This is a genomic window from Stenotrophomonas sp. 17(2023), from assembly GCF_030345315.1.
GTDB classification, from domain to species: Bacteria; Pseudomonadota; Gammaproteobacteria; order Xanthomonadales; family Xanthomonadaceae; genus Stenotrophomonas; species Stenotrophomonas acidaminiphila.
Genome location: NZ_CP128405.1, coordinates 2377953 through 2434503, shown reverse-complemented (window position 1 = coordinate 2434503; position 56551 = coordinate 2377953). Strand labels below are relative to the sequence as shown.

Sequence of the window (56551 nt, the reverse complement as noted above, 5' to 3'; positions counted from 1 at the left end):
CGGCCCGCCCATCATCACCAGCGAGCGCGGCGTGGTTTCGCCGCGGCCGGCCATCAGCGCGACCGCGCCCAGGACCGGTACGGTCGGCTGGCAGACGCTGACCACGTGCAGGTTGGCCGCGCCGAGGTGGCGGATGAACGCCTGCACGTACTCGACGTAGTCGTCCAGGCCGAACTCGCCCTGTTCCACCGGCACCATGCGCGCGTCGACCCAGTCGGTGACATACACGCGGTGGTCGCGCAGCAGGGTGCGCACGGTGTCGCGCAGCAGGGTGGCGTGGTGGCCGGACAACGGCGCCACCACCAGCACCGCGGGCTGGGCCAGCAGGGCTTCGACCCGGGCGCCGTCGTTGCTGTGGCGCTTGAAGCGCAGCAGGCGGCAGAACGGCTTTTCCAGTTCGGTCAGCTGGGCCACGGGCACGACTTCGCCGTCGAGCTCCAGCTCGTGGATGTCCCACTCCGGCTTCTCGTAATCCTTGCCGAGGCGGTGGAACAGTTCGTTCATCGCCGCCAGCCGGTCGGCGCCGGGCATGGACGACCACCAGTGCCCCGGGGTGTTGAAGAACGCCGCGTTGGCCTGCGCCTGGTGGACCCAGGGCGCGAGCAGGTTGCGGGTCATCTCATGCAGTTGATAGAGCATGCCGGGCAATATGTATGGTCATATGGTGCCGTGCAGCATAGCGCAAACAGGCGGGTGCGGCGTTAAGCGGAGAATGACGGATGTGGCGCCGGTGGGATCCGGCCGTTGTGCGGATCGGGGGCTTCCCTGGACCTGCCGGGCGGCATCGCCCCGTACCTGCGGAGAGTGTCTGGAGAAAAGCCCCTGAGTCAGGGGGCGCGCCGAAAGGCGCGGGGTGTGGCAGGCGAAAGACGGGCCCGGCGGTCCGCGGCGCAGACCGTGGGGCGACAGCGCGGTGCGATGGCGTGTCGCGGGCTCAGCCGCCGCTCTCCAACGCGGCCACCTCGTCGGCGCAGTGCGGGCCCAGCCAGCAGTGCGAGCCGGCCGCGCGGAAGCCGGCCTGCGCCAGCTGGCGGCGGTACCAGCGCGCCGGGCGCGACTGGAATCCCTGGTGATCGCCATGGAACGCGTCCTCGGCGGTGAAGGTCTCCAGGAACGCCACGCCGCCGCACAGCTCGGCCAGCCCGGGCAGGCCCTGGCGCAGTTCGCGGCTGGGCACGTAGTGCATGACGTCGGCGCAGACCAGCAGGTCGACCGGCGCGCACGGGCGCAGCCATTGGAAATCGCCGAAGCGTGCCAGGTGCAGGTTGCGGGTGCGGCCGTAGCGCTGCACGGCGTATTCGCTGCCATCGAAGCCCATGTACTGCAGCTTCGGCCGCAGCTTGAGCAGCGGTGCACGCCATGCGCCTTCGCCGCAGCCGATGTCGAGCACGCTGCGGATCGGACGCTCCAGGTAGTACTCGGCGGTGGCCACGGCCAGGTGCACCTTGCGTGCCAGCCGCGCCGGGCCGCCGATGTCGCCGCGGCGGTACCAGTGGTGGAAATAGGCGGCGTCGTATTGCTTTTCCTGCATGTGCGTGTCGGCGGCGGATGGGCGAAAATGCGGCCATCCTACGCCGCCGATGGAGCCAGTGCATGCAGTCGTATTTCTGGGTGAAGACCTTCCACATCGTGTTCGTGGTGGCGTGGATGGCCGCGGTGTTCTACCTGCCGCGGATCCTGGTCAACATCGCCGAGGCGGCCGGGCAGGCGCAGGTCGGGCAACGCCTGCAGCTGATGGGCCGGCGCCTGTACCGTTTCGGCCACGTGATGTTCGGCCTGGCCTTCGTACTCGGCCTGGTGCTGTGGCTGGGTTACCGGGTGCTGCCGGATTTCCCGACCATGGTCGCCCCCGGCGCCGCCGGCTGGCTGCATGCCAAGCTCGGCCTGGTCGCGCTGCTGCTGGTGTACTTCATCTTCACCGGGCGCTGGCTCAAGGGCGTGGACAGCGGCCGCGCGCTGCCGTCGTCGCGCGCGCTGCGCTGGTTCAACGAGCTGCCGCTGGTGCTGTTCATCGCCATCGTCTACCTGGTGCTGGCCAAGCCGTTCTGACCCGCCTGCCGGCACGCGCACCGCATTGGAAACGGAAACGAAAAAGGCCGGCGGATGCCGGCCTTTTTCCAGTGCCATGCCGCAGCAGGCTTACGCGGCCTCGTAGGCGCCATAGCCGCGCAGTCGCGCATAGCGCCTGGCCAGCAGCTCGTCGACCGGCAGCTTTTCCAGCGCGTCCAGTTCGTTGAGCAGGACCGCCTTCAGGCGCCGGCCCATCTGCTTCGGGTTGCGGTGGGCGCCGCCGATCGGCTCGCGCACGAGCTTGTCGATCAGGCCCAGCTGCTTCAGCCGCGGCGCGGTCATGCCCAGCTGCTCGGCCGCTTCCTTGTTCTTGCCGGCGTCCTTCCACAGGATCGAGGCGCAGCCTTCCGGGCTGATGGTCGAATAGACGCTGTATTCCAGCATCACGGTGCGGTCGCCCACGCCCAGCGCCAGCGCGCCGCCGGAGCCGCCCTCGCCGATCACGGTGCAGATGACCGGCACCTTGAGCTCGGCCATTTCCATCAGGTTGCGGGCGATGGCCTCGGACTGGCCGCGTTCCTCGGCATCGATGCCCGGCCAGGCGCCGGCGGTGTCGATCAGGGTCAGTACCGGCAGCCCGAAGCGCTCGGCCATCTTCATCAGGCGCAGCGCCTTGCGGTAGCCCTCGGGCTTTGGCATGCCGAAGTTGCGCTTGATCTTTTCCTTGGTGTCGCGGCCCTTCTGGTGGCCGATCATCATCACCGGGCGGCCGCCGATGCGGGCCAGTCCGCCGACGATGGCCTTGTCGTCGGCGAAGGCACGGTCGCCCGCCAGTTCCTGGAATTCGTCGCAGAAGATGCCGATGTAATCCATGGTGTAGGGGCGCGAGGGGTGGCGCGCGACCTGCAGCACCTGCCAGGAGGAGAGGTTGCGGAAGATCTGCGCGGTACGCAGGCGCAGCTTGTCCTCCAGCGCCCGGACCTCGGCCTCGACATTGACCGCCGGGCCGGCGCTGGCGCTGCGCAGCTCCTGGATCTTGGCTTCCAGATCGGCGATGGGCTGCTCGAAGTCGAGGTAATTCGGGTTCATCGGAAACCGTCTTGAATGAAAGTGGGGAAGTGTAGCCGAACGCGTCGGGCGCACCCGTACGCGGCCGTCCGGACCTTCAGCTGGCCCAGGGCGGGCTGTAGGCGAGCTTGACGCGGCGTACCGCCGGGTCCTCGCGCAGGGCGTCGAGCAGTTGCGTGCTGACCCGCACCGCGCCGGCGCCGCCGAGGTCGAGCATGCCGGCGACACCGCCGTCCCTGCCCTTCAGCAGCAGGTCCAGGCGGATCGGCGTGCGCCCGGGGCGGTGCGTGGCCAGCAGCGGCTCGATGCGCTGCCAGATGGGGCCGCCGCGGCCGTCCACGCGCAGCGACAGACGCACCGCGTGGTCGGCGCACAGCTGCTCGAAATCCCAGCACTGGCGGATGCGCAGGGCATAGCCGCCGTTGAATTCGTCCTCGCGCAGGCCGCCCTTGACCACCAGGATGCGGTCCTTGGTCATCAGGTGACCGAATTCGGCCAGGCCATCGGAGAAGGCGCTGCACTCGACCCGGCCCTTGCCGTCCTCCAGCTGCACGAACACCTGGCTGTCGCCCTTGCGGCGCATGCCCACGACCATGCCGGCCAGGATTACCTGCGCTTCCTGGCGCCAGCCGCGCTTTTCGCCGTCGCGCGGTGGCGGTGCCGGCGCCACCAGCTTGTCCAGCGCGCCCAGGTCGGTGCCGACCAGTTCCTTGACGTCCTCGGCATACGGGTCGAACGGATGGCCGCTGAGGTAGAAGCCCAGCGTCTCGCGCTCGCCGGCCAGCAGCTGCGCCACCGGCCATTCGCGGCTTTCCGGCAGGTCCAGCTGCGCGGCGGCGTTGACCGGGTCGGGCGCGCCGAACAGCGAGTTCTGGCCCGATGCCTTCTCGCGCGCCATCTGGTCGGTGGCCTTGAGCACCTCGGGCAGCTGCAGCATCAGCGAAGCGCGGTTGCGGCCGAGGCCGTCGAGCGCGCCGCACTGGATCATCGCCTCCAGGGTGCGCCGGTTGAGCTTGGCCGATTCCACCCGCGCGCAGAAATCCAGCAGCGAGCCGTACTCGCCGCCGCGCAGGCGCTCGGCCACCACTGCTTCGCAGGCGCCCTGGCCGACGCCCTTGATCGCGCCCAGTCCGTAACGGATGGTGTCGGCCGAGGACGCCTCGAACATGTAGGCCGATTCGTTGACCCGTGGCGGCTCCACGCGCAGGCCGAGGTTGCGTACCTCGGCCAGGAAGCCGACCACCTTGTCGGTGTTGTCCATGTCCGAGGACAGCGTCGCGGCCATGAACTCGGCCGGGTAGTGGCGCTTGAGCCAGGCGGTCTGGTAGCTGACCAGGGCGTAGGCGGCGGCGTGCGACTTGTTGAAGCCGTAGCCGGCGAACTTCTCCATCAGGTCGAAGATCTCGTCGGCCTTGGGGCCGTCGACGCCGCCCTTGGCCGCGCCTTCGCGGAAGATCTCGCGGTGCTTGGCCATCTCCGCCGGCACCTTCTTGCCCATCGCGCGGCGCAGCAGGTCGGCGCCGCCCAGCGAGTAGCCGCCGACGATCTGCGCCATCTGCATCACCTGCTCCTGGTACACCATGATGCCGTAGGTGTCCTTCAGGATGGCTTCGGTGCGCGGATCGGGATAGATGATCTCTTCCTGGCCGTGCTTGCGCGCGTTGAACGAGGGGATCAGGTCCATCGGGCCGGGGCGGTACAGCGACACCAGCGCGATCAGGTCCTCGAAGCGGTCCGGGCGCGCGTCCTTCAGCAGCCGGCGCATGCCCGAGGATTCGAACTGGAACACCGCGCCGGTGTTGCCGTTGGCGAAGATGTCCTTGTAGGTGGGCGCGTCGTCGAGCGGGATCGCGGCGATGTCCACCGGCGGGATGCCGGCGCGTTCGTGGCGCCGGTTGATCGCCTTCACCGCCCAGTCGATGATGGTCAGCGTGCGCAGGCCGAGGAAGTCGAACTTCACCAGGCCCACTTCCTCCACGTCGTTCTTGTCGAACTGGGTGACCGGGTTCTTGCCCAGGCTGCCTTCGTCGTGTTCGGCGTATAGCGGGCAGAACTCGGACAGCGGCTCGGGCCCGATCACCACGCCGCCGGCGTGCTTGCCGGCGTTGCGGGTCAGGTCTTCCAGCTGCAGCGCCAGGTCGATCAGGTCGCGGACGTCGTCCTCGCTCTGGTAGCGCTGGATCAGCTCGGCCGAGGCCATTTCCGAATCCGGCCCTTCCTTGCCCTTGCCCAGCGCGTCCTTCAGGCCGATGCCGAGGATGTTGGGGATCAGCTTGGACACGCCGTCGACCAGGCCGTACGGGAAGCCGAGCACGCGCCCGGAGTCGCGCACCACCGCCTTGGCCGCCATGGTGCCGTAGGTGATGATCTGGCTGACCCGCTCGCGGCCGTACTTGCGCGCGACGTAGTCGATCACCTCGTCGCGGCGGTCCATGCAGAAGTCGATGTCGAAGTCGGGCATCGACACGCGTTCCGGGTTGAGGAAGCGCTCGAACAGCAGGTTGTACGGCAGCGGGTCCAGGTCGGTGATCTTCAGCGCCCACGCCACCAGCGAGCCGGCGCCCGAGCCGCGGCCCGGGCCGATCGGGATACCCTGGTTCTTGCCCCACTGGATGAAGTCGGCCACGATCAGGAAGTAGCCGGGGAAGCCCATCTTGATGATGGTGTCGAGCTCGAACTCGAGCCGCTCGAAATAGTCCTCGCGGGTCTTGCCCGGCGCCAGCGGGTTCTTCTGCAGGCGTTCTTCCAGGCCTTCGCGCGACTGCTTCTGGATCCAGGTGTCCAGGGTCTCGTCGTCGGGCACCGGGTAGTTGGGCAGGAAGTAGGTACCCAGCCGCATCTCGACGTTGCAGCGCTGCGCCAGCGCCAGCGTGTTGTCGATGGCGTCGGGGATGTCGGCGAACAGCTCGCACATCTGTTCCGGCGATTTCAGGTACTGCTCGCGGCTGTACTCGCGCGGGCGCTTGGGGTCGTCGAGCACCCGGCCGGTGGAGATGCACACCCGTGCCTCGTGCGCGTCGAAGTCCTGCGGAGACAGGAAGCGCACGTCGTTGCTGGCGATCACCGGCAGACCGCGCTGGCCGGCGGCCATCAGCGCGAACTGGTTGAACGCTTCCTCGCCGTCGCGGCCGGTGCGGGTCAGCTCCAGGTGCAGGCCATCGCCGAACACGCGCTGCCAGTCGGCCAGCTGCTGTTCGGCCAGGTCATGGCGGCCTTCGCCGGCCAGGCGCCCGGCCAGGCTCTGGCGCCCGGCCAGCGCGAACAGGTTGTGGCAACCGTCCTTCAGCCATTGCGGGTGGACGGCGACGCCGCCCTCGGGGCGATGGCCTTCCAGCCAGGCCCGGCTGAGCAGGCGCGACAGGCTCAGGTAGCCGTCGCGGTCGCGGCACAACAGGGTCATGCGCCACGGGTCGTGGCCATCCTCGGCGATCAGCACGTCGGCACCGGCGATGGGCTTGATGCCCACGCCTTCGGCGGCCTTGTAGAACTTCACCAGCGCGAACATGTTGTTCAGGTCGGTGACCGCAAGCGCCGGCGCCTGCATTTCCACCGAGCGGCTGAGGAGGTTGGCCTGCTTGGCCTTCTTCGGATCGGCCTGGTCCGGCTTGGCCGGGACGCGGATGGTGGAGTCCACCATCGAGAATTCGGTGTGGACGTGGAGGTGGACGAAGCGGGGAGTGCTCATGCCGGATCACTGCGGTGAAAGGGCAGGGTAGCGGCGGGGGGCGGAGCGGACAAGGCTTGACGGGCGGCGAATGCGCCCGCGGGCAGGGGCTACGCCAGGGCCAGCGCGTCGCGGACCGGCGCGAAACTGCGCCGGTGCTCGGGGCAGGGGCCGTGCGTGCGCAGCGCGGCCAGGTGGGCCGGGGTACCGTAGCCTTTGTGCTGGTCGAAGCCGTATTCGGGATGGCGCAGGTGCAGGTCCAGCATGTAGCGGTCGCGGCTGACCTTGGCCAGGATCGAGGCGGCCATGATCGCGCGGTCGATGGCGTCGCCGCCGACCAGCGCTTCGGCCGGGCACGGCAGGCCCTTGGGCACCTTGTTGCCGTCGATGCGCGCGAACTGCGCCACATGGGCCACGCCCTGCACGGCCCGGCGCATGCCCTGCATCGTGGCCTGGAAGATGTTGATGTCGTCGATCTCGGCCACGTCCACCAGCACGATGCTGTAGGCCAGGGCGCGTTCGACGACACGCTCGAAGAGCTGTTCGCGGCGCGCGGCGGTGAGCGCCTTGGAGTCGTCCAGGCCGTTGATGCGCGGCCGCTGCGGGTCGAACACCACCGCAGCCACCGCCACCGGGCCGGCCAGCGGACCGCGTCCGGCCTCGTCCACGCCGGCGGTCAGGCGCGGGCCCTGGCGGGCGGCCAGCAGGCCGTCGTCGAACAGGGCCAGCGTTGCCGCCGCGTGCCGGCTCATGCCGATCGCGCCAGCAGCGACGCCACCGCGTCGGCGGCGCGGGCCGAGGCGTCCTGGCGCAACTGCAGGTGCAGGCGCCGGTAGTCGTCCTGCAGCCCCGGCACGTGGCCGGGGTGCTGGAACCACCGCAGTACGGCCGCGGCCAGCCGGTCCGGCGTGCAGTCGTGCTGGATCAGTTCCGGCGCCAGGTCGCGCCCGGCCAGCACGTTGGGCAGGGCATAGCGGTCGACCTTGACCAGTTTCAGCGCCCGGGCGATGCGGTAGGTCAGTTCCGACACGCGGTAGCCGACCACCATCGGCCGCTTGACCAGCATGGTCTCCAGGGTGGCGGTGCCCGACGCCAGCAGCACCACGTCGGCGGCGGTCAGCGCGTCGCGGGCCTGGCCATCGAGCACGTGCAGGCGCGCGGCCGGCAGTGCCGAGGCGGCGATCTGCTGGTCGAGCAGCTGCCGGCAGCGGGCATTGGCTGCCGGTACCACGATATGCAGCCCGGGCATGCGCTCGGCCACCTGCCAGGCGGCCTCGAAGAAGGCCGGGCCGAGCCGGCCGACCTCGCCCAGGCGGCTGCCCGGCAACACCGCCAGCACCGGCGCGGTGGCCGGCAGCGCCAGCCGGGTGCGGGCATCGGCACGGTCGCTGTCCAGCGGGATCGCATCGGCCATGGGGTGGCCGACGAAGCGTGCGTCGACGCCATGGCGCGCGTAGATCGGGGGTTCCATCGGGAACAGGCACAGCACCATGTCGGCGCTGCCGCCGATCTTCTCGGCACGCTTCTCGCGCCAGGCCCAGACCGAGGGGCTGACGTAGTGCACCGTGCGGATGCCGCGCTGCTTGAGCCAGCGCTCGACGCCAAGGTTGAAATCGGGCGCGTCGATGCCGATGAACACGTCCGGGCGCCAGTCGAGCACGCGCTCGCGGAAGGCGCGGCGCAGTTTCAGCAGGCGCGGCAGGTGGCGCAGGATCTCGGCCAGGCCCATCAACGCCAGCTCGCTGGCATCGAACCAGGTCTGGCAGCCGGCGCCACGCATGGCGTCACCGCCGATGCCGGCGAATTCGGCATCGGGGAAACGCTGGCGCAGTTCGGCGATCAGGCCGGCGCCGAGCTGGTCGCCGGAGGTTTCCCCGGCCACCAGCGCGATGCGCGGGCCGCGGCCCACGCGCGCGCGCGCGGCGGCGATGGCCGCCGCGCCGCCGTCCCCGGGCCCTGCGTGCCCGTTCACGGTGCTGCCTTCGGCACTCATCGCTGCAGCGGACGGTCCGCGTGTTCGATGAAGTCCAGCATCTGCCGGACGTCGTCGCTGTCCCGGGCCTGCTCGGCCAGCTGCTGCTTGGCCTCGGCCAGCGGAATGCCGGCCACGTACAGGGTGCGGTAGGCGCGCTTGATGGCGCCGATGCGCGCGGGGTCGAAGCCGCGGCGCTTGAGGCCTTCGCTGTTGATGCCGCGCGGACGGCCGTGGCCGTCGATGCCGACCATGGTGAACGGCGGGATGTCGCCGGTCACCAGCGCACCCATGCCGAGGAAGGCGTGGTCGCCGATGCGGCAGAACTGGTGGGCACCGGCGAAGCCGCTGATGATCACCCAGTTGCCGACGCTGACGTGGCCGGCCAGGGTGGTGTTGTTGGAGAACACGCAGTGGTCGGCGACATCGCAGTCGTGGGCGACATGGGTGTAGGCCAGCAGCCAGTTGTCGTTGCCGATGCGGGTGACGCCGCCGCCGCCGCCGGTGCCGCGGTTGACGGTGACGAACTCGCGGAACACGTTGCGGTCGCCGATCACCAGTTCGGTGCGTTCGCCGGCGTATTTCTTGTCCTGCGGCTCGCCGCCGATGGCGGCGTGGCCGATGAAGCGGTTGTCGCGGCCGATGCGGGTCGGGCCGTGGATGCTGCAATGGGGGCCGACCACGGTACCGGCGCCGATCTCGACCTCGGCGCCGATCAGGCTGAACGCGCCCACGCGGACGTCGTCGGCCAGCCGCGCCGACGGGTCGATGACCGCGGTGGGGTGGATCAGGGGGGCGCTGTCATTCATGCGCGGGCTCCGGTCGGGATCATTCGCGGGTGCCGGCGCACAGCACCTCGGCATGCGCCACCACTTCGCCGTCCACCTTGGCCTCGCCGTAGTAGACGGCCATGTTGCGGATAACGCGCTTGACCTGCACGTGCAGCTCCAGCACGTCGCCGGGCACCACCTGCTTCATGAAGCGCACGTTGTCCACCTTGACCAGGTAGAACAGCTTGGACTGCGCGTCACGGCCCAGGCTCAGCTGGGTCAGCACGCCGCCGGCCTGCGCCAGCGCCTCGATGATCAGCACGCCCGGCATGATCGGCTGGGAAGGGAAGTGTCCCTGGAAGAACGGCTCGTTGATGGTGACGTTCTTGTGCGCGACGATCGTCCTTGCCTCGGTGTCCAGCGCGACCACCTTGTCCACCAGCAGGAACGGATAGCGGTGCGGGATCAGCGTGCGGATCGTGTTGACGTCGATGGGCAACGGCAGCGGTGAGTTCATTCCTTCTCCTTGCTCACAGCCAGGACCCGGCGCGCCAGGCTGTCCAGCTGCTTGAAGCGCGCGGCGTTCTTGCGCCACGTGCGGTTGTCGGTCAATGGGGTGCCGGACGAATACTCGCCCGGTTCGGTAATGGAGTTGCGCACGACCGACTTGCCGGTGACGACGACGTGGTCGCAGATTTCCAGGTGCCCGACCACGCCGACCGCGCCGCCGAGCAGGCAGTAGCGGCCGATCCGGGCGCTGCCGGCGATGCCGGTGCAGCCGGCGATCGCGCTGTGTGCGCCGATATGGCAGTTGTGGGCGATCTGCACCAGGTTGTCCAGGCGCACGTCTTCTTCCAGTACGGTGTCTTCCAGCGCGCCGCGGTCCACGCAGGTGTTGGCGCCGATCTCGCAGTCGTCGCCGATGCGCACGCCACCCAGCTGCGGCACCTTGATCCAGTGGCCGGCATCCATCGCCAGGCCGAAGCCGTCGGCACCGAGCACGGCACCTGGATGGATGCGCACGCGCTTGCCGAGGCGCACGCGGGTGACCAGGGTGACGCGGGCGATCAGTTCGCAGCCGGCGTCCAGCGAGCAGTCCTCGCCGATGATGCTGCCGGCGCCGACGATGCAGTTCTCGCCGACCACGCTGCGCGCGCCGATGCTGACGAACGGGCCGACGTGGGCGCTGGCGGCCACCTGCGCGGACGGGTCGATCACCGCGCTGGGATGGATGCCGGCCTCGCGCAGCGGCACCGTCTCGAACAGCGCGCCGATCTTGGCGAAAGTGGTGTAGGGGTCCTTGGCGACCAGGGCGGTGCCCGGGGCGGCCTCGGCGTCATCGGCGCGCAGCACGACGATGGCCGCCCTGCTCTCGGCCAGCTGCGCGCGGTAGCGCGGATTGGCCAGGAAGGTCAGCTGCCCGGGGCCGGCATGGGCCAGCGTGGCCACGCCGTGGATGACGGTGGACGGATCGCCGTGCACCTGCAGCCCGAAACGGTCGGCGAGGTCCTGTGCGGTATGGGTCGGAGTATTCACGCCGGGAGTTTAGCGTCTGGAAGTGGCGCGGTCATGCGGCGGCAGCCAAGAGTCCGCGTGGGGTGCGGGCGGCGGCCGGACCGTTCTGGAGGAAAGCCCCCTTTGGTGAAAGGGGGCGCGCCGAAGGCGGGGGGAATCGGAAGGCGGGGGCGCGACCCACCGGTCCGCCATGGCGGACCGACGGGTACCCGGGGCATTGCCCCCGGGTGCGCGGGCAGCGCCTTAGAACTGCCCGCCGAAGGTGAACTGCAGGCGCTCGATCTCGTCGCCTTCCTTCTTCTTGAGCGGGAAGGCATAGCTGATCGAGATCGGGCCGACCGGGGCGCGCCACAGCAGCGCGACACCGGCCGAGGCACGCAGCTCGCCCGCGTCGAAGTTGTCGGTTCCGTTGTAGACGTTGCCGAAGTCGAGGAAGGCCGATACGCGCGCCGACGGGCTGTCGAACAGCTTCGGGAAGTACGCCTCGACCGAGCCGACCGTCTTCAGCGAGCCACCCAGCGGCTGGCCGCGGTAGTAGCCACCGATGATCTCCGAGCGCGGGCCCAGGGTGTTGTCGCGGAAGCCACGCACCGAGTTGGTGCCGCCGGCGTAGAAGTTCTCGAAGAACGGCAGCCCCGACGCCTTCACCTGGCGGTGCTTGGCGGTGGGGTTGGTGGCGCAGTCCACCACTTCGGTGGTGCCCGGCGTGCCCGGGACGGCCGGCTTGTCGCCATCGGCCGGAATGCCGGGGACCGCGGGCGTCTCGAACCAGCAGATGTCGCGCACCTTGTCGTTGCCGTACGAGTCGCCGTAGCCGAACTCGACGCGGGTGTTGATCACCAGCGACGGCATGATCGGCCAGTACTTGGAGATCTGGTAGCTGAGCTTGTAGTACTCGGCGGTGGAGCCGGGCAGCGTGGCTTCCAGGCCCAGGCGCTGGTAGGTGCCGCGGGTCGGCATGAAATAGTCGTTGCGGGTGTCACGCGCCCAGCCCAGCTCGGTACGCCAGGAGTGGAAGGTGCGCGTGCCCATCGCGTCGATGTAGTCGATGATCGACTGCGGGGTGTAGGTCGGGTACGTGGTGATCTGGTTGCTGTCGATGCCGAACATCAGCGAGAAGCTGTCGTTCTCGGTGATCGGCACGCCGAAGATCATCTGCGCCGAGCCGTTGGTGCTGTTGTACTGGGCGGTGTTGAAGTCCGAGTAGTCCAGCTCGCGCCAGGACAGGTTGTAGCCCAGCGAGACGCCGTCGTCGGTGAAGTACGGGTTCATGTACGAGAAGCCGTAGCGCTGCAGGTAGCTGCTGCGCGAGGCCTCGACCGACACGCGGTTGCCGCCGCCCAGGAAGTTGTTCTGCGACAGCTGCACCGAGGTGGTCATCCCGTAGGACTGCGAATAGCCCAGGCCGAACACGAAGCTGCCGGAGGTGGTTTCCTTGACGTTGTAGACCACGTCGACCTGGTCGTTGCTGCCGGTGACCGGCGAGGTCTCGACGTCGACCGATTCGAAATAGCCCAGACGCTGCAGGCGGATCTTGGAGCGGTCGATGGCGGCCTGCGAGTACCAGGCGTTCTCGAACTGGCGCATTTCGCGGCGCAGCACCTCGTCGGCGGTGCGGGTATTGCCCTTGAACACGATGCGCCGCACCGACACGCGCGGGCCCGGTACCACCTGCATGTTGACCGCCACCGTGCGTTCGGCGCGGTTGCTGGTCGGGATCGGGTTGACCTTGGCGAAGGCGTAGCCGACGTTGGACAGGGTATTGGTGATCGCGTCGGCGCTGAACTCCAGCAGGCCGCGCGAGAACGTGTCGCCGGCCTTCTGGAACACCATGCGCTCGACATCTTCCTGCGGCAGGATGGTGTCGCCGGTGACCTTGATCTCGGAGATCTTGTACTGCTCGCCCTCGGTCACCCCGGCGGTGATGAACATGTCGCGCTTGTCGGGGCTGATCGAGACCTGGGTGGAATCGACGCTGAAATCGACGTAGCCGCGGTCCAGGTACCAGGAGTTGAGCTTCTCCAGGTCGCCGGACAGCTTTTCCTTGGAGTACTGGTCGTCGCGGCGGTACCACGAAGCCCAGTTGTGCTCCTTGGACTCCCAGGTATCGAGGATGTCCTCGGACTCGAACTTCTCGGTGCCGACCAGGTTGACGTGGCGGATCTTGGCCGCCTTGCCTTCCTTGACCGCGATGGCCACGTCCACGCGGTTGCGGTCCAGCGGGCTCACCGTGGGGGTGATCTCGACGTTGTACTTGCCGCGGTCGTTGTACTGGCGGCGCAGCTCCTGGGTCACGCGGTCCAGGCTCAGGCGGTCGAAGGTGCCGCCCTCGTTCAGGCCGATGTCGGCCAGGCCCTTGAGCAGCTGCTCGCTCTTGATGTCCTTGTTGCCGGTGACCGTGAGCTTGTTGATCGCCGGGCGTTCCTTGACCGTGACCACCAGGATGTCGCCCTGGCGGTCCAGCTGCACGTCCTCGAAGAAGCCGGTCTTGTACAGGGCGCGGATGGTCTCGCCGACCTTGGCGTCGTCGACGCGGTCGCCGCGTTCCACCGGCAGGTAGGTGAAGACGGTGCCGGATGAGATGCGCTGCAGGCCGTCCACGCGGATGTCGCTGGCGGTGAAGGGCTCGGCTGCCTGTGCGAGCGCGGGCGCGGCCAGACCGGCGGCGAGGGCGAGGGCAAGCAGGCGGCGATTGGGAAGTCGCGTCATGTCACGTCCGGTTGGAGTCGATTTCATTGTTGCGTGGGTGCCGGCGTATGACGACGTCAGCGGGAAAAAGTTCATCTTGGGAACAGCCCGAGGATGTCGTTGTAGAACGCCAGCCCCATCAGCCCGGCCAGCAGCGCCAGGCCGACATATTGCCCGGCGGCCATGGCGCGTTCGCTCAGTGGGCTCCCCTTGAGCAACTCGATAAGGTAATACAGCAGGTGACCGCCGTCCAAGATCGGGATCGGCAGCAGGTTGATGATGCACAGGCTCAGCGACAGCAGGGCCAGGAAGTACAGGAACCAGTCCACCCCGCGCTCGGCCGAGGCATTGGCGACGCGGGCGATGGTGATCGGGCCGGAAATGTTCTTGACCGAGGCGTGGCCGGTCAGCATCCGCCGCATCATGCCCAGCGAGTCGCTGGCCAGGCGGCCGCTCTCGCGCACCGCGGCCGGCAGTGCCGCCAGCGGGCCATACTGCTGGCGTGCATCGTAGGCCGGTGCCTGGCCGCTGACGAAGCCCACGCCCAGCAGCCAGCGGCCGTCGCCCGCCCCGCCTTGCGCCTTGCGCGGCAGCACTTCCAGGGCCAGGCGCTGGCCGTCGCGCTCGACCTCGATCATGCCCGGGCCGCCGCGCTCGCCCAGCTGCTGCACCAGCGGCGCGACCTGGTCGGCGCTTTCCACGCGCTGGCCGTCGACGGCCAGGATCAGGTCGCCGCGCTGCAGGTGGCCGCTGGCGGCGGAGTCTTCGGCGACCGAGTCGACCTGTGCCGGCTGCAGCTGGAACTGCCAGGCCAGGCCGGCCTGCTGCGGCACCGTGCGCTCGTCGAACCCGGCGGGCAGGGTGGACAGCGGCAGCACCCGGGTACGCGGGGTGTCGAGCGCGTCGAGCACCCGGACGCGGGCGTCCTGACGGTCCATGGCGGCGGTGGTCAGGGCCATGCTGGCCTCGGCCCAGGTCGCGACCGTGCGGCCGTCGATGTCGATGATGCGGTCGCCGGCCTCGAGTCCGGCGGCCGCGGCCATGCCGGTGCTGCGACCGAGGGTGGCCGAGTAGTCCTGGCGGCCGATCACGAACATCGCCCACAGCAGGGCGATGCACAGCAGCAGGTTGGCGGCCGGTCCGGCAGCCACGATCGCGATGCGCTGCCACACGCTCTTGTTGTTGAAGGCCACGGCACGCTCGCCGGCCGGCACTTCGACCTCGCGCTCGTCGAGCATCTTCACGTAGCCGCCCAGGGGAATGGCGGCGATGGCGAATTCGGTGCCGTTGCGGTTGCGGCGGCTCCACAGCGGGCGGCCGAAGCCGACCGAGAAGCGCAGCACCTTCACCCCGCAGCGCCGCGCCACCCAGTAATGGCCGAATTCGTGGAAGGTCACCAGCACGCCGAGGCTGACGATCATCCACCACACGGAACCGAGGAAGTCAGCCATGGGCGCGGCTCGGATGGAAGACGGGGTCAGGCATGGGGCAGGCGGGCGATGGCGGTGGAGGTGACCTGGCGGGACCGGGCGTCGGCCGCCAGCAGGGCGTCCAGTGTATCGGCAGCCATGTAAGGCAGTGTGGACAGCGCATGTTCCACCAGCGCGGGGATCGACAGGAAGCCTATGCGGCCCTGAAGAAAGGCTGAAACGGCAACTTCGTTGGCGGCGTTCAGGATCGCCGGGGCGCTGCCGCCGGCCTCCATGGCCTGCCAGGCCAGGCGCAGGCAGGGGAAAGCGTCCAGGTCAGGTGCCTCGAAATCGAGCCGGCCCTGGGCCAGCAGGTCGAGCCCGGCCACGCCCGATTCGACGCGCCGCGGCCAGCCCAGGCCCACCGCCAGGGTGGTGCGCATGTCCGGCAGGCCGAGCTGGGCCAGGGTGGAGCCGTCGATGAACTCGACCAGCGAGTGCACCAGGCTCTGCGGGTGCACCAGTACGTCGATGCGCGCACCCGGCACCCCGAACAGGTGGTGGGCCTCGATCACTTCCAGGCCCTTGTTCATCAGCGTGGCCGAATCGACCGAGATCTTCGGTCCCATCGACCATTTCGGGTGCGCCACCGCCTGCGCCGGGGTCACCGCCTCCAGTTCGGCGCGGCTGCGGCCGCGGAACGGGCCGCCGGACGCGGTGAGCAGGATGCGCCGCACGCCCGCGCCCTCGACGCTGGCATCGCGCGAGCGCAGGCACTGGAAGATGGCGTTGTGTTCGCTGTCGATCGGGATGATTTTCGCACCGGCCGCCGCCGCTTCGCGGGTCAGCAGTTCGCCGGCCAGCACCAGCGATTCCTTGTTGGCCAGCAGCAGGCGCTTGCCGGCGCGGGCGGCGGCGAGCGTCGAGGACAGCCCGGCCGCGCCGACGATGGCCGCCACCACGGTGTCGCAGGCGTCGCCGGCGGCAAGCGCGTCGATGGCCGCGGCGCCGGCGTGGGCCGCGGTCGCCAGGCCGGCATCGCGCAACCCGTCGCGCAGGCGCTCGTACAGTGCCGGATCGGCGATTGCGGCGTGCTCGGGGCGGTGGCTCCGGCACAGTGCGATCAGCGCGTCGACGTTGTTGCCGGCGGCCAGCACGCTGGCACGCATCTGCCCCGGGTGGCGGGCGATGACGTCCAGTGCCGAGCTGCCGATCGAGCCGGTGGCGCCCAGGATCGCGACCCGTCGCGGGCCGGCCTGGTTGGGAAGCGGGTTGGCGGACATGTCAGAAGCCGAAGATTTCCTTGCCCAGCGCGAATACCGGCAGCGCGGCAAGCACCCCGTCGATGCGGTCGAGCACGCCGCCGTGGCCGGGGATCACGTTGCCCGAATCCTTGAACCCGGCGTGGCGCTTGAGCAGGCTCTCGAACAGGTCGCCGAGCACCGAGGCCAGCACCGTGATCGTGGCCACCAGCAGCAGCCAGCCGATGGCGCCGGGCTGCACGCCGGCCAGCCAGCCGAAGCCGACGGCCACGACCAGGCCGGCGACCAGCCCGCCCAGCAGGCCCTCGATGGTCTTGTTCGGGCTTACCCGCGGCGCCAGCTTGTGCCGGCCGAACGCGCGCCCGGCGAAGTACGCGCCCGAATCGGCGGCCCATACCACCGCCAGCGCGGTCAGCAGCCAGCGGTTGCCGTGCGGCTCGCCGGCATGGATCAGCACCAGCGCCGCCCAGGCCGGGACCACCGCCAGGGTGCCCGCGGCCAGCTTGAGCATGCGCGCGGCGCTTTCCTCGTGCGCGCCGAAGTTGAAGAAGCGCAGCCACAGCAGCGCCAGCAGCCAGAAGCCGACCCCGATCAGCGAGGCCAGCTGGAACAGCACCAGGCTGCCGGCCGATGCCCATACCAGCAGCACCATCAGCAGCAGGTTCAGCACCAGCAGCACGGTACGCGGCAGCCCGTCCACGCCGGCCATCCGGAACCATTCCCACAGCCCGGTCAGGAACACCAGCGCGGCGGCGGCGGCCAGCCATTGCGGGGGCAGCAGCAGGATCGCGCAGATGGCCGTCGGGGCCATGATCAGCGCGGCGATGACTCGGGTCTTGGTCATGGGGAAACGGTCTCCGGGGCCGCCGCGGCGACCTGTGCGCTGGTCAATCCATAGCGGCGTTCGCGCCGCGCGTAGTCGTCCAGGGCCTGCTGCAGGATGCCTGCGTCGACATCCGGCCACAGCACGTCGGTGAACCACAGTTCGGTATACGCCAACTGCCACAGCAGGAAATTGCTGATGCGGGTATCGCCGCCGGTGCGTATGAACAGGTCCGGTGGCGGCAGGTCGGCAAGCGCGACGTGGCGGCCGATCAGGTCTTCATCGATCTGTCCGGGCTGCAGGGCGCCGGCGGCGACCTGTTCGGCGAGCAGCCGCGCGGCATGGGCGATGTCCTGGCGGCCGCCATAGCTGGCGGCCACGTTCAGGGTCATGGCGTCGTTGCCGGCGGTGCGCTGTTCGGCCCGCTGCATGCGCTGGACGATGCCGGCGGCAAAGCGCGAACGTTCGCCGATGAAGCGCACGCGCACGCCGCGGCGGTCGAGTTCGTCCACCTCGCGGTCGAGCGCGCCGAGGAACAGCTTCATCAGTGCATCCACTTCTTCCTGCGGCCGCCCCCAGTTCTCGCTGGAGAACGCGAACAGCGTGAGCGCGGCGATGCCGCGCTCCAGGCAGAAGTCGATGGTGCGGTTGACCGCGCGCGCACCGGCGCGGTGGCCGATCATGCGCGGGCGGCGCCGCTGCTGCGCCCAGCGGCCGTTGCCATCCATGATGATGGCAACGTGCGCGGGCAAGCCGGGTGCTGGCATGCCGTTGGGCATGGCGGAAGGCACCGGTCAGACTGCCATCAGTTCCTGCTCCTTGAGCTTGACCACTTCGTCGACGTCCTTGATCGCCTTGTCGGTCAGCTTCTGGATCTCGTCCTGCGCGCGACGGTCCTCGTCCTCGGTGATCGCCTTGTCCTTGAGCAGCCTGGCCACTTCCTGGTTGGCGTCGCGGCGGACGTTGCGGATGGCGACCTTGCTGTCCTCGCCTTCCTTGCTGACGGTCTTGGCCAGCTCCTTGCGGCGCTCCTCGGTCAGCGGCGGCAGGTTGAGGCGGATGGTGGTGCCCACCGTGGTCGGGGTCAGGCCCAGGTCGGAAGCGTAGATGGACTTCTCCACTTCCTTGATCATGTTCTTGTCGAACAGGGTGATGACCAGCGAGCGGCCTTCGGAAACGCTGATGCTGGCCACCTGGTTCAACGGTGTGTCGGTGCCGTAGGCCTTGACCTTGATGCCGTCCAGCAGGGCCGGCGACGCGCGGCCGGTGCGGATGGTGGTGAGGGTGTGGCGCAGAGCGTCGATGCTCTTGGCCATGCGCGCCTGCGCATCTTGCTTGATGTCGTTGATCATCGCCGGAATCCTGGATGTTTCTGGAACCGGCCGATTATAGGCGAACAGCCCTGCTGGCCGGGCGGGAATCGTGAAGCGGGGCGCGGCCGGTCCCCGCGCGCCCGGTGCGTGGCGCCGCGCGCGGCGGCCGCCGGCATGGCCCGCATCGCGGGCCGGGGGTCAGTGGGCGTCGCGGCCGTGCACCAGGGTGCCGATGTTCTCGCCGCGCAGGATCTTCAGCAGTTCCCCGGGCTGGCCCATGTCGAACACGCGCAGCGGCAGGTCGCTGTCGCGGGCCAGGGCGAAGGCGGCGGTGTCCATGACCTCCAGGCCCTGGCTGATCACCTGGTCGTAGCTCAGGGTGTCGTAGCGCACCGCGTCGGCATGCTTGTTCGGGTCCTTGTCGTAGACACCGTCGACCTTGGTGGCCTTGAGCAGCAGGTCGGCGCCGATCTCGATGGCGCGCAGCGCGGCACCCGAGTCGGTGGTGAAGAACGGGCTGCCGACGCCGGCGGCGAAGATCACCAGCCGGCCCTTCTCCAGGTGGCGGATGGCGCGGCGGCGGATGTAGTCCTCGCACACGTCGTTGATCTTGATCGCGCTCATCACGCGCGCCTTGGCGCCGAGCTTCTCCAGCGCGTCCTGCATGGCCAGCGCATTGATGACCGTGGCCAGCATGCCCATCTGGTCGCCGGTGACGCGGTCCATGCCGCCCGCGGCCAGGCCGGCACCGCGGAAGATGTTGCCGCCGCCGATGACCAGCGCAACCTCGGCGCCGGCCTGCTGCGCCTCGATGACCTCGCGCGCCAGGCGGTTGATGACCTTGGGGTCGATGCCGTAGTCCTCGTCTCCCATCAGCGCCTCCCCGGAAAGCTTCAGAAGGATGCGTTGGTAGGCGAGCTGGGACATGGGCGACCTCGATGGCTGGAAAACGCGGGAATTCTAACGGATCGAAGGCCTGCCGGGCAGCGCTTTTGTTGCACTGCAATGACGAACTCCGCTTCGTGCCCGCCCGTGTTCAGCCGGAAGCCGGTTGCGGCTCGGGGGCGCGGGCGATCACCCGGTTGCGGCCCAGGCTCTTGGAGCGGTACAGCACGTCGTCGGCGGCCCTGAGCAGGTCCTGCACGTTGGCGAAGCGCTCGTAGTCGCCATGGGTGGCCACGCCGGCGGAAAAAGTGACATGCAGCGGCGCGCCTTCGATCTCGGCCATCGGCGTCTGCGCGATGGTGTCCAGTACCCGCCGCACCACTTCCAGTGCGATGCGTTCGTTGGTGTCGGGGAACAGCACCACGAACTCCTCGCCGCCGAAACGGGCGACGGTGTCGCTGGTACGCAGCTGCTCCTGCAGGTGCGAGGCGAACGACTGCAGCACCCGGTCGCCGGCCAGGTGGCCGTGGGCGTCGTTGATCTTCTTGAAGTCGTCCAGGTCGATGAAGGCGATCGACAGGGGCCGGTTCATGTGCGCTGCGCGGGCGAACTCCTGCTCCAGCACGGTTTCCAGGTGCCGGCGGTTGAGCACCCCGGTCAGGGCGTCCAGGTGCGCCTGCTCGGCCAGGCGCCGGGCCATCAGTTCGAAATCGTCGGCACGCCGGCGGGTGGCCGAGGCATCCTGCAGTTCGCGCAGGTTGCGCAGCTCCTTCAGTTCCTCGGCATGGTCGAGCAGGAAGCGCAGGCGCGCGGAACTGGGCACCGGCACGTCGAGCAGGGCGCACAGCTCGGGCAGCATCTGGCTGACCCGCTGCAGCACCAGCTCGAAGCCCTGGCTGTCCATGCCCAGCTCCCGGTAGGCCCGCTGCAGCGCATGGCTGCGCGCGGCGTCGGCGTCGGCGGCCAGCCAGATCTCGGCCACGCAGCCGGACAGCGCGATGCAGCGCTGGAACAGGTCTTCCGGTTCGGCCGGCGGTTCGCTGTTGGCGATGGCCTGGACCAGATAGCGCGGCAGGTGCCACTGTTCGCACAGCTGGGCACCGGCATCGGCATGGCTGCAGCCGAGGATCGCGCGCTCGTGGAGCAGCAGCTCCTCGTTGCTGGTGGCGTTGTCGAACAGTGCCGGGTAGGTGTCCGGGCTGGCCTGCATCAGCGCCAGCGAGCCCACGTCCTGCAGCAGCCCGGCGAGCATCAGTTCCTCGACGCGGCGCACCCCGCTGCCGAGGCCGAGGAACCGCGCGGCCAGCGCACACAGCACGCTGCGGCGCCAGATGCGCTCCAGCAGGCGCGGGTCCAGGCCGTCCTTGCCCACCGCGTTGGCCAGCGAGAAGCCGAGCGCCAGCTGCAGGGTCGCGTTCAGTCCGAGCATGGTCAGCGCCTGGCCGAGGTTCTCGATGCGGCGCCGGCTGGCATACAGCGGGGAGTTGGCGATGCGCAGCATCCGCGCGCTCAATGCCATGTCCATCGCGATGGCGTCGGCCGCGGTGGCGATGTCGGTCTCCGGGTCCTGCGCCAGCTCGATGATGCGGATGGCGATGCCCGGTGGCGAGGGCAGGTTGCGGCAGAGTGACAGCGCTGCGTTGAGCTCGGGGGACATGTCGGGGAGGTGTTCAGCAGGCCATCAAGGATACAGGCGGGGCGGGTACAAGGATGTTTGCGTCACAGTATCGGGCAAAGGGACTTGAAGTCCACAGGAAAAGCCGGGTTGGCCCGGATGGCGGAAAAAAAAGAAGCCGCGGAGTCCGCGGCTTCTTCTGGGTTCCGGATCGGGGTCTGGTCAGACCTGCATCGCCTTGGCGACTTCGGCGGCGTAGTCCTCGACCACCTTCTCGATGCCTTCGCCGACCATCAGGCGCTGGAAGCCGACGACGTCGCCACCGGCGGCCTTCACGGCCTGCTCGACGGTCTTGTCGCTGTCCAGCACGTAGTTCTGGCCGTACAGGGTGACTTCGCTGATGATCTTGTTGATCTTGCCGCTGATGATCTTCTCCAGGATCTCGGCCGGCTTGGCCTTGTCCTTCTCGCTCATCTTGGCCAGCTCGATTTCCTTTTCCTTGGCCACGAACTCGGCCGGCACGTCGGCGGCCTTGTTGTGCGGCGGGTTCATCGCGGCCACGTGCATGGCCAGGCCGTTGGCCAGCTCGGCGTTGCCGCCGGCCAGGTCGACCAGCACGCCGATCTTGCCGTTGCTGTGCACGTAGGCACCGACGGTGTTGTTGCCGTCGACCTTGGCCAGGCGGCGGATCTGGATGTTCTCGCCCAGCTTCTGGATGGCGGCGGTGCGGGATTCCTCGACGGTCTCGCCGGAAGCCAGCTTGGCCGACTTCAGCGACTCGATGTCGCTGGCGCCGGAGGCCAGGGCGGCAGCGGCGACGGCGTCGACGAATGCCTTGAAGTTGACGTCGTTGGCGACGAAGTCGGTTTCCGAGTTCACTTCGACCAGCACGGCCTTGCCACCGTTCACGGCGACGCCGATGCGGCCTTCGGCGGTGACGCGGTCGGCCTTCTTGTCGGCCTTGGCGGCGCCGGACTTGCGCAGGGCTTCGGCAGCGGCGTCGATGTCGCCGTTGTTTTCGGCCAGGGCCTTCTTGCATTCCATCATGCCGGCGCCGGTGCGCTCGCGCAGTTCCTTGACCAGGGAAGCGGTGATTTCAGCCATGGGATTACCTCAACGATAGAAAGGGGCAGGCCGGCGATGATCGCCGGCCGTTGTTACGTGGCCCTGTCAGTGGCCGGCGCCGCTGGGCGTCGCTGCAGGGGAGGCGGGCGCCGGGCGCCCGCCGGGTGTGCATCAGGCCGAAGCCTCGTCGCCCTTCTTGGCGCCCTTCTTGGCCGGAGCGCGGCGGGCCGGCTTGGCTTCTTCGGCGGCAGCGGCGTCGGCGAACTCTTCCTCGCGCACCGAAGCGGCGTTCGGGGCCGAAGCCTTGCCTTCCAGCACGGCGTCGGCGGCGGCGCGGGCGTACAGCTGCACGGCGCGGATGGCGTCGTCGTTGCCCGGGATGGCGTAGTCCACCAGTTCCGGGTTGTAGTTGGTGTCGACCACGGCGATCACCGGGATGCCGAGCTTCTTGGCTTCCTTGATGGCGATGTCTTCATGGCCGATGTCGATCACGAAGATCGCGTCGGGCAGGCGGTTCATGTCCTTGATGCCGCCCAGCGAGGCTTCCAGCTTGTCGCGCTCGCGGCGCAGGCCCAGCACTTCGTGCTTGACCAGGCGCTCGAAGGTGCCGTCGGTTTCGCCGGCTTCCAGTTCCTTCAGGCGGGCAACCGACTGCTTGACGGTGCGGAAGTTGGTCAGGGTGCCGCCCAGCCAGCGCTGGTTCATGAACGGCATGCCGCAACGCTCGGCCTCTTCCTTGATGGCATCGCGCGCGCTGCGCTTGGTGCCCAGGAACAGGATGGTGCCGCGCTTCTGGGCAACGGACGAGATGAAGTTCATCGCGTCGTTGAACAGCGGGACGGTCTTTTCCAGGTTGATGATGTGGATCTTGCCGCGGGCGCCGAAGATGTACGGGGCCATCTTCGGGTTCCAGTAACGGGTCTGGTGGCCGAAGTGGACGCCGGCTTCCAGCATCTGGCGCATGGTGATCTGGGACATTGCAGAACTCCTGACGGGGAACCGGCGATTCCGCCCGCGGGCAAAGTGTGCGGGACGCGTGGAAGCGCGATGGGTTCCGGGGTTGGGCTTCCCTGCTGCCTCCGTGGCCGAACTCCTCGCGGAGCACCCCGGCACGGATGGGGGCAGCAGGTGTGGATTCACCGGTGACGCCCGGCGTGGGCGGCCCGCGCTGGCACGGGGCCGGCAACGGAGCCGCGGAATTATAGGGTGCGCGGGGCCGCGGCGCAAATTGCCCGGGCGGCCGGGTGGCCGGGGCGCGGGAAAACTCGTTCAGGCAGGCGCCGATGGGTGATAATGGCGGGCATGAGCGTGAACCTGAAAACCCCCGAAGAAATCGCCAAGATGCGCATCGCCGGCCGGCTGGCGGCCGAAGTGCTGGACATGATCGGCGCGCACGTCAAACCCGGTGTCACCACCGAGGAACTGGACCGCATCTGCCACGACCACATCGTCAACGTGCAGGGTGCCGTCCCGGCCAACGTGGGCTACCGCGGCTTTCCCAAGACCCTGTGCACCTCGGTCAACAACGTCATCTGCCACGGCATCCCCAGCGAGGCCAAGGTGCTCAAGGACGGGGACATCGTCAACATCGACGTGACCGTCATCAAGGATGGCTGGCACGGCGACACCAGCCGCATGTACTACGTCGGCACGCCCTCGGTGATGGCCAGGAGGCTGGTGGAGACGACCCGCGAAGCCATGTGGCGCGGCATCCGTGCGGTGCGGCCCGGGGCCACGCTGGGCGACATCGGCCATGCGATCCAGGAATACGCCGAATCCGAGCGTTTCAGCGTGGTGCGCGAGTACTGCGGCCACGGCATCGGCAAGGTCTACCACGACGAGCCGCAGGTGCTGCATTACGGCCGCCCCGGGCAGGGGCTGGTGCTCAAGCCGGGCATGACCTTCACCATCGAGCCGATGATCAACGAGGGCACCCGTTACACCAGGGTGCTGCCCGATGGCTGGACGGTGGTCACCAAGGACCGCAAGCTCTCGGCGCAGTGGGAGCACATGGTGGCGGTGACCGAGGATGGCGTGGAGGTGCTGACGCTGTCGCCGGCCGAGGCCGAACACGCGCGATCCGGGGCGGCATGAGTCCACAGCCGGCGGATCTGGTCCAGCACGTACCGGACGCGCCGGCCGACCCCGCGGGCGACGCGCAGTGGGCGGCCACGGCGCGGCAATCACTGGCCCACGCCGATGCGCGGCTGTGCCGGCGCTTCGAGCAGGGCGACAACATCGAGCGGCTGCTGGCGCTGCGCACGCGCTGCGTCGACCAGTTGATCCAGCAGGCCTGGCGGCGCTGCCTGGCCGGTGCTGACGGCCTGTCGCTGTTCGCGGTCGGCGGCTACGGCCGCGGCGAACTGTTCCCGCGCTCGGACATCGACCTGCTGGTCCTGGGCGAGCCGCACGTGCAACAGGCCAGCGAGGCCGCGCTGGCGCGGCTGTTCGCGCTGTTGTGGGACGCCGGATTGCCGGCCAGCCATGCAGTGCGCTCGGCCGCGCAGTGCGTGCAGGCCGCAGCCGACCAGACCGTGCTCACCGCGCTGATCGAGGCACGGCCACTGTGTGTCGCCGCGGGGGCACAGCAGGCGCTGGCGCGCGCGGTATCGCCGACCCTGATCTGGCCGGCACGCGACTACTTCCTGGCCAAGCGCGAGGAACTGCTGCTGCGCCACCAGCGGTTCGGCGACACCGCCGACAACCTGGAACCGGACATCAAGGATGGCCCCGGCGGCCTGCGCGACCTCAATACCCTGGGCTGGATGGCGCTGCGCGCGTTCGGCGTGGGCGACATCGACGCGCTGGTCGGGCTCGGCCACCTCGGGCTGGACGAGGCCGCCGCGCTCAAGCGCGAGCGCGCGGTGCTGGCGCGACTGCGCTTCGGCCTGCACCTGGTCGCGCAGCGCGCCGAGGAACGGTTGCGCTTCGACTACCAGAAGGCGCTGGCCGAGCGCATGGGGTTCGCCGACGACGCCGGCAACCTCGGCGTGGAAAAGATGATGCAGGGCTTCTACCGCAGCGCGGCGGTGGTGCGGCGGATCAGCGACCGCCTGCTGCAGCGCTTCGAGGAGCAGTTCGACGGCGAGGCGTCGCCCGAGCCGGTCGGCGACGGTTTCTCGCTGCGCCGTGGCTACCTGTCGGCCGACGATCCGCTATGGCCGCATGGCGACATCGCCCGCATCTTCGCCCTGTTCGCCTGCTGGGCACGCACGCCGCAGGTGCGTGGCCTGCATTCGCTCACCGCGCGCGGCCTGGCCGAGATGCTGGACGAGATTCCGGCCTATACCGAAGTGGGCGCGGCGGTGTGCGAGCAGTTCATCGCCCTGCTGCGCGGCCCGCGCGCGGTGGACACGCTGGCGCGCATGGCGCGGCTGGGCGTGCTCGGGCAGTGGATACCGGCCTTCGCGCAGGTGTCCGGGCGCATGCAGTTCGACCTGTTCCACGTCTACACCGTGGACCAGCACACGCTGATGGTGCTGCGGAACATCGGCGTGTTCGCCGCCGGCCGCGCCGATGAGCGGTTCTCCATCGCCCATGAAGTCTGGCCGCGGCTGCGCAAGCCCGAACTGCTGCTGCTGGCCGGGCTGTTCCATGACATCGCCAAGGGCCGTGGCGGCGACCATTCCGAACTCGGCGCGCTGGATGCACGCGCGTTCTGCGCCGCACACGGCCTGAGCGCCACCGACACCGACCTTGTGGCCTGGCTGGTGGAGCAGCACCTGCGCATGTCGGTCACCGCGCAGAAGCAGGACATCACCGACGCGGAGGTGATCCACCGCTTCGCCGGGCTGGTCGGCAGCCGCGAACGGCTGGACTACCTGTACCTGCTTACCTGCGCCGATATCGCCGGCACCAGCCCCAAGCTGTGGAACGCCTGGAAGGACCGGCTGCTGGCCGACCTGTATTTCGCCGCGCGCCGCGCCCTGCGCGAGGGCCTGGAACAGCCGCTGCCCGAGACCGAGCGGGTGCAGGAGGCGCGCGCCAGCGTGCGCGAGCTGATGCGCGCGCTCGGCCATGCCGATGCGGTGATCGAGCGCCAGTTCAGCGCGATGCCGGACGAGAGCTTCGTTCGCTTCCGCCCCGAGCAGCTGGTGTGGCAGGCCACCTCGCTGATGGAAGTGGCGCGTGGCGGCACCCTGGTCAAGGCACGTCGGATCGCGCCGGAAAGCGACGCGCTGGAAGTGTTCGTGCACTCGCCCGACCGCGACGGCCTGTTCGCCGCGATCGTGATGACCCTGGATCGCGCCGGCTACAGCATCCACCGCGCGCGCGTGCTCGACGGGCCGGAAGACACCATCTTCGATACCTTCGAGGTGACCCCGGCCGGCAGCTTCGCCGACGGCGACACCGCGCGCCTGGAACTGCTGCTGCGCAAGGCGCTGGCCGGGAACATCCTGGTGCTGCGCCCGGCACGGCGGGTGATTCCGCGCCAGCTCCGGCATTTCCGCTTCGCGCCGCGCATCGAGTTCATCGAGAACGCCGAGCATGCGCGCACGGTGTTGAACCTGGTGGCGCCGGACCGGCCGGGCCTGCTGGCCGATGTCGCGCACGTGCTGCGCGACCAGCAGCTGCGGGTGCAGGATGCGCGCATCGCCACCTTCGGCGAGCGCGCCGAGGACCAGTTCCAGCTGACCGACCGCCACGACCGCCCCCTTACCGAAACCTCCCGGCAGGCCCTGCGCGATGCATTGCTGGCCTGCCTGGAGCCCGACAGAACGCCAGGAGACCCCCGCTGATGGCCACCCGGAAGCCTACCGCCAAGAAGACCGCCCCGAAGAAGACCGCGCCGAAGAAGGTTGCGCCGAAGAAGGTTGCGCCGAAGAAGGCCGCTGCCGCGGCGGTGCCGGCCAGCAGGCCGGCCAGGGCCGCGCCCGGGAAAACGTCCGCGGCCAGGCCGAAGGCGATGGAATCGATCGGCCCGCGCAGCCTGCGCAAGCCGCCGGCGCCGGGCGTTGCGGAAATGAAGTTCGGCATCGAGAGCGCGTTCGAGCGCCGCGCGATGCTGACCATGGACGAGATCGAGGGCTACACCCGTCCGCTGGTCAACCGCGTCATCGACGGCCTGGAGTCGGGCGAGTTCCGGGTCGCCGAGCCGGATGGCAATGGCGGCTGGAAGGTCAATGAGTGGTTGAAGAAGGCGGTGCTGCTGTACTTCCGCGTCAACGACATGAGCGTGATGGATGGCCGCCCGGCGCCGTTCTGGGACAAGGTCGAATCGCGCTTCGCCGGTCATGGCGAAGCCGAGTTCCGCGCTGCCGGGGTACGCGTGGTGCCCGGCGCCATCGCCCGCCGCGGCTCCCACTTCGGCCGCGACGTGGTGCTGATGCCGAGCTTCACCAACATCGGCGCGTACGTGGGCGAGGGCACCATGGTCGATACCTGGGCCACGGTCGGTTCCTGCGCGCAGGTCGGCAAGCACTGCCACCTGTCCGGCGGCGCCGGCATCGGCGGCGTGCTGGAACCGCTGCAGGCCAGCCCGACCATCATCGAGGACCACTGCTTCATCGGTGCGCGCTCGGAAGTGGTGGAAGGCGTGGTGGTCGGCCACCACAGCGTGATCGGCATGGGCGTGTTCCTGAGCCAGAGCACGCGCATCTACAACCGCGCCACCGGCGAAGTCAGTTACGGCTACATCCCGCCCTACAGCGTCGTGGTGTCCGGCTCGCTGCCGAGCAAGGACGGCACCCACTCGCTGTACTGCGCGGTGATCGTCAAGCAGGTCGACGCCCGCACCCGCAGCAAGACCAGCGTCAACGACCTGCTGCGCGGCCTGGCCGACTGATGTTCCTCCTCTCCCTCGCCGGAGAGGGCAAGCCCTGGATCCTGCAATGACCACTCTTTACGGACTCAAGAACTGCGACACCTGCAAGAAGGCCAGCAAGTGGCTGGACCGTTTCGGCGTCGCCTACACCTTCATCGACTACCGCGAGCACAAGCCCAGCCCCGAGACCCTGATTGAATGGGCGGGCAAGGCCGGTGGTTTCGAGGCACTGGTCAACAAGTCCTCGACCACCTGGCGGCAGCTGCCCGATGCGCGCAGGGCGCCCGGCTCCGAGGCCGAGTGGAAGCTGCTGCTGCGCGAGTACCCGCAGCTGATCCGGCGCCCGCTGGTCGTCACCGATGACGGCGCGCTGAGCCAGGGCTTTTCCGACAACGGCTTCAAGCAGCGCTTCGGCGTGGGGTGACGGCATGCGGCCGATGAGCGACGTGGTGGAGCTGGCCTGCGAACTGATCGCGCGGCCGTCGGTGACGCCGGACGATGCCGGCTGCCAGCAGCAGGTGGCCGACCGCCTGCAGGCGGCCGGTTTCCAGTGCGAACACCTGCGCCTGGGCGAGGTCGACAACCTGTGGGCCACCCACGGCAGCGGCGCGCCGGTACTGGTGCTGCTGGGCCATACCGACGTGGTGCCCAGCGGCCCGGTCGCGGCATGGCGCAGCGACCCGTTCCGGCCGGAGGTACGCGATGGCGTGCTCTATGGCCGTGGCGCGGCCGACATGAAGGGAAGCGTGGCCGCGTTCGTGGTCGCCGCCGAGCGGTTCGTCGCCGACCACCCCGACCATCCCGGCACCCTGGCGGTGCTGCTGACCAGCGACGAGGAAGGCGACGCCATCGATGGCGTGCGCCACGTCGCGCGCCTGTTCCGCGAGCGCGGGCAGCGCATCGACTGGTGCATCACCGGCGAGCCCTCGTCCACCGCGACCCTGGGCGACCTGCTGCGCGTGGGCCGCCGCGGCAGCCTGTCGGCGAAGTTGCAGGTCAGGGGCGTGCAGGGCCATGTCGCCTATCCGGACAAGGCGCGCAACCCTATCCACCTGGCCGCCCCGGCGCTGGCCGAGCTGGCGGCGCGGCACTGGGACGATGGCTACGAGAGCTTCCCGCCGACCAGCCTGCAGATCTCCAACATCAATGCCGGCACCGGCGCCGGCAATGTCATCCCCGGCGACCTGCAGGTGATGTTCAACCTGCGCTACAACCCGCACTGGGACGCCGGGCGGCTGGAGGCGGAGATCGCCGCGCTGCTGGATCGCCACGGCCTTGATTACACGCTGCAATGGCACCGCAGCGGCGAGCCGTTCTATACCCCGGAAGGCCGCCTGCGCAGCGTCGCGCGCGAGGTGCTGGCCGGGTTCGCCGGCGCCATGCCCGAGGAAAGCACCGGTGGCGGTACCTCCGATGCCCGCTTCATCGCGCCGCTGGGCGCGCAGTGCATCGAGGTGGGGCCGGTGAACGCCAGCATCCACCAGGTGGACGAGCACGTGCGCCTGGACGACCTGCGGGCGCTGCCCGACCTGTACCGGCAGTTGATCGCGCGGTTGCTCGCCTGATCCGCGCCCGGCCGCCGCAGGGGCGTGCGGACGGGCGCATCGGTTGCCCACGAAACAGTTGCACGCCATCGCGGGGCCACGCTATCGTCGGCCCCATGAACCGCAACGCCTGCGCCAACGTGAACGTGTCGAACAATCGCAATAATGCGGTTGCGAACAATCGCGCGCGGCCGATGCGGGTCTGCGACTGAGCCACAAGCACCATACGCCCAGTGACCAGAAAACCCGCATCGGCCGATGCGGGTTTTTTGTTGCGCGTGTGGTTCCCCCCACAGGAACCCGGCCCTCCATGGCCGGGGATTCAACGAAAAACCCCCACAACCAGGAGCAGTCCCCATGTGTTCCATCTTCGGCATCTTCGGCCTGCAACCGGGCGACGACCTGCAGGCGCTGCGCCGGCAGGCACTTGAGCAATCGCAGCGCCAGCGCCACCGCGGCCCCGACTGGAGCGGCGTGTACGTGGACGAGCGCGCCATCCTCGTGCACGAGCGCCTGGCCATCGTCGACCCGGCCGGCGGTTCGCAGCCGCTGCTGTCCGAGGACGGCACGCTGGCGCTGGCGGTCAACGGCGAGATCTACAACCACCGCGAACTGAAGCAGGAACTGGTGCAGCCCTATGCGTTCCAGACCGGCTCGGACTGCGAGGTGATCAATGCGCTGTACCGCGAGGACGAACCCGCGTCGTTCCTCAACCGGCTCAACGGCATCTTCGCCTTCGCCCTGTGGGACAAGCGCGCCGGACGCGCGATCATCGCCCGCGATCCGATCGGCGTGGTGCCGCTGTACTGGGGCCACGACAAGCAGGGCCGCCTGTGCGTGGCATCGGAGATGAAGTCGCTGGCCGATACCTGCGCCGACGTGGCGCAGTTCCCGCCGGGGCACTGGTACGACAGCGCCACCGGCGAGCTGACCCGGTATTACGAGCGGCCGTGGCGCGACTACGACGCGGTGCAGGGCGTGGAGGTGTCCCGGCAGGAACTGCGCGAAGCCTTCGAGGCCGCGGTGCACCGCCAGCTGATGACCGACGTGCCCTATGGCGTGCTGCTGTCCGGCGGCCTGGATTCGTCGCTGGTGGCGGCCGTGGCCGCGCGCTACGCACGCCATCGTATCGAGGATGGCGATCGCAGCGAGGCCTGGTGGCCGCGCCTGCACAGCTTCGCCATCGGCCTTGCCGGGTCGCCCGACCTGGCCGCGGCGAAGATCGCCGCCGACATGCTCGGCACCGTGCACCACGGCTTCGAGTACACCTTCGAGGAAGGCCTGGACGCGCTGCCGGAAGTGATCCGCCACATCGAGACCTACGACGTCACCACCATCCGCGCCTCCACGCCGATGTTCCTGCTGGCGCGGCGGATCAAGGCGATGGGGGTGAAGATGGTGCTGTCCGGCGAGGGCAGCGACGAGATCTTCGGCGGCTACCTGTACTTCCACAAGGCGCCGAACGCGCGCGAGTTCCACGAGGAGCTGGTGCGCAAGCTCGACGCGCTCAACAACTACGACTGCCTGCGCGCCAACAAGTCGATGATGGCCTGGGGCGTGGAGCCGCGCGTGCCGTTCCTGGACCGCGCCTTCCTCGACGTGGCGATGCGCATGGACGCCAGCCACAAGATGGTGGACAAGGCCAGCGGCCGCATCGAGAAAGCGGTGCTGCGCGAGGCGTTCGAGGGCTACCTGCCGAAGGAAATCCTGTGGCGGCAGAAGGAGCAGTTCAGCGACGGCGTCGGCTACGGCTGGATCGACGGGCTGAAGGCGCATGCCGAGGCGCAGGTGAGCGACCGCGAACTGGCCGCCGCCGACAAGCGCTTCCCGTACAACCCGCCGCAGACCAAGGAGGCGTACTACTACCGCAGCCTGTTCGAGCAGTTCTATCCGACCCCGGCCGCGGCCGAGACGGTGCCGGGCGGCAAGTCCATCGCCTGTTCGTCGCCGGCGGCGATCGCCTGGGACGCGAGCTTCGCGGCCATGGCCGACCCGTCCGGCCGCGCGGTGGCCGGTGTGCACGCGCAGGCACTGGCGGGGTGAGCCGGGGGCGGCGCGCGCCGTGCGCCGCCCTGTCTTCTTCCGCCGCCCGACGCGCCTGTCCCCGGGGACGGGCGCGTCCGTAGCCGTCGCCCGCATTGGCGGCTTCCGTCCGAAGTCGCCATCGCCGCTCATCTCTCTCCGGTCAAAGGCGCTTCCGATGCGTGCGTGTTGGTTGCTGGTATCGGGTCTGCTGTGCGTTCCGCCTGCCCACGCCGCGGAGGTGCCGCTGGAGCGCCACATGCTGGACAGCTGGGAGGCGGATATCGGCTATGCCGGCGTGGTGCGTGACGGCGGCACCCTGCATGTCTCCGGCGTGCCCTGCCGCGGCCGGGACATGCAGGCGGCGGTACAGGCGTGTTATGGCGCGCTCGCGAAGATCCTGCAGCGCTTCGGTGCCGACAGCAGCCAGATGCTGAAGGAAACCGCGTACACCACCGACATGGACGCACTGGTCAAGGCCATTCCCGCGCGCAAGGCGTTCTTCGCCGATGGCAGGTACGCCGCCGCGAGCTGGGTGCAGGTCAGCGGCCTGTTCAACGCGGGGGACATGCTCGAGATCGAGTGGACGGTGCGCCTGGAATAGCCCCGTCACCTGCGGGCCGGCATGCCGCCCGCGCTGTTTCAGCGCGGGCGCAGTACCAGGGTGTGGGTGGTGGCACCGGGCAGGAACGGTGTCGGCCGGCCCTGTACCCAGTCGTCGTGGCCGGCGCCCCAGAACGGCGACAGCGGATGTCCGCTCTGGCCACCGGGCATGTGCACGATGCCGTCGGCCTCGAAGCCGGGCGAGACCACCATGCGCTCGGATGCGCCGAAGTCCGGCGTCTGCACCCGCGGCATGTTGCCGTCGCCGGGCAGTGCCTGCGCCGGCATGCACAGCCAGCGCTTGAACAGGGCGGGCAGCGCGCGCGACAGCGGGTGGCAGATGGCGGCGGTGTTGCGCTCGCCCCAGGTGCGCGCGGCGAGGTCGTGACCCTGTGCGGCCAGGTCCGCTTCCAGTTGCCGCGCGCTGTGCGCCAGCAGTTCGTCCCAGCGCTTGAACGGCGGCGGCAGCAGGTGCGGCGGGCGCTGTTCCAGCAGCGGCCAGGCCACGCCTTCCAGTTGTGGCAGGCGTGGCGCCACGAAGTCCTCGCCGAGCCGCTGGCGCGCGGGGGCCAGCAGGCCGGCTTCCAGCGTGTCCAGGGTGATGCCGCGGAAGCCGCGGGCGATACGGTAGCTGGCCGAATCGACCGCGGCGCGGCCGTCCCACTGGCGGCTGGCCGCTTCCAGCCGGCGCAGCGCCGGATCGTCGCTGTGCTCGACGGTGGCGCGCAGCAGTTTCCACCAGCGCTCCATCAGCACGGCACGATCGTCGAGCTGGATGGCGAGCAGGTCGCGCTCGTCGAACTGTTCGCGCGCGAACAGGCCGTCGCGGACCTGGCGTGCCCGCGCGCCCAGGTCGTAGCCGCCATCGCCGGCCTCGGCCAGCATGGCGCCTTCGAGCACGCGGCCATTGGCGGTCCACAGGCGGTGGTTGGCGGGATCGACCAGCGACGGCGCCTGGTCCGTGCGCAACGGCCACGGGTAGCAGGGCTCGTTGAAGGGCGACGTATCGGGCGGCAACGGCGCGTCGGGTGTGTTGGCGATGCCATCGGCCGTGCAGGTACCGCTGCGATCCGGGCGTGCGCCGGCCAGGCGCCAGGCGATGCGGCCATGGCGGTCGGCCAGCAGCAGGTTCTGCGCGGGAATGCCGGCGCGGTCGGCCACTGCCAGTGCGGCGTCCAGGTCGGCGGCGCGGGCCATGTCGGCGAAGTCCAGGCGCACCGCGCCCGGCAGCTGCGCGGTCCAGCGCAGCGCCAGCCGGCTGCCATCGGCGTTTTCATGCAGCACCGGGCCCCAGTCGCTTTCGCGCACGACCAGGATGTCGGCCGGCGCACCGGCCACCGCAATGGTTTCGCGGTATTCGCGCAACGGCGCGGTGGCCGGCAGGCGTGCGAAATCGGCGGTGTCGATGTAGCTGTTGGTGAAGCCCCAGGCCACGTGGGTATTGCTGCCGACGATGACCACCGGCAGCCCCGGCAGGCTGAAGCCGGCCACGTCGACCTTGCCGCGTGGCGCGGACGCATCGGGATGGCGCAGGCGCACGCGGAACCAGAGGTTGGGTGCGCGCAGGGCCAGGTGCATGTCGTCGGCCAGGATCGCGCGGCCATCGCGGGTGAGTGCGCCGGCGACGGCGAAGTTGTTGCTGCCCGGCGAGCTGTCGGCCGCCCCCGGTGGCCAGCCGATCCCGCTGTCCCGCAGCGGCGCGGGACTACGGGCAAGGCGGGCGACCGCGGCGTCGCCACCGCCACTGCCGGCCAGCTGACGCAGGTCCAGTGTCGCGGCATCGGGCAGCGGTGCATCGCCGCGCGCGGCGCCGAACAGCGGCGCATCCCAGCTGCTGCCGTCGTGCGCGAGCAGGGCATAGAGCGCGGGTGGCACCACCTCGCGGATGCGGGCCAAGGCCAGCTCGCGGCTGTTGCCGGGGTCCTGCAGGTCGGCGTACATCGCCAGCCCGGCCAGCACCGAGTCCTCCAGGCTCCAGGCACGCGGCCGCTGGCGCAGCAGCAGGTAGGGCCAGGGTCGTACCGGCAGCGCCGCCAGCCCGGCGTTGACGCCGTCGCGGTAGGCCTCGAGCACCGCGCGGCGGTCGCCCAGAGCGATGTCCAGGTTGTCGTGCGCGCGCGTGCGCAGGCGGTGCACGCGCATGCGCCGGTCCAGCGGCAGGGCATTGGCGCCGAACAGTTCGGACAGCTCGCCAGCGGCCGAGCGCCGCATCAGGTCCATTTCGAAGAAGCGTTCCTGCGCATGCACATAGCCCAGCGCGCGGGCCATGTCGCGCTCGTCGGCGGCATCCACCGTGACCACGCCGTTGCCGTCGCGCTGCACCTGGACCGGGGCCGACAGCCCGGGCAGGGCGAGCTCGCCGTCCAGTTCCGGCAGGCTGCCGCGCAGCAGCAGCCAGATACCACCCGGTACAAGGATCGAAAGCCCCAGCACGACCCACAGCGAACGCAGCAGCCAGCGCCTCATGCGCCTCTCCCCGGTCCCAGGAAAGGCAGATTGTAGGGGAGGGCGCTGCCGCACGCAGGGCGCAACTGAAACTGATTCCGATTAGATCATCGCCGCGCCGGATCGGGCATCCTGTGCGCATACGAACATCAGGAGCACCCCCATGCAGGGACACCCGGAAGTCATCGAATGCCTGAAGGAGCTGCTGCGCGGCGAACTGGCCGCGCGCGACCAGTACTTCATCCATTCCCGCCGTTACGAAGACCAGGGCCTGCATGCGCTGTACGAGCGCATCGGCCACGAGATGGAAGAGGAAACCGGGCATGCCGACGCGCTGCTGCGGCGGATCCTGTTCCTGGGCGGCGACCCGGACATGCGTCCGCACGTCTTCGCCCCCGGCAAGAGCGTGGTCGAGATGCTGGAGAAGGACCTGCAGACCGAGTACCAGGTGCGCGCCAACCTGGCCGCGGCGGTCAAGCTGTGCGAGTCGCACGGCGACTACGTCAGCCGCGACATCCTGATCGCGCAGCTGCGCGACACCGAGGAAGACCATGCCTGGTGGCTGGAGCAGCAGCTGGGCCTGATCCGGCGCATCGGCCTGGAGCTGTACCAGGCCAGCAAGATCGACGCGAAGGGCGCGCCGGCGCATTGAGCCGCGGCGGGTGCATCGCGCAGGCAAGGCCGGGTATTCCCGGCCTTTTGCGTTCATGCGGGGCGGAATTTCAGCCGGCGTTGCGCCGCATGCGGTAGACCGCGGTGGCCAGCGCGCTCACGCCTTCGGCGCGGAAGCCGGGCTCGTGCGCCAGGATGTCGCGGCGCTCGGCCAGTTCCACCTGCCAGGCTGGCGCGAACGCGTCCACTTCCGCCTGCGCCACCGAGAACGGCGGGCCGGCCTTCTCCGCCTGCGGGTACTCGAGGGTGATCAGCAGCGCGCGGCAGCCGGCCGGCAGCCGCATGTACACGGTGTCGCGATAGCGCTGGCGCAACGCCGGCGGCAATGCGATCAGCGCGGCGCGGTCGTAGAGCCCGGCGATGCCGGCCAGGGTCTGGTCGTCGAGGGTGAAGGCGTCGCCGAGGAGGATCTCGATCGGTCCGGCGCTGAAATGCTCGCCCAGCGCGCTGCTGCGGCGTTCGGGCCGCAGCCCGGCCTCGTCGAAGAACTGCTGCACCGCCAGCGGCGAGAGCTCGACGCCGAGCACGCGGTAGCCCTGCGCGGCCAGCCAATGCATGTCCAGGCTCTTGCCGCACAACGGCACCAGTACCCGGCTGCCGGCCGCCACCTGCAGCGATGGCCAGTGTTCCTGCAGCAGCGGCATCACCTGGTCGCGGTGGAAGCCGATCTGTCCCTGTTGCCAGCGTTGCAGCCAGAAATCGGGTTGCATGGGGGTCTCCTCAGCGGGTCTTGCGCCAGCCGTTCTCGGGGGTGATCCGGGCCAGCGCCTCGTTGCCGGCGTAGAAGCGGACCAGGCCGCAATCGCGGCAGACGACACTGCGCATCTTGGCACTGGCGAACACGCCGCTGGCGCCGGGCAGCAGGTCGGGGCCGTAGCCACCGCGGGCATTGACGCCGCCATGGGCATACAGATTGTCGCCATGGCATTCGGGGCAGGTGCTCTGCGCTGGGGTGTCGTGCGTCGTCGTCATGGGGTTCCCTGTAGAACGGATTCGGCGGCTGTTGCCACGGCCGCTGCACAGTATGGATCGCCACGCCGCGCAGCGGTGAAACGGCCCGTTGCCGGTCCATGCCGCGCCGCGCATGCGCATGGCGACGACGATGCCGGCCGCGCCGCCGCGCGCCAGTGAGCCGGCTTACTGGACGTCCAGCCCTTCGACTTTCTGCCGCGCCACGCATGCGCATGGCAACGACAATGCCTGCCGCGCCGCCGCGCGCCAGTGAACCGGCTTACTGGACGTCGAGCCCCTCGACCTTCTGCCGCACCACGCATGTACATGGCGACGACAATGCCTGCCGCGCCGCCGCGCGCCAGTGAGCCGGCTTACTGGACGTCGAGCCCCTCGACCTTCTGCCGCGCCACGCATGCGCATGGCAACGACAATGCCGGCCGCGCCGCCGCGCGCCATTGAGCCGGCTTACTGGACGTCGAGCCCCTCGACCTTCTGCCACCCCCTCGGCAACAGATGCCCGCGGCTGGCCCGCGCACCCACGTACGCATCCAGTTCCTTGAACGACAGGTTCATGGTGCGCTGGCCGCTGCGGACCTGCAGGGTGGCGCCCGGCGATACCGCGACCACCGCGACCACGCGCTCGGTGGCGAGCTTGGCCTTGGGGATCTCGATGATCTTGTTGCCCTTGCCCTTGTCCAGCTCGGGCAGTTCGGTGGCCGGGATGGCAAGCATGTTGCCGGCGCTGGTGACCGCGACGATGCGATCGGCCTGCGGGTTGGCCACCACCATCGGCTGCAGCACCGCCGCACCGGGGGACAGGTTGAGCATGGCCTTGCCGGCCTTGTTGCGGCCGGTGAGGTTCTCGAAGCGGGTGACGAAGCCGTAGCCGTGCGAGGAGGCGAGCACGAAGCGGGTGTCGTTGTCGCCGCTGGCCAGGGTGACGAAACTGCTGCCGGCGGCCGGCGAGAAGCGGCCGGTCAGCGGCTCGCCGTTGCCGCGCGCAGAGGGCAGGGTATGCGCCGGCGTGGAGTAGGCGCGGCCCTCGCTGTCGAGGAACGCCACCTGCTGGGTGCTGCGCCCGCGCACCGCCGCCAGCAGGCTGTCGCCCTCGCGGTAGGACAGGCCGGCGGCGTCCACGTCATGGCCCTTGGCCGCGCGCACCCAGCCCTTTTCCGACAGCACCACGGTGACCGGTTCGCTGGCCACCAGTTCGGTCTCGTCGATGGCCTGGGCGGCGTCGCGCTGCACCAGCGGCGAACGGCGCGCGTCGCCGAACTTCTTGGCGTCGGCCAGCAGTTCGTCCTTGACCAGCTTCCTGAGCCTGGCTGCGCTGCCGAGGATGGACAGGATCTTCTCGCGCTCGGCGGCCAGCTCGTCCTGCTCGCCGCGGATCTTCATTTCCTCCAGGCGTGCCAGCTGCTTGAGCTTGGTCTCCAGGATGTACTCGGCCTGGTCCTCGGACAGGCCGAAGCGGGCGATCAGCGCCGGCTTCGGTTCGTCCTCGGTGCGGATGATGCGGATCACCTCGTCCAGGTTGAGGAAGGCGACCAGCAGGCCTTCCAACAGGTGCAGGCGGCGCTCGACCTTCTGCAGCCGGTGGTTGAGGCGGCGGGTGACGGTGTCCTGGCGGAAGCGCAGCCACTCGCCCAGCAGCTGCCGCAGGTTCTTGACCTGCGGGCGGCCGTCCAGGCCGATGACGTTGAGGTTGACCCGGTAGCTCTTCTCCAGGTCGGTGGTGGCGAACAGGTGGCCCATCAGCTGCTCGGCGTCGACGCGGCTGGAGCGCGGGATCAGCACCACGCGCACCGGGTTGGCGTGGTCGGATTCGTCGCGGATGTCCTCCAGCCAGGGCAGCTTCTTGGCGCGCATCTGCTGGGCGATCTGCTCGATCACCTTGGACGGCGACACCTGGTGCGGCAGCGCGGTGATGACGATGTTGCTGGCTTCCTTCTGGAACGTGGCGCGGGCGCGCACGCTGCCATTGCCGGTCTCGTAGAGCTGCCGCAGGTCGCTGGCCGGGGTGATGATCTCGGCGGTGGTCGGGTAGTCCGGGCCCTTCACGTGCTCGCACAGGTCGGCGACGCTGGCGTCCGGGTCGTCGATCAGCCGCACCAGCGCGCTGACGATCTCGTTCAGGTTGTGCGGCGGTACGTCGGTGGCCATGCCCACGGCGATGCCGGTGGTTCCGTTGAGCAGCAGGTGCGGCAGCCGCGCCGGCAGCCAGCTAGGCTCCTCCAGCGTGCCGTCGAAGTTGGGCGACCAGTCGGTGGTGCCCTGGCCCAGTTCGCCCAGCAGCACTTCGGCGATCGGGGTCAGCTTGGATTCGGTATAGCGCATGGCCGCGAACGACTTGGGGTCGTCGCTGGAGCCGAAGTTGCCCTGGCCGTCGATCAGCGGGTAGCGGTAGGAGAACGGCTGGGCCATCAGCACCAGCGCCTCGTAGCAGGCGCTGTCGCCATGCGGGTGGTACTTGCCGATCACGTCGCCGACGGTGCGCGCGGACTTCTTCGGCTTGGACGCGGCGTTCAGGCCCAGCTCGCTCATCGAATAGATGATGCGGCGCTGCACCGGCTTGAGCCCGTCGCCGATGAAGGGCAGGGCGCGGTCCAGTACCACGTACATGGAGTAGTCGAGATAGGCGCGCTCGGCGTACTCGCGCAGCGGCTGCTGCTCGAAGCCGTGGAAGGAGGGGCGTACGAGTTCGGTCATGCGGGGCTGTTACCTGGTGCTGGGGGGCGGCGACGGCCGTCGCCCCCGCGAGCCGGTGATTATCCGGATGCGGTCGGGGATGCCAAGCCACGGGCCGTGCCCCGGCCCGGCAGGGGGCGGGATTGATCCAGTGCTGCAACAGCGCATTTCATGCCGGATGGAATATTTCCATTGAGAATTATTCTGGATGGAATAAAATCTCCGCCCATGATCTGCTCGACCTCCAATCCCCCCAGCTTCGGCCTGCTGCTGCGCCAGACGCGCGATGGCCTGGCCCGGCAACTCGACGCCTCGATGGCCGAAGAAAACATCGGCATCGGCTTCACCCATTTCGTGGGCCTGAAGACGCTGGCGCACATGGCCCCGTGCACCGCCAACGAACTGGCGCAGGCGCTGGACCAGGTGCCCAGCGCGGTGACCCGCCTGCTGGACAAGCTCGAATCGCTGGGCTGCGTGCGCCGCGAAGCGCATGCGCAGGACCGGCGCGCACTGCAGATCGTGCTGACCGAGCAGGGCCGCGAGCTGTGCGCGCGGCTCAAGAAACGCGGCGACGCGGTGATGGATTACGCGATGCGTGACCTGAGCCCCGACGAACGCGAGCAGCTGATGTCCCTTCTCACCCGCATCCGCGACTCCCTGACGCCCCCATGACCCTCTCTTCCCTCTCCCCCTCCCTGCGCCGCCGTTGCCGGCCGCTGTTGCCGGCAACGCTGCTGCTGGCGCTCGCGGCCTGCGCCAGCAGCGGCGGACTGCAGCCGCAGGGGCGGCTGCTCGATGCCGACAGCCTGCACAGCGAACGCACGTTGGCGACCAGCGACCTGGCCGTGGCCGCGTTTCCGGCCAGCGACTGGTGGCGCGCCTTCGGCGACCCGCAGCTGGATGCGCTGGTGGCCGAGGCGCTGGCCGGCCATCCCAGCCTGGATGCGGCCGATGCGCGCCTGCGCCAAGCCCAGGCCCAGGCCGGCGTCGCCCGCGCCGACCGCCTGCCCAGCCTGTCCGTGTCCGGTGGCTACACCGGCGTGCGCCTGCCCGAATCGATGGTCGGCGAGGAGCTCGGCGGCCGCTACATGGGCAGCGGCCAGGTCGCATTCGATTTCAGCTACGGGGTCGACCTGTGGGGCGGCAAGCGCGCCAGCTGGGAAGCGGCGGTGGACACGGTGCATGCCGCGGCCGTCGATGCCCAGGCCGCGCGCCTGAAGCTGGCCTCGGGCATCGTCCAGGCCTATGTCGAACTGGACCGGGCCTGGCGTGCCAACGACATCGCCGAGCAGGAACTGGAGCGTGCGCGCAAGACCGTGCAGCTGGTGCGCCAGCGCCGCGCCGCCGGCATCGACAGCGACCTGCAGGTGCGCCAGGCCGAAGCCCGCATTCCCACTGCGCAGCAGCAGCTGCAGGCCGCGCAGCAGCAGATCGACGCCGCGCGCACCGCGCTGGCCGCGCTGCTGGGGCAGGGCCCGGATCGTGGCCTGGGCATCGCCCGTCCGCAGGCGCTGGACGTGGCCGCGCTGCAGCTGCCGGGCGTGCTGCCCAGCGAACTGCTCGGGCGGCGCCCGGACATCGTCGCCGCACGCTGGCGCGTGGAAGCGGCCGGCAAGCAGATCAAGGTCGCCAAGGCCCGGTTTTACCCCAGTTTCAACCTGACCGCGCTGGCCGGCGTGGTCGCCCCCAACGTCGGCGACCTGCTCAGGAGCGGCTCGACCTTCGCCTACCTCGGCCCGGCGCTGAGCCTGCCGATCTTCGAGGGCGGGCGCCTGCGCGCCGGCCTGTCCGGTGCCGACGCCCAGTACGACCTGGCGGTGGCCGGCTACAACCAGGCACTGGTCGATGCGCTGCGCGAGGTGGCCGACCAGGTCAACGCGGTGCGCTCGCTCGAGCAGCAGGTGCAGTCGCAGCAGCAGGCGGTGGCCACCGCCGGCTCCGCCTTCGAGCTGGCCGGCCAGCGTTACCGCGCCGGCATCGGCAACTACCTGGACGTGCTGTCTGCGCAGTCGCAGTTGCTCGGTGCGCAGCAGGCGCTGGCCACGCTGCATTCGCAGCAGCTGCTGGCCGCGGCGCGGCTGACCCAGGCCCTGGGCGGTGGTTACGCGCCGCCGGCCGACGGCGTCGCCGCCCCGGTGTCTTCCTCCTCCTCCGTGTCCCCGCATTCCTGAGAAACACCCCATGAGCCAGACCCACACTCCTGAAGCCCCCGTCGTTGGCAGCCGCCGTGGCCGGCTGCTGCGCGGACTGCTTGCCATCATCATCCTGCTGCTGGCGGCGTTCGCGCTGTGGTACTTCGCCTTCGGCCGCTGGTTCGAGGAAACCGACGATGCCTACGTGCAGGGCAACCAGGTGCAGATCACCCCGCAGGTGGCCGGCACCGTGGTCGCCATCGCCGCCGACGACGGCATGCGCGTGGAGCGCGGCCAGCTGCTGGTGCAGCTGGACCCGGCCGACACCGAGGTGGCGCTGCAGCAGGCCGAAGCCAATCTGGCCCGCACCGTGCGCCAGGTCCGTGGCCTGTACCGCACCGTGGAGGGCGCGCAGGCCGACCTGAACGCCCGCCAGGTCACCCTGCGGCGCGTGCGCGAGGACTTCGCCCGGCGCCGGGACCTGGCCGCCAGCGGCGCGATCTCCAACGAGGAACTGGCCCATGCCCGCGACGAGCTGGCCGCGGCCGAAGCCGCGGTGGCCGGTTCGCGCGAAACGGTGGAGCGCAGCCGCGCGCTGGTCGACGACACCGTGGTCGCCACCCAGCCTGACGTGAAGGCCGCCGCCGCGCAGCTGCGCCAGGCGTGGCTCAACAATGCCCGCGCCGGCATCGTCGCGCCGGTCGCCGGTTATGTCGCGCGGCGCTCGGTGCAGGTCGGCCAGCGCGTGCAGCCGGGCACTGCGCTGATGGCGGTGGTGCCCGCCGAGCAGATGTGGGTGGATGCCAACTTCAAGGAAACCCAGCTGCGGCACATGCGCCTAGGCCAGGAAGTGGAGCTGCGCTCGGACCTGTACGGCGGCGACGTGAAGTACAAGGGCCGCATCACCAGCCTCGGGCTGGGGACCGGGTCGGCGTTCTCGCTGCTGCCGGCGCAGAACGCCAGCGGCAACTGGATCAAGATCGTGCAGCGCGTGCCGGTGCGCATCGCCATCGATGCCAGGCAGCTGGCCGAGCATCCGCTGCGCATCGGCCTGTCGATGAAGGCCGAGGTGAGCCTGCGCGACCAGAAGGGCGAGGTGCTGCCGGCCACGCCGGCCAAGGGCAACGTGTTCGACACCGACGTCTACGCCAGGCAGCTGCATGATGCCGACGCGGCGATCGCGCGGATCATCCACGACAACCTGCCGCGCCAGGCCCGGGCCGGCTGAGGTCGCCGCGCATGTCCGCTCAAGCTCCGGCCCTGCCGCAGCCGGCCGCCGGCTTCGCGCCGCCCAGCGTGGCGCTGTGCACCATCGGCCTGGCGATGGCCTCGTTCATGCAGGTGCTCGACACCACCATCGCCAACGTCTCGTTGCCGACCATCGCCGGCAACCTCGGCGCCAGTTCGCAGCAGGCGACCTGGGTGATCACCTCGTTCGCGGTCAGCACCGCCATCGCGCTGCCGCTGACCGGCTGGCTCAGCCGCCGTTTCGGCGAGCGCAGGCTGTTCGTGTGGGCGACGCTGGCCTTCGTCATCACCTCGCTGCTGTGCGGCCTGGCCCAGAGCATGGGCATGCTGGTGCTGTCGCGCGCGCTGCAGGGGTTCGTCGCCGGGCCGATGTACCCGATCACGCAGTCGCTGCTGGTGTCGATCTACCCGCGCGAGAAACGCGGCCAGGCACTGGCGCTGCTGGCCATGATCACGGTGGTCGCGCCGATCTGCGGGCCGATCCTCGGTGGCTGGATCACCGACAACTACAGCTGGGAATGGATCTTCCTGATCAACGTGCCGCTGGGCATCTTCGCGGCGCTGGTGGTCGGCAGCCAGCTCAAGGGCCGGCCCGAGCACATCGACACGCCGAAGATGGACTACGTCGGCCTGGTCACCCTGGTGATCGGCGTCGGCGCGCTGCAGCTGGTGCTGGACCTGGGCAACGACGAGGACTGGTTCGCCTCGACCAAGATCGTGGTGCTGTCGTGCGTGGCGGTGGTGTCGCTGGCGGTGTTCCTGATCTGGGAGCTGACCGACAAGGACCCCATCGTCGACCTGCGCCTGTTCCGCCATCGCAACTTCCGCGCCGGTACCCTGGCGATGGTGGTGGCGTACGCGGCGTTCTTCAGCGTGGCGCTGATGATGCCGCTGTGGCTGCAGCGCGACATGGGCTACACCGCGATCTGGGCGGGCCTGGCGACGGCGCCGATCGGCGTGCTGCCGGTGATCCTGGCGCCGTTGGTGGGCAAGTACGCGTCGCGTTACGACATGCGCATGCTCGCCTCCATCGCCTTCGTGTTCCTGTCGTTGACCAGCTTCATGCGCTCGGGCTTCAACCTGCAGGTGGACTTCCAGCACGTGGCCGGGGTGCAGCTGATCATGGGCGTGGGCGTGGCCCTGTTCTTCATGCCGGTGCTGCAGATCCTGCTGTCGGACCTGGACGGGCGCGAGATCGCCGCCGGCTCGGGCCTGGCCACCTTCCTGCGCACGCTGGGCGGCAGCTTCGCCGCGTCGCTGACCACCTGGCTGTGGGCGCACCGCACCCAGCAGCACCATGCGCACCTGACCGAGCACGTCTCGGCGTATACGCCGGGCATGCAGGAGCAGGTGCTGGCGATGGGGCGTGGCGACCTGCAGCACGGCGCGGCGCTGTTGAACAACATCATCGACCACCAGGCGTCGCAGATGGGCTTCAACGACATCTTCTACCTGCTGGGCTGGACCTTCCTGGCGATCATCGCCTTCCTGTGGCTGGCCAAGCCGCCGTTCGGCGCCGGTGCAGGCGCGGCCAGTGCCGGCGGCCATTGAGTCACTGCGATCCCCGCCCGCAAGGCGGGGATCGTCGTATCCGGGCAGGGGCGCTGGGCTGGACGCAACGTCGACGGAGTCGCAGCGGGCCGCAGATACGAAAAAACCCGCTTTCGCGGGTTTGATCTGTTGAGTCGTGGTGCCCAGGAGAGGACTCGAACCTCCACGGTTTTACCCGCTAGTACCTGAAACTAGTGCGTCTACCAATTCCGCCACCTGGGCGACTCAGGGCGGCAATTGTGCCGATGGGCGGACGCGGTGTCAACGCTTCGTGCAGGCGTTCGCGCGCAGGGTGCAGCCGATGGCGCGGGAAAGGACGCGTGCGCTGCGGGGCGTGCGCGCCGAAGCGGAAGCGCGTCCGGGCGCCACCTGTCGATGGCCACCCGAAGCGTCATGCAAAAAGGAGGGCGGGCAGCCACTTTCCAGGGAGTCCACCGCAGCGTGGCGCTGGTGGCCGCAGATACGAAAAAACCCGCTTTCGCGGGTTTGATCTGTTGAGTCGTGGTGCCCAGGAGAGGACTCGAACCTCCACGGTTTTACCCGCTAGTACCTGAAACTAGTGCGTCTACCAATTCCGCCACCTGGGCGACTCAGGAGCGGAATTATGCAGGGCATTCGCAGGGGCGTCAACAACGGGCTGCAGTGCGGGCCACTGCCTTCCGTCGCCCATGCCACCGGCGGCATGCCTCGGTTCCGTTCCACGGCGCAGGGCGCCGCATGCGGCTCGGGCATGGGCCGCACGCGGGCAACAAAAAACCCGCTTGCGCGGGTTTCTTCGTCTCGAATCGTGGTGCCCAGGAGAGGACTCGAACCTCCACGGTTTTACCCGCTAGTACCTGAAACTAGTGCGTCTACCAATTCCGCCACCTGGGCGATCCGAGCCGGAGATTCTGCTGACCGTGCCCGGGTTTGTCAACGTATTTCGGCATGGCGGTGGCCGTGCGGCGTACGCACTTCCTCCACGCCGCAGCGGGTACCATGGGGGCTGATGAAAAACAAAAAGACCCCCGGGGCCGGCAAGGCCCCCAAGTCCGCCCCCGGCGCAACGCCGGGCACGCCCCGCAAGCCGGCCAAGCTGCCGCCGTGGATGCCGGAGAGCCTGGCCACGCCCGCCAAGGGCGGCCGCGGCAAATCCCGCGACAGCGCGCCACCGAAGAGTTTCGTGCGTGGCCGCTCGCGGCCGGCGCCGGCCGCGGTCCTCGACGACCCCTATGCCGCGCGTGAAGCCGAGCGCTACGCCCAGCCCATTGCCAGCCGCGAGGCGATCCTGCAGCTGCTGGACCGCTGCGACGGGCCGCAGAACGCCGAGGAGATCGGTGCGCGGCTCGGCCTGACCGAACCGGAGCGCGCCGACGCGCTGGCCAAGCGCCTGGGCGCGATGGTGCGCGACGGGCAGCTGGTGCAGAACCGCCGCGGCGGCTTCGCCCCGGTGCTGGTCACCAACCTGATTCCCGGTGTGGTCATCGCCAACCCGGAAGGGTTCGGCTTCCTGCGCCCGGACGAAGGTGGCGACGACCTGTTCCTGCCGCCGTACGAGATGCGCAAGGTCATGCATGGCGACCGCGCGCTGGCCAATGTCACCGGCATCGACCGCCGCGGCCGCCGCGAAGGCAGCATCGCGCGCGTGCTCGAGCGTGGCGTCAACCGCCTGATCGGCAACTTCAGCGTCGAGATGGGCATCAACTACGTGGTGCCGGACGACAAGCGCATCCAGCGCAGCATCCAGATCCCGGCCGACGCCACCGGTGGTGCGAAGGACGGCCAGCTGGTGGTGTGCGAACTGACCCAGGCGCCGGATACGCGGCGCCCGCCGATCGGCAGGGTCATCGCCGTGCTCGGCGACAAGCTGACCCCGTCGCTGGTGGTGGAAACCGCCATCCACGGCCACGACCTGCCGCATGAGTTCCCGCCGGAAGTGCTCGACGAGGCGACGGCGATCCCGATGACGGTGGACCCGACGATGATCGGCACCCGCGTGGACCTGCGCGCGCTGCCGCTGGTGACCATCGACGGCGAGGACGCCAAGGACTTCGACGACGCGGTGTTCTGCGAGCCGAACCGGGACGGCTTCCGGCTGGTGGTGGCCATCGCCGACGTCTCGCACTACGTGCGCCCCGGCACGCCGCTGGACGATGAGGCGCTCAAGCGCGCCACCTCGGTGTACTTCCCCGGCTACGTGGTGCCGATGCTGCCGGAGACGCTGTCCAACGGCATCTGCTCGCTGCGGCCGAAGGAAGACCGCATGTGCTTCGTCTGCGACATGCAGGTGGACCGCAAGGGCGAGGTGGTGCAGTCGCGCTTCTACGAGGCGGTGATGAACTCGCATGCGCGCCTGACCTACACCCAGGTGTGGAACGCGGTGGGCGAGGACGACGCCGACGCCAAGGCGTTCATCGGCCCGCTGCTGCCGCAGATCCAGAGCCTGCACCAGCTGTACCGCATCCTGGCCAAGGCGCGCGAACGCCGCGGCGCGATCGAGTTCGAGTCCTCGGAAGTGCGCTTCGTGCTGGACAACCGCGGCGAGGTCACCCAGGCCGGCATGCTGGTGCGCAACGACGCGCACAAGCTGATCGAGGAGTGCATGATCGCGGCCAACGTCGAGGCCGCGCGCTACCTGCTGGCGACCCATATCCCGGCACCGTTCCGGGTGCACGAGCGGCCGCCGGAATCCAAGTTCGCCGACCTGCTGGAGTTCCTCAAGGAATTCAAGCTGAGCCTGCCGGCGTGGAGCAAGGTGCAGCCGGGCGACTACACCCGGTTGCTGAAGAAGGTGCGCGAGCGTCCGGACGCGGCGCTGCTGGAGTCGGTGCTGCTGCGCAGCCAGTCGCTGGCGGTGTACTCGCCGGACAACAACGGCCACTTCGGCCTGGCGCTGGAGGCCTACGCGCACTTCACCTCGCCGATCCGCCGCTATCCGGACCTGCTGGTGCACCGTGCCATCAAGTACGCGCTCACCGGCGGCCCGCGCGACAAGTACACCTACACGCCGCGCGAGATGGCGGCGCTGGCGCTGCAGTGTTCCGAGCGCGAGCGCCGTGCCGACGAAGCCGAGCGCGAGGTGGACGAGCGGTTCCGCGCCGCCTGGATGGAGAAGCACGTCGGCGGCCAGTTCGATGGCGTCATCAGCGGCGTGACCAGCTTCGGGCTGTTCGTGGAGCTGGACGAATCCAAGGTCAACGGGCTGGTACACGTCACCCAGCTGCCGCACGACTATTACCAGTTCGACCCGATGCGCAAGACGCTTACCGGCGACCGCCGCGGCAACCAGTTCCGGCTGGGCGACCGGGTGCGCATCCTGGTGCTCAAGGCCAGCATGGAGGACCGCAAGATCGACTTCCGCCTGGTCGAGCGGCTCGATGGCGACGCCAGCGCGGCGGACCAGGGCCTGCCGCCGCTGCCGGCGCGCGGCAAGCCGGCCAAGCGCGCCAAGCAGAAGTACTGACGCGGCGGCGGCCGGTGCCCGCACCGGCCGTCTGCGTTGCGCCACGGGCCCGGCGGGAGCCGCGCGGGTCGCGCATGGACCGCCTGCTCCCCGGGGCGGGCGGGCAGGCCCCGCCAGCGCGTGCGGGCCACCCGCGCGATACGGCCAGCAGGGCCATACCCGGCCATGGCGCCGGCAGTCGCCTGCCGCAGCATCCGGCCTGGCGCAACCGGCCACGCGGCGGCCGGCAGGGGCGGATCGGGCGCGGCCGGGGCCGGGCCATGCCCCGGCGTCCGTTCAGCCGGCACGGTGCCGGCCGGGCCGATGCACTACCATTACGCGCCCAACTCCCCCTCGCGCGGTCGCAATGAGCAAGCAGAACCAGTGGATCGTCGGCGTCAATGCCGTGGCTTCGTCGATCGAGAAGGACCCGGACAACGTCCGCGAGGTGCTGATCGAGGCCGGCAGCAAGAACGCGCGGCTGGTGGAGATCGAGGAGAACGCGCGGCGCAAGGGCATCGACGTGCGCCGCGTGGCCGCGCAGGCGCTGGGCGGCGTGGCCGGGCAGGTGCGCCACCAGGGCGTGGTCGCGCGCTACGCCGCGGCGAAGCTGTGGGGCGAGAACGAGCTGGAAGGGCTGGTCGAGGCCGCCGAGGGCAAGGCGCTGCTGCTGGTGCTGGACGAGGTGCAGGACCCGCACAACCTCGGCGCCTGCCTGCGCAGCGCCGCCGCCGCCGGCGTCACCGCGGTGGTGATTCCCAAGGACAAGAGCGCGCCGGTCAACGCCACCGTGCGCAAGACCAGCGCCGGCGCGGCCGACCGTATTCCGGTGGTGGCGGTGACCAACCTGGTGCGTTGCCTGAAGGATCTGCAGAAGCAGGGCGTGTGGCTGTACGGGCTGGCCGGCGAGGCGGAGCAGACCATCCACCAGCTGGACCTGCGCGGCAACGTGGCGCTGGTGATGGGCGGCGAGTCCGACGGCCTGCGCCGGCTGACCCGCGAGACCTGCGACGGCCTGGTGCGGATCCCGATGCCGGGCGACGTGGAAAGCCTCAATGTGTCGGTGGCCACCGGCGTGGCGCTGTTCGAGGCGGTGCGGCAGCGGCTTTGAGCAGCGCCGGCAGCTGACCGGCGCCGCACGCGGAAACGCCGGGCCTGGCCCGGCGTTCGCGTATCAGGTGTGGTCGACCGTGCTGGTCTCGTCGCGCTTCTCGCGCGGCGGCAGCGGTGCGTCGCCATGGACCAGGAACCAGACGTTCTCGGCGATGTTGGTGGCGTGGTCGCCGATCCGCTCCAGGTTCTTGGCCATGAACAGCAGGTGCGTGCACGGGGTGATGTTGCGCGGGTCTTCCATCATGTAGGTGAGCAGCTCGCGGAACAGCGCGGTGTACTGCGCGTCCAGCCGGGCGTCGTCCTCGCGCAGCGCCTGGGCGGCCTCGGCGTCGTTGTCGCGATAGGCGTCGAGCGCGCGCCGGACCTGCTGCGCGGCGAGCCGGCCAAGCGCGCGCAGGCCCTGGACCTGCGGCAGCGGCGGTACCGCGGCCAGCGCGATGGAGCGCTTGGCGACGTTGGCGGCGTAATCGCCGATGCGCTCGATGTCGGCCGGGATGCGCAGCCCGGCGAGGATCTCGCGCAGGTCGCGCGCCATAGGGCCGCGCAGGGCCAGGCGCATCACGTCGTGGCTGATCTGCTGCTCCAGCGCGTCGATGGCCTCGTCGTTGGCGATGATGCGCCGCGCGGCGCTCTCGTCGCGGCGTTCGATCACGTCCAGCGCGGCCTCGAGCTGGGCGACGGACATCTCGCCCATGCGCACGATCTCGGCCCCCAGGCGGTGCTGTTCCTCGTCGTAGCTTCTCACGATGTGGTCGTTGGGATGGGTGTTCATGGGCGTCTCTGGGCTATGACGGAAGCGGGAGTACGGAAGGTGGCTCGTTCGAAGCAGATCGCCGCTGCCGCACCGGCATTCGATTTGCTGCGGCCGTGGCGGCGGCAGCGCCCGGGTGCGTGGCCGGCGCACCGCATGGTGCAGCCTGCCGGTCGCGGCCGATGCCGGCGGTGCATCGACCAGGCGCGCGCCTTCAGCCGAACCTGCCGGTGATGTAGTCCTCGGTCTGCTGCCGGGACGGGTTGGAGAAGATCACGTCGGTGCGGTCGTGCTCGATCAGGTCGCCCAGGTACATGAAGGCGGTGTAGTCGGACACGCGCGCGGCCTGCTGCATGTTGTGGGTGACGATGGCGATGGTGTAGTCGTTCTTGAGTTCCTCGACCAGCTGCTCGATGCGGCTGGTGGAGATCGGGTCCAGCGCCGAGGTCGGTTCGTCCAGCAGCAGCACGTCGGGCTTGAGCGCCACCGCGCGGGCGATGCACAGGCGCTGCTGCTGGCCGCCGGACAGGCCCAGCGCGCTCTGGCCCAGCTTGTCCTTGACCTCGTCCCACAGCGCGCCCTGGCGCAGCGCGTGCTCGACGCGGTCGGCCATGTCGGCCTTGGACAGCTTCTCGTGGTGGCGGATGCCGTAGGCCACGTTCTCGAAGATGGTCATCGGGAACGGCACCGGCTTCTGGAACACCATGCCGACCTTGGAGCGCAGGCGGTTCATCGGGTACTTCGGCGAGAGGATGTTCTCGCCGTCAAGCAGTACTTCGCCGCGGGCTTCGAGCTTGGGGTACAGCGCGTAGATGCGGTTGAAGATGCGCAGCAGGGTGGACTTGCCGCAGCCGGACGGCCCGATCAGCGCGGTGACGCGCTTTTCCGGGATTTCCAGGTTGATGTTCTTCAACGCATGGAACTGGCCGTAGTAGAAGTCCAGGCCGCGCGCGGCGAGCTTGACCGGTGCCGGGGTCTGCAGGTCCTGGTGCGCGGAGGGCACGGCGATGCGCTGCATCGGCACGGCATTGGTGAGGTCGTTCATGGGCAGGTCCATGGAAGGAAGTCGGTCGTTCGGATCAGTCGTTCGAGATGCGGTTGCGCAGCAGCAGGCCGCGCGCGGACAGGCTGACCAGCAGCACGAACACGGTCAGCACCAGGGCGCCGGCCCAGGCCAGCACCTGCCACGATTCATAGGGGCTGCCGGCGAACTGGTTCATCACCACCGGCACCGAGGCCATCGGCTGGAACACGTTGCTGTTCCAGTACTGGTTGCCGAAGGCGGTGAACAGCAGCGGCGCGGTCTCGCCGCTGATTCTTGCCAGGGCGAGCAGGATGCCGGTGACGATGCCGGCCATGGCGCTGCGGTACAGCACCTGCACGATCACCTTCCACTGCGGCACGCCCAGCGCCAGCGCCGCCTCGCGCATCTGCACCGGCACCAGCCGCAGCATCTCGTCGGTGGTGCGGATGACCACCGGCAGCACGATGAAGGCCAGCGACAGCGCGCCGGCGAAGGCCGAGAAGTTGCCGCCGGTCTGCATCACGTACAGGGTGTAGACGAACAGGCCCAGCACGATCGACGGTGCCGACAGCAGGATGTCGTTGACGAAGCGCACCACCGTGCCGGCCTTGCGCGCATTGCCGTACTCGGCCAGCCAGGTGCCGGCGGCCACGCCCAGCGGGGTGCCGATGGCGATGGCCAGGGCGCACATCACCGCGCTGCCGAAGAAGGCGTTGAGCAGGCCGCCTTCCTGCATCGGTGGCGGCGTCATCCTGGTGAACAGGTCCAGGTTGATGCCCGGCAGGCCCTTGGACAGCAGGGTCCACAGGATCCAGCCCAGGAACAGCAGGCCGAACGCGGCGGTGGCGCAGGCCATCAGCAGCGCGGCGCCGTTGACGATGCGGCGGCGCAGGTACAGCGCGTCGCTGGTTTTCATGGCGGCGGACATCAGTTGCCCTCCTTGCGGGACAGGCGCAGCAGCATCAGGCGGGCGATGGCGAGCACCACGAAGGTGACGATGAACAGCACGAAGCCCAGCAGCAGCAATGCCGAGCGGTAGGTTTCGGTGGCTTCGCCGAAATCGTTGGCGATCAGTGCGGCGATGGTGGTGCCCGGCTCCAGCAGCGACGGCGTCAGGCGCACGCTGTTGCCGATCACGAAGGCCACGGCCATGGTCTCGCCGAGGGCGCGGCCGAGGCCGAGGAAGATGCCGCCGATCACCGCCGAGCGGGTGTAGGGCAGGACGATGTCCCAGCTCACTTCCCACTTGGTCGAGCCCAGCGCGTAGGCCGACTCCTTCAGGCGGGTCGGCACGGTGAGGAACACCTCGCGCATCACCGAGGAGATGAAGGGGATCACCATGATCGCCAGCACGAAGCCGGCGGTGAGCATGCCGATGCCCAGCGGCGGGCCCTGGAACAGCACGCCGATCACCGGCAGTTCGCCCAGGTGGTCATTGAGGAACGGGGTGACGTACTCGGTCATCACCGGCACCAGCACGAACAGGCCCCACATGCCGTAGATGATCGAGGGAATGCCGGCCAGCAGCTCGATGGCGGTGCCGACCGGGCCGCGCAGCCAGCGAGGGGCGACTTCGGTCAGGAAGAAGGCGATGCCGAAGCTGACCGGCACCGCGATCAGCATGGCGATGACGGCGGTGACGATGGTGCCGTAGATCGGCGCCAGCGCGCCGAACCGGTTTTCGACCGGGTTCCAGTCGGCGGTGTAGAAGAAGCTCAGCCCCTGTTCCTGCAGGGCATGGCGTCCGCCCCACAGCATCGACAGCGCGGCGCAGGCCAGTGCGGTGAGCACCAGCACCACGGTGACGATCAGGAACCCGCGGAACAGGCGGTCGTTGCGTGCGTCGCGCTGGTCGCGCGTGCTGGGCAGTGCAAGGGACGATGCGGTGGCGTTCATGGCTGCGGCATGGCCTGAGGGGGAGGGTGGCGGGAGGTGGAGCGGAACGCCGCGCGTGGTGGGCGCGGCGTCCTTTCACGGGGTCCCGGTCACTTGAACTCGCTGGCCCAGTAGCCCTCGATCTGGGTCACCAGTTCGGCAGGCAGCGGCACGTAATGCAGGTCGTTGGCCTGCTGCCGGCCGTTCTCGAACGCCCACTTGAAGAACGCCAGCGTGTCCTGGTTGCGCTTGGCATCCTTGGGCTGCTTGCGCATCAGCATGAAGTTGGTGGCGGTGATCGGCCAGGCGTTGGCGCCCGGGGCATTGGTGATGACCAGGTTGAAGTCCCTGGCGCTGGCCCAGTCGGCGCTGGCGGCCGCGGCGGCGAAGGTCTCGGCGGTCGGCTGCACCCAGTTGCCGGCGGCGTTCTGCATCGACGCGTACGGCATGTTGTTCTGCAGCGCATAGGCCAGCTCGACGTAGCCCAGCGAGCCCTTGATCTGCTGCACGTAGGAGGCGACGCCTTCGTTGCCCTTGCCGCCGACGCCGTCCGGCCACTGCACCGAGGTGCCTTCGCCGACCTTGTCCTTCCACTCGCCGCTGACCTTGGACAGGTAGTTGGAGAAGTTGAAGGTGGTGCCCGAGCCGTCGGAGCGGTGCACCAGGGTGATCTTGGTGGCGGGCAGGGCCACGCCGGGGTTGGCGGCGGCGATGGCCGCGTCGTTCCAGGTCCTGATCTTGCCCAGGAAGATGTCGGCCAGCAGCGCGCCGCTCAGGCGCAGCTGGCCCGGCTGCAGGCCTTCCAGGTTGACCACCGGGACCACGCCGCCGATCGCCGACGGGAACTGGCCCAAGCCGGCCTGCGCCAGCTCCTCGGAGGACAGCGGCTTGTCGGACGAGCCGAAATCCACGGTGCCGGCCTTGATCTGGGCGATGCCGCCACCCGAGCCGATGGACTGGTAGTTGATCCTGGCGCCGGTGGCGGCGTTGTAGTCGGCCGACCACTTGGAGACCAGCGGGAAGATGAACGAGGCGCCGGCACCGGAGATCTCGGCGGCGACCTTGTCGCCGGCGGCCGGTGCCGCTGCCGTTGCGGCCGACTGGCCGCTGCTGGTGTCGCTGCCGCCGCCGCAGGCCGACAGGCCCAGCGCGATGGCCAGGGAAAGGGCGGCAAGGCCGGTCGTGTGCAGTTTCATGTGGGGCTCCATGACGGGAGAAGTGCCGGCGGTGCCAGCGGATGCGGCTATGAAATGATGTTTTTGTTACAGGCTGATTACATGGGACCGGGCGGCGGGCCGGCGCCCATGAAAAAAGGCGCGGATCGTTCGATCCGCGCCCGAGGCGACGAGGGAGAGAGGGACCCGCCGGCTCTTTGCCCGTTTACTTCAGGTTCTGCTGGTTCCAGTAGGTCTCGATCTGGCGCACCAGGGTGTCCGGCAGCGGAACGTAGTCCAGCGCCTTGGCCTGGTTCTTGCCGCTGCTGTAGACCCAGCGGAAGAAATCGGTGGTGTTCTTCAGGCTGCCCGGCTTGGAGCGCTTGCGCACCAGGATGAAGTTGGTGGCGGTGATCGGCCAGGCGTTGGCGCCCGGGGCGTTGGTGATCACCAGGTTGAAGTCGCGGGCATTGGCCCAGTCGGCGCTGGCGGCCGCGGCGGCGAAGCTGTCGTCGCTGGGCTGCACGAAGCGGCCGGCGGCGTTCTTCATCTGCGCGTAGGCCAGGCGGTTCTGCAGCGCGTAGGCCAGTTCGACATAGCCGACGCCGCCGCGGATCTGCTTGACGTAGGCGGCCACGCCTTCATTGCCCTTGCCACCGATGCCCACCGGCCACTGCACGGTGGTGCCTTCGCCGACCTGCTTCTTCCAGTCGGCGCTGACCTTGGACAGGTAGTTGGTGTAGTTGAAGCTGGTGCCCGAACCGTCCGAGCGGTGCACGACGGTGATCTTCAGGTCGGGCAGGGCCAGGCCGGAATTCAGTGCGACGATCGCCGGATCGTTCCACTTGCTGATCTTGCCCAGGAAGATGTTGGCCAGGGTCGGGCCGTCCAGCTTCAGCGCGCCCGGCTGCAGGCCCGGCACGTTGGCCACCGGCACCACGCCGCCGATCACCGACGGGAACTGCGCCAGGCCCGAGGACGCCAGGTCTTCGGACTTCAGCGGCGCATCGGAGGAACCGAAGTCGACGGTGCCCGCCTTGATCTGGGCGATGCCGCCGCCCGAGCCGATGGACTGGTAGTTGACCTTGTTGCCGGTGGCGGTGGCGTAGTCGGCCGACCACTTGGACATCACCGGGAAGACGAACGACGCACCTGCGCCCGTGATATCGGCGGCCTGCGCGGCCAGGGCGAACGAGGCAATGGCGGCGCCGGTGAGCAGGCGGAGTTTGAAGGAAGACATCGCGGTGTGGCTCCTGAGGGTAATGGTGACCGGCGCTGGCCGGCAGACCGCTATTGCAGGGGCTGTCGATGAATCTTTTGCGACCCGGCGATGACGGTTCGATGACAGGCGCTACGCTGGGTGCTGTCGCGCCCGCGTCATCGTGTTGTCGCATTGCTGTCACATGATTAACGGAATCTTCGCAAAACGCTTGCCCGGCGGTCGTGCTGGACGGGCGTCCACCTGAAGCCCTTCCACATCCCTTGGAGAGATCCCCGATGCGTTCCCATTCGCTCGCCCTGGCAGTCGCCGCCAGCCTCGGCCTGGCCTCGGCGCCGGCCCTTGCTGCCGGTCCCGCCGTGACTCCCGCGCAGATCGAGCAGTTGCAGGCGCAGATCGCCGCCCTGCAGGCGCAGGTGCAACAGCTGCAGACCCAGTCCGAATCGCTCCAGGCCCAGTCCGACGCGCAGTCGGAAGTGAACATCACCCAGGCGCAGGCGCTGGAATCGGCGCAGAAGACCCAGACCAACGTCGACAAGCTGGCCAAGCTGGTCAATGACAACAAGATCGGCGGCCGCATGTTCTTCGACGTCAGCAGCATCGACCAGAAGACCAACGGCAAGAAGACCGATGCCACCGGCACCGGCTTCGACGTCAAGCGCTTCTACCTGACCGTCGACCACAAGTTCAACGATATCTGGTCGGCCAACCTGACCACCGACTTCCAGTACAGCTCGGCCATCGGCAATACCGAGCTGTTCATCAAGAACGCCTATGTGCAGGGCACGTTCGACCCGGCCTTCGTGCTGAAGGTCGGTGCGGCGGGCATGCCGTGGACCGGTTACGTCGAGAAGTACTACGGCATGCGCTATGTCGAGAACACCCTGACCGACCGCCTGAAGTACGCCAACTCGGCCGACTGGGGCGCGCACGCCAGCGGCGACCTCGGCAACGGCTTCAACTACGCCGTGGCGGTGGTCAACGGTGCCGGCTACAAGAATCCGAGCCGCAGCAAGGGCGTGGACGTGGAAGGCCGCCTGGCGTGGGAGATCACGCCCGAGTTCGCGGTCGCCGTTGGCGGTTACAGCGGCTACCTGGGCCAGGAGAAGCAGAACAACGACGCCGAGAAGCGTTACAGCCGCGGCGACGTGATGGTGGCCTATGCCGGCCCGATGTTCCGCCTGGGTGGCGAGTACTTCACCGCCAAGAACCTGGGGCAGGTGCAGCAGACGGCGGTGCCGGCGGTCAGCGACAAGGCCACGGGCTGGTCGCTGTGGAGCAGCGTGCGCCTGGCGCAGACCGCCAATGGCGACGTCAGCGTGTTCGGCCGCTACGACAAGACCGACACCAGCAAGACGCTCAACCCGTTCCGCGAGGACACGTACTGGAACGTCGGCGTCGAGTACCCGGTGCTGAAGAACTTCAAGCTGGCCGCGGTGTACAAGGACACCGACGCCACCGTGGGTTCGCTGGCCAGCCCGTCGCAGACCAAGACCAAGGAACTGGGCATCTGGGGCGACCTGAAGTTCTGAGGTCAGGCACCACGCCACAGGCACACGACGGCGGGCTTCGGCCCGCCGTCTTCGTTTCCGGCAAGCGGCCCGCAGCATTGGATCGGCATCATCGGGGTCGATGCCGCGCCCGCGGCTGGCCCTGCCGCCAGCTCAGGCGGGGGTCTTGTCCCTGTAATGGCACAGGTCGCGGATGACGCACTGCGGACAGTCCGGCTTGCGTGCCGGCCCGCAGCGACGGATCGGCGTCATCGGGTCGATGCCGCGCCCGCGGCTGGCCCTGCCGCCGCATCAGGCGACGGTCTTGTCCCTGTAATGGCACAGGTCGCGGATGACGCACTGCGGGCAGTCCGGCTTGCGTGCCGGCCCGCAGCGACGGATCGGCGCCATCGGGTCGATGCCGCGTCCGCGGCTGGCCCTGCCGCCGCATCAGGCGATGGTCTTGTCCTTGTAATGGCACAGGTCGCGGATGAAGCACTGCGGACAATCCGGCTTGCGTGCCGGCCCGCAGCGACGGATCGGCGCCATTGGGTCGATGCCGCGCCCGCGGCTGGCCCTGCCGCCGCATCAGGCGACGGTCTTGTCCCTGTAATGGCACAGGTCACGGATGACGCACTGCGGGCAATCCGGCTTGCGCGCCTTGCATACGTAGCGGCCATGCAGGATCAGCCAATGATGCGCATCCTGCAGGAACTCCCCCGGAATCACCTTCAGCAGGCCATCCTCCACCGCGCGCACGTCCTTGCCCGGCGCCAGCCCGGTGCGGTTGGAGACGCGGAAGATATGGGTGTCCACCGCCAT

At 69.2% G+C, this 56551-nt stretch carries 49 protein-coding genes and 3 tRNA genes (2 of these 52 only partly in view); 16 read left to right on the top strand and 36 right to left on the bottom strand.

Translation table 11 applies throughout. From position 1 onward, the window contains the following. Positions 1-639 carry the 5' portion of a polyhydroxyalkanoate depolymerase gene (gene phaZ, locus QQA12_RS10965; protein ID WP_054666853.1) on the bottom strand. The gene continues 678 nt to the left of window position 1, outside the view, so the window shows 639 of its 1317 coding nt (coding positions 1-639); it begins with the start codon at positions 637-639; its stop codon lies off the left edge, out of view. Between the two features lie 295 nt (positions 640-934). Next, on the bottom strand, positions 935-1531 hold the full coding sequence (locus QQA12_RS10960) for a class I SAM-dependent methyltransferase (RefSeq protein ID WP_226049296.1): 597 nt from the start codon (positions 1529-1531) through the stop codon (positions 935-937). 62 nt (positions 1532-1593) lie between these two features. Between QQA12_RS10960 and QQA12_RS10955 the strand changes: the two genes are divergently transcribed. After that, entirely contained in the window at positions 1594-2049 is a 456-nt protein-coding gene (locus QQA12_RS10955; RefSeq protein ID WP_054666849.1) for a CopD family protein, read from the top strand. A gap of 90 nt (positions 2050-2139) precedes the next feature. Here QQA12_RS10955 and QQA12_RS10950 read toward each other — a convergent pair whose 3' ends face one another. The 17 genes from QQA12_RS10950 to rpsB all read right to left on the bottom strand — a co-directional run bounded on the left by QQA12_RS10950 (position 2140) and on the right by rpsB (position 23037). Further along, positions 2140-3099: an acetyl-CoA carboxylase carboxyltransferase subunit alpha gene (locus tag QQA12_RS10950; protein ID WP_226049295.1), complete on the bottom strand. Its 960-nt coding sequence runs from the start codon at positions 3097-3099 to the stop codon at positions 2140-2142. A gap of 76 nt (positions 3100-3175) precedes the next feature. Continuing rightward, on the bottom strand, positions 3176-6763 hold the full coding sequence (gene dnaE / locus QQA12_RS10945; RefSeq protein ID WP_226049294.1) for a DNA polymerase III subunit alpha: 3588 nt from the start codon (positions 6761-6763) through the stop codon (positions 3176-3178). Positions 6764-6852: 89 nt separating this feature from the next. Continuing rightward, positions 6853-7494, bottom strand: a complete 642-nt coding sequence (locus QQA12_RS10940) for a ribonuclease HII (protein WP_056931461.1) — start codon at positions 7492-7494, stop codon at positions 6853-6855. Next, positions 7491-8672, bottom strand: a complete 1182-nt coding sequence (lpxB, locus tag QQA12_RS10935; protein WP_226049934.1) for a lipid-A-disaccharide synthase — start codon at positions 8670-8672, stop codon at positions 7491-7493. The genes QQA12_RS10940 and lpxB overlap by 4 nt, the downstream gene beginning before the upstream one ends. A 59-nt stretch (positions 8673-8731) precedes the next feature. Next, positions 8732-9523 (bottom strand): acyl-ACP--UDP-N-acetylglucosamine O-acyltransferase, encoded by a 792-nt coding sequence (gene lpxA / locus QQA12_RS10930; RefSeq protein WP_054666839.1) that lies wholly within the window; start codon positions 9521-9523, stop codon positions 8732-8734. Between the two features lie 19 nt (positions 9524-9542). Then, positions 9543-10001, bottom strand: coding sequence for a 3-hydroxyacyl-ACP dehydratase FabZ (gene fabZ / locus QQA12_RS10925; protein ID WP_054666837.1), 459 nt, complete (start codon positions 9999-10001; stop codon positions 9543-9545). Next, entirely contained in the window at positions 9998-11020 is a 1023-nt protein-coding gene (lpxD, locus tag QQA12_RS10920; protein WP_056931463.1) for a UDP-3-O-(3-hydroxymyristoyl)glucosamine N-acyltransferase, read from the bottom strand. The genes fabZ and lpxD overlap by 4 nt, the downstream gene beginning before the upstream one ends. A 222-nt stretch (positions 11021-11242) precedes the next feature. Next, positions 11243-13708 carry an outer membrane protein assembly factor BamA gene (gene bamA / locus QQA12_RS10915; protein WP_056931464.1) on the bottom strand — a complete coding sequence of 822 codons (2466 nt, stop codon included), beginning with the start codon at positions 13706-13708 and terminating at the stop codon, positions 11243-11245. 71 nt (positions 13709-13779) lie between these two features. Then, positions 13780-15138, bottom strand: coding sequence for an RIP metalloprotease RseP (gene rseP, locus QQA12_RS10910; RefSeq protein ID WP_054666832.1), 1359 nt, complete (start codon positions 15136-15138; stop codon positions 13780-13782). A gap of 26 nt (positions 15139-15164) precedes the next feature. After that, the gene (locus tag QQA12_RS10905; RefSeq protein WP_226049293.1) at positions 15165-16379 is read right to left on the bottom strand and encodes a 1-deoxy-D-xylulose-5-phosphate reductoisomerase; all 1215 of its coding nucleotides are present in this window, start codon (positions 16377-16379) and stop codon (positions 15165-15167) included. A 1-nt stretch (position 16380) separates the two neighbouring features. Then, a complete protein-coding gene (locus tag QQA12_RS10900) occupies positions 16381-17202 on the bottom strand; it encodes a phosphatidate cytidylyltransferase (protein WP_054666828.1) in 822 nt (273 codons plus the stop codon). Beyond that, positions 17199-17948 (bottom strand): polyprenyl diphosphate synthase, encoded by a 750-nt coding sequence (uppS, locus tag QQA12_RS10895; RefSeq protein WP_054668728.1) that lies wholly within the window; start codon positions 17946-17948, stop codon positions 17199-17201. Before uppS ends, QQA12_RS10900 begins: the two co-directional genes overlap by 4 nt. Before the next feature lie 27 nt (positions 17949-17975). Then, positions 17976-18533 (bottom strand): ribosome recycling factor, encoded by a 558-nt coding sequence (frr, locus tag QQA12_RS10890; protein ID WP_054666826.1) that lies wholly within the window; start codon positions 18531-18533, stop codon positions 17976-17978. 159 nt (positions 18534-18692) lie between these two features. Beyond that, positions 18693-19421, bottom strand: a complete 729-nt coding sequence (gene pyrH, locus QQA12_RS10885) for a UMP kinase (protein ID WP_054666822.1) — start codon at positions 19419-19421, stop codon at positions 18693-18695. A 109-nt stretch (positions 19422-19530) separates the two neighbouring features. Next, positions 19531-21036, bottom strand: coding sequence for a GGDEF domain-containing protein (locus tag QQA12_RS10880; protein WP_054666820.1), 1506 nt, complete (start codon positions 21034-21036; stop codon positions 19531-19533). A gap of 180 nt (positions 21037-21216) precedes the next feature. Next, positions 21217-22098 (bottom strand): translation elongation factor Ts, encoded by an 882-nt coding sequence (gene tsf, locus QQA12_RS10875; protein WP_056931468.1) that lies wholly within the window; start codon positions 22096-22098, stop codon positions 21217-21219. Positions 22099-22230: 132 nt separating this feature from the next. Further along, the gene (gene rpsB, locus QQA12_RS10870; protein ID WP_054666816.1) at positions 22231-23037 is read right to left on the bottom strand and encodes a 30S ribosomal protein S2; all 807 of its coding nucleotides are present in this window, start codon (positions 23035-23037) and stop codon (positions 22231-22233) included. Positions 23038-23361: 324 nt separating this feature from the next. On the opposite strand from rpsB, the gene map reads away from it, so the two are divergent. The 7 genes from map to QQA12_RS10835 all read left to right on the top strand — a co-directional run bounded on the left by map (position 23362) and on the right by QQA12_RS10835 (position 31993). Further along, positions 23362-24153, top strand: a complete 792-nt coding sequence (map, locus tag QQA12_RS10865) for a type I methionyl aminopeptidase (protein ID WP_054666814.1) — start codon at positions 23362-23364, stop codon at positions 24151-24153. Beyond that, the gene (locus QQA12_RS10860) at positions 24150-26798 is read left to right on the top strand and encodes a [protein-PII] uridylyltransferase (protein WP_226049292.1); all 2649 of its coding nucleotides are present in this window, start codon (positions 24150-24152) and stop codon (positions 26796-26798) included. The genes map and QQA12_RS10860 overlap by 4 nt, the downstream gene beginning before the upstream one ends. Continuing rightward, positions 26798-27844, top strand: coding sequence for a 2,3,4,5-tetrahydropyridine-2,6-dicarboxylate N-succinyltransferase (gene dapD / locus QQA12_RS10855; protein WP_226049291.1), 1047 nt, complete (start codon positions 26798-26800; stop codon positions 27842-27844). Before QQA12_RS10860 ends, dapD begins: the two co-directional genes overlap by 1 nt. Positions 27845-27890: 46 nt before the next feature. Next, complete coding sequence (locus QQA12_RS10850) at positions 27891-28247, top strand: arsenate reductase (RefSeq protein WP_056931471.1); 357 nt, start codon at positions 27891-27893, stop codon at positions 28245-28247. A gap of 13 nt (positions 28248-28260) precedes the next feature. Further along, positions 28261-29388 carry a succinyl-diaminopimelate desuccinylase gene (gene dapE / locus QQA12_RS10845; protein WP_056931472.1) on the top strand — a complete coding sequence of 376 codons (1128 nt, stop codon included), beginning with the start codon at positions 28261-28263 and terminating at the stop codon, positions 29386-29388. 336 nt (positions 29389-29724) lie between these two features. Then, the gene (asnB, locus tag QQA12_RS10840; protein WP_226049290.1) at positions 29725-31410 is read left to right on the top strand and encodes an asparagine synthase B; all 1686 of its coding nucleotides are present in this window, start codon (positions 29725-29727) and stop codon (positions 31408-31410) included. A gap of 238 nt (positions 31411-31648) precedes the next feature. Beyond that, entirely contained in the window at positions 31649-31993 is a 345-nt protein-coding gene (locus QQA12_RS10835; RefSeq protein WP_233324900.1) for a RidA family protein, read from the top strand. 38 nt (positions 31994-32031) lie between these two features. On the opposite strand, the gene QQA12_RS10830 is transcribed toward QQA12_RS10835, so the two are convergent. Further along, a complete protein-coding gene (locus QQA12_RS10830) occupies positions 32032-34458 on the bottom strand; it encodes a penicillin acylase family protein (RefSeq protein WP_226049288.1) in 2427 nt (808 codons plus the stop codon). Positions 34459-34600: 142 nt separating this feature from the next. Between QQA12_RS10830 and QQA12_RS10825 the strand changes: the two genes are divergently transcribed. Next, positions 34601-35089: a bacterioferritin gene (locus QQA12_RS10825; RefSeq protein WP_056931476.1), complete on the top strand. Its 489-nt coding sequence runs from the start codon at positions 34601-34603 to the stop codon at positions 35087-35089. Positions 35090-35159: 70 nt separating this feature from the next. On the opposite strand, the gene QQA12_RS10820 is transcribed toward QQA12_RS10825, so the two are convergent. The 3 genes from QQA12_RS10820 to parC form a co-directional block, all read right to left on the bottom strand. Further along, the gene (locus QQA12_RS10820; RefSeq protein ID WP_054666791.1) at positions 35160-35819 is read right to left on the bottom strand and encodes a thiopurine S-methyltransferase; all 660 of its coding nucleotides are present in this window, start codon (positions 35817-35819) and stop codon (positions 35160-35162) included. Between the two features lie 10 nt (positions 35820-35829). After that, positions 35830-36081 (bottom strand): hypothetical protein, encoded by a 252-nt coding sequence (locus QQA12_RS10815; protein ID WP_054666790.1) that lies wholly within the window; start codon positions 36079-36081, stop codon positions 35830-35832. Between the two features lie 447 nt (positions 36082-36528). Next, the gene (parC, locus tag QQA12_RS10810; protein ID WP_226049287.1) at positions 36529-38772 is read right to left on the bottom strand and encodes a DNA topoisomerase IV subunit A; all 2244 of its coding nucleotides are present in this window, start codon (positions 38770-38772) and stop codon (positions 36529-36531) included. A 207-nt stretch (positions 38773-38979) separates the two neighbouring features. Here parC and QQA12_RS10805 point away from each other — a divergent pair, with 207 nt between their 5' ends. Genes QQA12_RS10805 through QQA12_RS10790 form a run of 4 tightly spaced genes read left to right on the top strand, consistent with a single transcriptional unit; the run spans position 38980 to position 43682 of the window. Further along, on the top strand, positions 38980-39423 hold the full coding sequence (locus tag QQA12_RS10805; RefSeq protein ID WP_054666787.1) for a MarR family transcriptional regulator: 444 nt from the start codon (positions 38980-38982) through the stop codon (positions 39421-39423). Beyond that, entirely contained in the window at positions 39420-40922 is a 1503-nt protein-coding gene (locus QQA12_RS10800) for an efflux transporter outer membrane subunit (protein WP_056931478.1), read from the top strand. The genes QQA12_RS10805 and QQA12_RS10800 overlap by 4 nt, the downstream gene beginning before the upstream one ends. A 10-nt stretch (positions 40923-40932) precedes the next feature. Then, the gene (locus QQA12_RS10795; RefSeq protein ID WP_056931479.1) at positions 40933-42111 is read left to right on the top strand and encodes a biotin/lipoyl-binding protein; all 1179 of its coding nucleotides are present in this window, start codon (positions 40933-40935) and stop codon (positions 42109-42111) included. A gap of 11 nt (positions 42112-42122) precedes the next feature. Next, positions 42123-43682 (top strand): DHA2 family efflux MFS transporter permease subunit, encoded by a 1560-nt coding sequence (locus tag QQA12_RS10790; protein ID WP_056931480.1) that lies wholly within the window; start codon positions 42123-42125, stop codon positions 43680-43682. Positions 43683-43819: 137 nt separating this feature from the next. Here the strand turns inward: QQA12_RS10790 and QQA12_RS10785 are convergent. From QQA12_RS10785 to QQA12_RS10775, 3 genes are all read right to left on the bottom strand, one after another. Then, positions 43820-43904: transfer RNA gene (locus QQA12_RS10785), tRNA-Leu, on the bottom strand. 280 nt (positions 43905-44184) lie between these two features. Continuing rightward, a tRNA-Leu gene (locus tag QQA12_RS10780) sits at positions 44185-44269 on the bottom strand. Between the two features lie 201 nt (positions 44270-44470). Then, positions 44471-44555, bottom strand: a tRNA-Leu gene (locus tag QQA12_RS10775). A gap of 115 nt (positions 44556-44670) precedes the next feature. Here QQA12_RS10775 and rnr point away from each other — a divergent pair. Both rnr and rlmB read left to right on the top strand, forming a co-directional pair. Next, positions 44671-47124, top strand: a complete 2454-nt coding sequence (gene rnr, locus QQA12_RS10770) for a ribonuclease R (RefSeq protein ID WP_226049286.1) — start codon at positions 44671-44673, stop codon at positions 47122-47124. Between the two features lie 346 nt (positions 47125-47470). Further along, positions 47471-48214 (top strand): 23S rRNA (guanosine(2251)-2'-O)-methyltransferase RlmB, encoded by a 744-nt coding sequence (rlmB, locus tag QQA12_RS10765; protein WP_054666779.1) that lies wholly within the window; start codon positions 47471-47473, stop codon positions 48212-48214. Between the two features lie 63 nt (positions 48215-48277). Here rlmB and phoU read toward each other — a convergent pair whose 3' ends face one another. From phoU to pstS (QQA12_RS10735), 6 genes are all read right to left on the bottom strand, one after another. Beyond that, the gene (phoU, locus tag QQA12_RS10760) at positions 48278-48988 is read right to left on the bottom strand and encodes a phosphate signaling complex protein PhoU (RefSeq protein WP_226049285.1); all 711 of its coding nucleotides are present in this window, start codon (positions 48986-48988) and stop codon (positions 48278-48280) included. A gap of 193 nt (positions 48989-49181) precedes the next feature. Continuing rightward, positions 49182-50012, bottom strand: coding sequence for a phosphate ABC transporter ATP-binding protein PstB (pstB, locus tag QQA12_RS10755; protein ID WP_054668727.1), 831 nt, complete (start codon positions 50010-50012; stop codon positions 49182-49184). 34 nt (positions 50013-50046) lie between these two features. Beyond that, complete coding sequence (pstA, locus tag QQA12_RS10750) at positions 50047-50919, bottom strand: phosphate ABC transporter permease PstA (RefSeq protein WP_054666772.1); 873 nt, start codon at positions 50917-50919, stop codon at positions 50047-50049. After that, the gene (gene pstC, locus QQA12_RS10745; RefSeq protein WP_054666769.1) at positions 50919-51887 is read right to left on the bottom strand and encodes a phosphate ABC transporter permease subunit PstC; all 969 of its coding nucleotides are present in this window, start codon (positions 51885-51887) and stop codon (positions 50919-50921) included. The genes pstA and pstC overlap by 1 nt, the downstream gene beginning before the upstream one ends. An 89-nt stretch (positions 51888-51976) precedes the next feature. After that, a complete protein-coding gene (pstS, locus tag QQA12_RS10740; protein ID WP_056931483.1) occupies positions 51977-53062 on the bottom strand; it encodes a phosphate ABC transporter substrate-binding protein PstS in 1086 nt (361 codons plus the stop codon). Between the two features lie 184 nt (positions 53063-53246). Next, on the bottom strand, positions 53247-54260 hold the full coding sequence (pstS, locus tag QQA12_RS10735) for a phosphate ABC transporter substrate-binding protein PstS (RefSeq protein ID WP_054666765.1): 1014 nt from the start codon (positions 54258-54260) through the stop codon (positions 53247-53249). 257 nt (positions 54261-54517) lie between these two features. Here pstS (QQA12_RS10735) and QQA12_RS10730 point away from each other — a divergent pair, with 257 nt between their 5' ends. Next, a complete protein-coding gene (locus QQA12_RS10730; protein ID WP_226049284.1) occupies positions 54518-55771 on the top strand; it encodes a porin in 1254 nt (417 codons plus the stop codon). A gap of 132 nt (positions 55772-55903) precedes the next feature. Here QQA12_RS10730 and QQA12_RS10725 read toward each other — a convergent pair whose 3' ends face one another. The 4 genes in view from QQA12_RS10725 to nth are tightly spaced (at most 39 nt apart) and all read right to left on the bottom strand, a layout consistent with a single transcriptional unit that may run on beyond the window. Beyond that, positions 55904-56002: a hypothetical protein gene (locus QQA12_RS10725; RefSeq protein WP_226049283.1), complete on the bottom strand. Its 99-nt coding sequence runs from the start codon at positions 56000-56002 to the stop codon at positions 55904-55906. A 39-nt stretch (positions 56003-56041) separates the two neighbouring features. Beyond that, positions 56042-56140, bottom strand: a complete 99-nt coding sequence (locus tag QQA12_RS10720; RefSeq protein WP_225546636.1) for a hypothetical protein — start codon at positions 56138-56140, stop codon at positions 56042-56044. Positions 56141-56179: 39 nt separating this feature from the next. Continuing rightward, a complete protein-coding gene (locus QQA12_RS10715; RefSeq protein ID WP_226049282.1) occupies positions 56180-56278 on the bottom strand; it encodes a hypothetical protein in 99 nt (32 codons plus the stop codon). Between the two features lie 39 nt (positions 56279-56317). After that, positions 56318-56551: the 3' portion of an endonuclease III gene (gene nth, locus QQA12_RS10710; RefSeq protein WP_226049281.1), read on the bottom strand. The gene runs 402 nt beyond the window's last position; the window shows 234 of its 636 coding nt (coding positions 403-636); its start codon lies beyond the right edge, outside the window — the gene reads right to left on this strand; the stop codon is at positions 56318-56320.

Coding starts and splice junctions, on each gene's coding strand:
- QQA12_RS10960 (WP_226049296.1), bottom strand. CDS start 1,531: ATGCAGGAAAAGCAATACGACGCCGCCTATTTCCACCACTGGTACCGC.
- QQA12_RS10955 (WP_054666849.1), top strand. CDS start 1,594: ATGCAGTCGTATTTCTGGGTGAAGACCTTCCACATCGTGTTCGTGGTG.
- QQA12_RS10950 (WP_226049295.1), bottom strand. CDS start 3,099: ATGAACCCGAATTACCTCGACTTCGAGCAGCCCATCGCCGATCTGGAA.
- dnaE (WP_226049294.1), bottom strand. CDS start 6,763: ATGAGCACTCCCCGCTTCGTCCACCTCCACGTCCACACCGAATTCTCG.
- QQA12_RS10940 (WP_056931461.1), bottom strand. CDS start 7,494: ATGAGCCGGCACGCGGCGGCAACGCTGGCCCTGTTCGACGACGGCCTG.
- lpxA (WP_054666839.1), bottom strand. CDS start 9,523: ATGAATGACAGCGCCCCCCTGATCCACCCCACCGCGGTCATCGACCCG.
- fabZ (WP_054666837.1), bottom strand. CDS start 10,001: ATGAACTCACCGCTGCCGTTGCCCATCGACGTCAACACGATCCGCACG.
- bamA (WP_056931464.1), bottom strand. CDS start 13,708: ATGACGCGACTTCCCAATCGCCGCCTGCTTGCCCTCGCCCTCGCCGCC.
- rseP (WP_054666832.1), bottom strand. CDS start 15,138: ATGGCTGACTTCCTCGGTTCCGTGTGGTGGATGATCGTCAGCCTCGGC.
- QQA12_RS10905 (WP_226049293.1), bottom strand. CDS start 16,379: ATGTCCGCCAACCCGCTTCCCAACCAGGCCGGCCCGCGACGGGTCGCG.
- QQA12_RS10900 (WP_054666828.1), bottom strand. CDS start 17,202: ATGACCAAGACCCGAGTCATCGCCGCGCTGATCATGGCCCCGACGGCC.
- uppS (WP_054668728.1), bottom strand. CDS start 17,948: ATGCCAGCACCCGGCTTGCCCGCGCACGTTGCCATCATCATGGATGGC.
- frr (WP_054666826.1), bottom strand. CDS start 18,533: ATGATCAACGACATCAAGCAAGATGCGCAGGCGCGCATGGCCAAGAGC.
- pyrH (WP_054666822.1), bottom strand. CDS start 19,421: ATGTCCCAGCTCGCCTACCAACGCATCCTTCTGAAGCTTTCCGGGGAG.
- QQA12_RS10880 (WP_054666820.1), bottom strand. CDS start 21,036: ATGTCCCCCGAGCTCAACGCAGCGCTGTCACTCTGCCGCAACCTGCCC.
- tsf (WP_056931468.1), bottom strand. CDS start 22,098: ATGGCTGAAATCACCGCTTCCCTGGTCAAGGAACTGCGCGAGCGCACC.
- rpsB (WP_054666816.1), bottom strand. CDS start 23,037: ATGTCCCAGATCACCATGCGCCAGATGCTGGAAGCCGGCGTCCACTTC.
- map (WP_054666814.1), top strand. CDS start 23,362: ATGAGCGTGAACCTGAAAACCCCCGAAGAAATCGCCAAGATGCGCATC.
- QQA12_RS10860 (WP_226049292.1), top strand. CDS start 24,150: ATGAGTCCACAGCCGGCGGATCTGGTCCAGCACGTACCGGACGCGCCG.
- dapD (WP_226049291.1), top strand. CDS start 26,798: ATGGCCACCCGGAAGCCTACCGCCAAGAAGACCGCCCCGAAGAAGACC.
- QQA12_RS10850 (WP_056931471.1), top strand. CDS start 27,891: ATGACCACTCTTTACGGACTCAAGAACTGCGACACCTGCAAGAAGGCC.
- dapE (WP_056931472.1), top strand. CDS start 28,261: ATGAGCGACGTGGTGGAGCTGGCCTGCGAACTGATCGCGCGGCCGTCG.
- asnB (WP_226049290.1), top strand. CDS start 29,725: ATGTGTTCCATCTTCGGCATCTTCGGCCTGCAACCGGGCGACGACCTG.
- QQA12_RS10835 (WP_233324900.1), top strand. CDS start 31,649: ATGCTGGACAGCTGGGAGGCGGATATCGGCTATGCCGGCGTGGTGCGT.
- QQA12_RS10830 (WP_226049288.1), bottom strand. CDS start 34,458: ATGAGGCGCTGGCTGCTGCGTTCGCTGTGGGTCGTGCTGGGGCTTTCG.
- QQA12_RS10825 (WP_056931476.1), top strand. CDS start 34,601: ATGCAGGGACACCCGGAAGTCATCGAATGCCTGAAGGAGCTGCTGCGC.
- QQA12_RS10820 (WP_054666791.1), bottom strand. CDS start 35,819: ATGCAACCCGATTTCTGGCTGCAACGCTGGCAACAGGGACAGATCGGC.
- QQA12_RS10815 (WP_054666790.1), bottom strand. CDS start 36,081: ATGACGACGACGCACGACACCCCAGCGCAGAGCACCTGCCCCGAATGC.
- parC (WP_226049287.1), bottom strand. CDS start 38,772: ATGACCGAACTCGTACGCCCCTCCTTCCACGGCTTCGAGCAGCAGCCG.
- QQA12_RS10805 (WP_054666787.1), top strand. CDS start 38,980: ATGATCTGCTCGACCTCCAATCCCCCCAGCTTCGGCCTGCTGCTGCGC.
- QQA12_RS10800 (WP_056931478.1), top strand. CDS start 39,420: ATGACCCTCTCTTCCCTCTCCCCCTCCCTGCGCCGCCGTTGCCGGCCG.
- QQA12_RS10795 (WP_056931479.1), top strand. CDS start 40,933: ATGAGCCAGACCCACACTCCTGAAGCCCCCGTCGTTGGCAGCCGCCGT.
- QQA12_RS10790 (WP_056931480.1), top strand. CDS start 42,123: ATGTCCGCTCAAGCTCCGGCCCTGCCGCAGCCGGCCGCCGGCTTCGCG.
- rnr (WP_226049286.1), top strand. CDS start 44,671: ATGAAAAACAAAAAGACCCCCGGGGCCGGCAAGGCCCCCAAGTCCGCC.
- rlmB (WP_054666779.1), top strand. CDS start 47,471: ATGAGCAAGCAGAACCAGTGGATCGTCGGCGTCAATGCCGTGGCTTCG.
- phoU (WP_226049285.1), bottom strand. CDS start 48,988: ATGAACACCCATCCCAACGACCACATCGTGAGAAGCTACGACGAGGAA.
- pstB (WP_054668727.1), bottom strand. CDS start 50,012: ATGAACGACCTCACCAATGCCGTGCCGATGCAGCGCATCGCCGTGCCC.
- pstA (WP_054666772.1), bottom strand. CDS start 50,919: ATGTCCGCCGCCATGAAAACCAGCGACGCGCTGTACCTGCGCCGCCGC.
- pstC (WP_054666769.1), bottom strand. CDS start 51,887: ATGAACGCCACCGCATCGTCCCTTGCACTGCCCAGCACGCGCGACCAG.
- pstS (WP_056931483.1), bottom strand. CDS start 53,062: ATGAAACTGCACACGACCGGCCTTGCCGCCCTTTCCCTGGCCATCGCG.
- pstS (WP_054666765.1), bottom strand. CDS start 54,260: ATGTCTTCCTTCAAACTCCGCCTGCTCACCGGCGCCGCCATTGCCTCG.
- QQA12_RS10730 (WP_226049284.1), top strand. CDS start 54,518: ATGCGTTCCCATTCGCTCGCCCTGGCAGTCGCCGCCAGCCTCGGCCTG.
- QQA12_RS10725 (WP_226049283.1), bottom strand. CDS start 56,002: ATGACGCCGATCCGTCGCTGCGGGCCGGCACGCAAGCCGGACTGTCCG.
- QQA12_RS10720 (WP_225546636.1), bottom strand. CDS start 56,140: ATGGCGCCGATCCGTCGCTGCGGGCCGGCACGCAAGCCGGACTGCCCG.
- QQA12_RS10715 (WP_226049282.1), bottom strand. CDS start 56,278: ATGGCGCCGATCCGTCGCTGCGGGCCGGCACGCAAGCCGGATTGTCCG.